Here is a 52175-nt window from a genome sequence, read left to right as displayed (position 1 = left end):
ATGTGTCGGTGCGGGCGCGTGCGGGGTTCGTGGATGGGGGTGGGGTGGAGTATCGGGTGATTCGGGGGTATCGGGTGGGGTGAGACGCGGAGCCTCCTGCCGCCGCCGCGTGCAAGTTCGCGCAAGTTCGTGGCGCTGGGCGCCCCCTGGCGTGCAAGCTCGTTCGCAGTGATCGCCCGCAGAACCGCACGCGGACTACCAGCTCACCTGAACCACAATCCTTAGCGTGACCTCATCCAGTGTTCAGCAAGAACGGTTGGCCCTCGGCCGGCGACTGCGCGAGATCCGCAAGGACGCGGGCCTTACCGCGCGGGAGCTGGCCAGCAGGGCCGACTGGCACGAGTCGAAGTGCTCGCGACTCGAGAACGGACGCACACCCCCGTCGGATGCCGATGTCCGGACCTATACGGGGCTCTGTGCCGCTCAGGATCAGACGGCCGATCTGATCGCCACGGCACGGGGTATCGAGGGTGCCTACGTGCAGTGGCGGCGTATGGAACGCGCAGGGCTGAAGCGCGTACAGCAGTCCGTCGCGCCGCTCTTCGAGCGCACCCGCCGCTTCAGGGTCTACCAGTCCTGGGTGATCCCTGGCCTGCTCCAATCGGCCGCCTACACCCGTGCGGTGCTGAGTACGGTGGCCCATCTTCGAGATGTGTCCGACTCTGCCGACATCGACGATGCCGTGGGCGTCCGTATGGACCGGCAACGCATCCTGCACTCCGGTGACCATCGGTTCGCGATGCTCGTGGAGGAGTGGGTACTGCGCACGGTCATCGGCGACAACGACACCATGGCCGGGGCGCTCGGCCATCTGATCTCTGCCGCCTCACTGCCCTCGGTCAGCCTGGGCGTCATCCCCCTCGGCAGGCCGCGTGGTGCCGGATGGCCTGTCGAGTCCTTCACCATCTACGACGAGGCGCAGGTGAACGTGGAACTCGTCTCCGCACACCTGACAGTCACGCAGCCGGGCGAGATCGCGGAGTACGCGAAGGCGTTCGCCGAACTGTCCGCGAAGGCCGTGTACGGCACGGAAGCCAGGTCACTCATCACCGCCGCGATTGACGCGCTCGGATAGTCGCCGCGCAAGTTGGCACAAGTGCGTAGGCCCAGAGGCGGTGCCGTACCCAGCCTGGTCCCATGAGACAGCAGCAGGCGCCGCCCCTACTTCTCGCCCCGGTTGTTCTCGACGGCGGGAAGCTCTTCGACCACGAACGATCCACGCGCTCTCACGGTGACGATCACTCCACGCTCCCTCAGGATGTCCAACGCTCGGCGGACGGTGTTGGAGCCGACGCCGTACTCCTGAGACAGAATCAACTCGCCAGGCAGGCGCGACCCTGCGGCGAACTCGCCGGTCCGGATCTTGTTCTCAATGATCTTCGCGAGCTGCTCGTAGTGGTAGGTCGCGGCGGCGGGATTGATCTTCTCTTCCACGCACTCGAACGTAAGCGTTCGGCAACTTGCGTGCATCCTCGAAAACTGTCAACTGCTGTCAACCACTGCCGTCCACTGCCGACTGCTGTCGGAAGCGGTTATGGTGGCTTACGCAAGGAGAAGACGAGACCCCCGCGACTGTGTGACCAGTCCGGGGGCATGGCCCTCAACCGTTGGGAGGTTGACGACATGCGTGAGCGTGGCGCGGTCGTACTCATTGGCCTGTTGCAGCCCCTGGTGTGCTGGTTCCTGCCAGCGTCCGGCAGGCGGCGGAAGACAGCCTCGGAGTTGATCCGGAATGCCGTGAACAGCGAGAACGTGAAGGATCAGATGCATCTGGTGGAGCGGTTGCCGGTTCAGCGACGGTCGCCGTACAGCACGGACCGGGCACCGCTCGACGGTTGCGCATCCCGTTTGTCGCGACCGTACCTGCCTCATCTCATCTACCAGCCTCCGGAGTTGACCGTCGCGCCCCGCGCGGCTCGCGTACGGCCTTACTGGACGGCGCGCGAGCGTGTGACTCGGTGGAGCCGTCGCGCAGTGATGGTCGCGGCAGCGGACTTTCACATCAGCCTCGACATCCGGGACATCCACTCCGTGCTGGACGGGGTGGGGTCCCGATGACCGGCGCACGGGTCAGGGCGGCCGTACGGCAAGCGGAGTTGCCGATGCTGAGTGCCTACCGGCTGTGGTTTGAGCACGCCCGCAAGTGCGACGAATGTAAGCGCGTCAGCAGAGCGAAGGACGGGTGCGAGAGCGGACGCGGGCTCTGGGACGACTACCGCCGGGCGTACGACGGAGGTGCCGGATGATCACCGGTCCGGCCGTCACTTGCGGGACTGTCCGCGCCTCGCTTTTCCATGGGGCACCGATCTTCAGCGAGAGCGGAGCGTGCGTCCTTTCCAAGGGGCACGAGGGAGACCATAAGGACGCCAAGGGTGCACGCTGGTACGTGATTCCGCTGGTCGGCGGTGCGGACCTCACCCCGGACAGGGGCGGGCGATGACCCACAACCACGGCGCGGTCCAGGCACCCGAACCGCCGTTCCGATCCCCCCGCTGCGTACTTGGTCAGCACCTCGGGTGCCAGGACTCCGAACCCCGCGATACCGGCGTACCCGGAGTCCGCTACCTCGTGTGTGCCTGTGCCTGCCACCACCGCCCGGCCCCGATTCCCGCCCCGGCCGGGGGAGTCCACCCCTGATGCCAAGGTCCGGCCCTCCGTGACGTGTCACGGAGGGCCGGACCCTGCGACTTGCCCTCGTCGCCCTCAGCCGCTCGACACCCCCCTCGATGTCGTCGGCGTAGGGTCCGTTGCCGGTACGCGCCGCCGGCGCCTGCGCTTCAGGAGGGCCCAGGGGCCTCGTGGGCCCGTCGGCATTGCCGCCGTGACCTCCGTGCCCGGTTCCGAGGCTGCCTCCGCTGCTGCTCGGGCCACCGGCAGGAAGCCCTCGCGGCGGGAAGCGTCCGGGCGCTCCTCCTCCGCCGGCCACAGGCCCAGGGCCGCGCACACCGTGGGGAGTACCGCCATCGCCGCCGTCGCGTAACCCTCCGCCGAGGGGTGGAAGTTGTCCGGGCCGAACAGCTCGCGTGGGTTCGCCTCGAACTCGGGGCCGAGCAGGTCGCCCAGCGACACCGTGCGGCCCCCCTGTTCCACGGTCCCGATCGTCTGGGCCGCCGCCAGATGGCGTGAGGCGCGGCGGGCCAGCCACCGCAGGGGCTGCTGGACCTGTTCGACGGTGCCCAGGTCGGGACAGGTGCCCACGACCACCTCGGCGCCCGCCGTGCGCAGGCGGCGTACCGCCGAGGAAAGGTGGCGGACGGAGCGCGTCGGGGGCATCCGGTGGGTGACGTCGTTCGCGCCGATCATGATCACGCAGATGTCCGGAATCCAGTCGCCCCCTGAGACGGCCCGCCCCACCTGGCGGTCCAGGTCGTCGGACTGGGCGCCGGGCAGCGCCACGTTGCGCAGTTCCACCGGACGTTCCGCGACCGCCGCCAGACCGGACGCGAGCAGCGCGCCCGGGGTCTGGCGGGCCCGGTGGACGCCCTGGCCGGCCGCCGTGGAGTCGCCCAGCAGGACGAGTCTGATCGGGGGTTCACCAGGGGTGGCGTACCCGTGTCCGTAGAGGCCGTCCGCGCTCGGCGGGTGCGGACCGCCGCCGTTGCCCACCTGGCGTCTTGCCATCCGTACCTCGGCCAGCAGCAGACCCACGGCCGCCGCGCTCATCAGGCCGATCCCGCCACCGCCGTACGCGGCGCCGGCCGCGATCCGCCTGGCCACCCTTGCCCTTGACATGCTCGTCATGCGTCGCCGCCACCTCCTCGTAGCCGTACAACCACTCCTTGCCCCGTAGCGGCCGTCCGCCAATCGTGACGTGAGGTGAATGCCGGGGCTGAGCCTTAGGCTGGCGGCACCAATGACGACCACATTCATGTGCGGCAACCGGAGACAACGGTGCGATTCCACGACTCGATGATCAGCCTCGTCGGCAACACCCCGCTGCTGAGGCTCAACAGTGTGACCGCGGGCATTCAGGCGACCGTCCTCGCGAAGGTCGAGTACTTCAACCCAGGCGGCTCCGTGAAGGACCGCATCGCCCTGCGCATGATCGAGGCGGCGGAGAAGAGCGGCGCGCTCCAGGCCGGCGGCACGATCGTCGAGCCGACCAGCGGAAACACCGGGGTCGGGCTGGCCATCGTGGCCCAGCAGAAGGGCTACAAGTGCATCTTCGTCTGCCCGGACAAGGTCTCCACCGACAAGATCAACGTGATGCGTGCCTACGGCGCCGACGTGGTGGTCTGCCCCACCGCCGTTGACCCCGAGCACCCGGACTCGTACTACAACGTGTCCGACCGGCTGGTGCGGGAGACGCCGGGCGCCTGGAAGCCCGACCAGTACTCCAACCCCGACAACCCGCTTTCCCACTATCACTCCACCGGCCCCGAGCTGTGGGAGCAGACCGACGGGCGGATCACGCACTTCGTGGCCGGAGTGGGCACCGGCGGAACCATTTCCGGGACCGGGCGCTATCTGAAGGACGCCAGTGACGGGCGCGTCAAGGTCATCGGGGCCGACCCGGAAGGGTCCGTCTACTCCGGTGGGTCTGGACGCCCGTACCTCGTCGAAGGGGTGGGGGAGGACTTCTGGCCCACCGCCTACGACCGGACCGTCGCCGACGAGATCATCGCCGTGTCCGACAAGGACTCCTTCCAGATGACCCGGCGCCTCGCCAAGGAGGAGGGGCTGCTGGTGGGCGGCTCCTGCGGGATGGCCGTCGTCGCCGCGCTGCGCGTCGCGGAGCGGCTCGGACCGGACGATGTCGTCGTCGTGCTGCTGCCCGACAGCGGGCGCGGATACCTCAGCAAGATCTTCAACGACGAGTGGATGGCGGACTACGGCTTCCTGGAGGACACCGGCCCGTCCGCGCGCGTCGCCGACGTTCTCGACGACAAGGAGCACGGGCACATCCCCTCCCTCGTCCACATGCACCCCGACGAGACCGTCGGCCAGGCCATCGAGGTGCTGCGTGAGTACGGCGTCTCCCAGATGCCGATCGTGAAGCCCGGCGCCGGTCACCCCGATGTCATGGCGGCGGAGGTCGTCGGGTCGGTCGTCGAACGCGAGCTGCTCGACGCGCTGTTCACCCAGCGGGCCTCGCTCGACGATCCGCTGGACAAGCACATGTCGGCGCCGCTGCCGCAGGTCGGCTCCGGTGAGCCGGTCGGCGACCTGATGTCCGTACTGGGTACCCACGACGCGGCGATCGTGCTGATCGAGGGCAAGCCGACCGGTGTCGTCAGCCGGCAGGACCTGCTGGCCTTCCTCGCCAAGGGCGGCAAGCAGTAGCGAACGTCCGGTGAACGGGGCATGTCGGAGCGGGATTTGCGGTGTGTGCCGCCATGTCCCGTTCCGATTCCTTTCGGATCCCTTTCGGGCGGAGAACTTCGTGGAAGTGGTACGAGGGCGTCACGTCCGCGCAGCACACGCTTAACACGCGTCCGGCAGAGTCATGGGTGTCGGCAAGGGCGGGAGCGGCTCCCCACCCGAAGCCGGCACTGAAACGGCGTCACGGACCTCCGGAGCGGCTCCCGGACCTCCACCGACGCCTAGGACGCGCCGGCCCGGCCCTGACCCGGCCCGCGTCCCTCGCGGGGACCGCCGTCGTCCCGCCCTCCCGGCAACGGGGGGTGCGGCGGTCCCCGCGCACAGCTTTTTCCGGGGTCAGTCAGTCCTCCCAGGCGTCGCTGTCCTGGCCGGCCGTGCGGTGACGCCGGCCGAAGAGCCCCCCTGGGCCACGGGACGCCTGGAAGGCGTTGACGCCCACGATGCCGGCCCACGCGACGATCAGGCCGGGCAGATCCGCCATACTGCCGCCGATGGCGGACAGGGGTATCGCCAGCACCAGGGACACGATGGCGAAGCCGAAGCGCTCGCCGAACGTGTCGGTCGATTTCGGCCCGCGCGAGTCGCGCGCCGTCACCATCTGATGCTCGGCGAGCTGCCGCCGTACCCGGCGCTCCACCGAGCCGTCGATCCGCTGGTCGACCTTCTCCAGGAACGAGTCGACCAACGCCGACTCGTACTCGCTGCCCAGTTCCCTGCGGGCGTGCAGGGTGGCGCTGAGTTCTTTCTTCAGGTCGGCGTCGTGCGCGCCCGTCGTGTCCATACCGGTCATGCGACCACGGTAGGGAAACGACAACCGACCGGCACTGGGGTTAACCCCCCTGTTGCCCCTGGGTCGGCCCCCAGGGGCAACGACTGGCTGACTCGGTGCACCGGCCTGGCGGCCTACGCCTACTCCTACCAGGTCGGCCTCCTGCTTCGTCAGGTCCTTCTCCTTCGCGTACGAGTTCGCCACGTCCTCCGGTCCTTAGGTGGTGGTGCGGGTCAGACCGCTCACCGGGAGCAGGAGCACGAAGATCGCGATCGACGGGATCGTGAACAGGACGTTGGACGTGCCGAGCAGGAAGCCGCGCAGGACGCGGACGCGGTGGGCGACCACGGCCAGCGGGAGCGAGATCAGCAGGCCGAAGAAGACCGCCGAGAGGGCCGCCTGGAGGTGGGAGACCGTGAGGGAGGTGAGGTTGTCGGTGTGGTCGCCGATCCATGACCAGTCGATGGTCATGCCGCGGCCCCGGCTTCCGGCGCCTTCGACTGGGCCTGCGCGATGTTGTCGAGGACCGTGCGGTGCGGGAAGAGGCCGGACTGCTGGATCACGTACCCGATGGATCGGCGCAGGTCGGCGGCGTCCTGCTGGAGGACGTCCTTGCCGTTGACCTTGATCGTGCCGGAGGTCGGGGCGAGCATCCGGTTGATCATCCGCAGGGTGGTGGTCTTGCCGCATCCGGAGGATCCGACGAGAACGGTCACGCCGCCTTCCGGCATCCGGAGGGTGAGGTCGTGCACAGCTGTGGTGCCGTTGGGGAAGCGCTTGTGGACCGCGTCGAACTGGATCATGGGGCGTCCCTTGCCGGGCTTGTATAACATCATGCAGAGTTCTCTGTGTCTGAATAGATTGCCAATGCTCTGGCGTTAATCCGAGGTAACGGACGTCCAGCGGCCAAGATCAAATGGCTGGATTCTGTCTGATTGAGGGGAGCGTGCGCCTTATGTCGTCTCGGATTGTGGACGCATCGGCTACGTCGGTGCCGACGGCCACCATCGGCATCGTCGTGCTGGACGGCGTCGGCCTCGGCATCGACGACGTCGTACGCCTCGCCGACGGCACCGCGCGACCGGTGCCCGGCACCGACGCGATGAAGCGCGTCGAGGAGGTCTGGGACGCCGCCCGCCGCATCGCCGCGACCGGCCGCGTGTACGGCCGTTCGACCGGCGTCGGCGCCAACCGGAACGAGAACGTGCCCACCGAGGCCGCCGCCGACCACGGGCTGCGCCTGCTGCGCAGCCACGCGGGCGCCATCGGCGCGGAACTGCCCGCCCGGCAGGTACGGGCCATGCTCGCCGTGCGCGCCAACCAGCTCCTCGCCGGGGGCGCCGGCCTGCGCCCGGCGGTCGTCACCGCCCTGTGCGAGGCGCTCGAGAACGGCGCGTACCCCGTGGTCAACGAGTTCGGGTCGGTGGGTACGGGCGACATCGCCGCGCTCGCGCAGATGGGGCTGGCGCTGGCGGGGGAGCACGAGTGGATCGCGCCTGCAACGGCTACGGCGACGGCACAGACGTCGGGTGGATCAGCCGCCCGGGGGCGGAGCGTCGCCGGCGCCCCCGAGGCCCAGGCCCTCGACAACAACGACGCCCTCGCCCTGATCAGCAGCAACGCCCTCACCCTCGGACAGGCCGCGCTCGCGCTGCACGAACTGCGCGGGCTCATCGCCGCCACGCAGGTCGTCGCCGCCCTCTCGCTGCTCGCCGTCGACGGTTCGCACGAGGCGTACGCCGCGCCCGTGCACGCCGCCCGCCCGCACCGGGGATCGGTCGAAGTCGCGCGCCGGATGCGGGAGTTGATCGGTTCCGCAGACCGGCCCACCCCTCCCCTCGGACGCATCCAGGACCCGTACGGCTTCCGCTGCCTGCCGCAGATCCACGGGCCCGCGCACGACGCGGCGGACGCCCTGGAGGGCGTCCTCGCGATCGAGATCAACGCCGCCGCCGAGAACCCCCTGATCTCCCCCGAGGACCTCGCCGCCTACCACCATGGCGGCTTCTACCAGGCCCAACTCGCCCTTGCCCTGGACCATTTCAGGCTGGCCCTCACCCAGGTGGCACGGTTGTCCACGTCCCGCCTGTCCACCCTCAACGAGCCCGCCTTCACCCGCCTGCGCCCCTTCCTCGCCGACCACGAGCCCGCCGCCTCCGGCGTGATGATCCTGGAGTACGCCGCCGGCGCGGCCCTCGGTGACCTGCGCGCCTTCTCCGCGCCCGCCTCGCTCGGGCACGCTGTACTCTCCCGGGGCGTCGAGGAACAGGCCAGCTTCGCCTCGCTCGCCGCCCGTCAGACACTGCGCGCCTGCGACGCGTACCGTCTCGTCGTCGGCTGCGAACTGGTCGCCGCCGTACGGGCGCTGCGCCAGCGCGACCTGCGGCCGGACCCGGAACTGCCGGTCGGACGGGCGCTGGAGCTGGCCGAGTCGGTCCTCGACGCCGACTCGGCCGACCGGCCGCTCACGGACGACGTGACGGCCGCGACGGCACTGCTGGACCGGTTCACGGAGATCTGGAGGGGGAGCGGGGCATGAGCACGTCGAGTGCGCACGACAACGGGGACACGGGTGCGGCGGGGGAGCCGGAGGGGCCGGGCGCGGGCGGATACCTGCCCGACAGCCCCGCCGCCCGGCTCCAGGCCCTCTTCGAAGGGCACCGGCTCACCCCGACGCAGCGGCGCATCGCGCACAGCATGGTGCGCCGGGCCGCCGAGGTGCCCTTCCTCTCCAGCGTCGAACTGGCCGAACTGGCCGGTGTCAGCCAGCCGTCGGTCACCCGCTTCGCCGTCGCCCTCGGCTTCGACGGCTACCCGGCGCTGCGCAAGCACCTGCGCGAGGTCGCCCCTGTCGAACAGAACGGCGAACCGGGCTCGTACAACGAGTACCAGCAGGCCGTCGAGGCCGAGATCGAGAACCTGAGAAACCTCGCCGAGGTGCTCGCCGACCCCCGCCCGGTGCAGCAGGCGGGCCGGCTGCTCGCCGCGTCCCGTCCGCTGGCCGTCCTTGGGCTGCGCGCCGCCGCCTCCCAGGCGTACGGCTTCGCCTACTTCGCCGCCAAGGTCCACCCGGACGTACGCCTGCTCAACGAGGGCGGCACGATGATCCACGACCGGATCGACGCGGCCGTACGGGCCGGCGCCACGACCCTGCTGTGCTTCGCGCTGCCCCGGCATCCGCGCGAGGTCGTCGACACCCTCGGCTACGCCAAGTCGGCGGGGCTGACCGTCGTCACCGTCGCCGACTCGGCGTTCGCGCCGGTCGCGAAGGTCTCCGACCTGCTGCTGCCCGCCGCCGTCGGCACCGGCCTCGCCTTCGACACCGCCTGCGCGCCGATGCTGCTCGGCCGGGTGCTGCTGGAGGCCATGTGCGACGACCTGCCGGACGCCCAGGCCCGCCTGGAGGAGTTCGACTCGCGGGCGGCGGCCCGGGGCCTGTTCGTCGAGTAGACACCGGCCGCTCGCGCACCCCGTTCGGGCTCTCAGATTCGTCTCACGTTCGCTCGCTAATCTCCCGCTCCGACAGGACTGTGCCGGGAGAGACGAACCGGGAGGCGGACGTGGCACGCGGAGTTCACGAAAGGCAGGGCCTCGCTCGGGTGGCCGTGGTCGTACGGGCCGGAGCGGCGCCCCTGTGGTGGTGCGGAGTGTTCGCGGCCGGCGTCGGCCTCCTGGTGCCGGGCCTCACCGGCCGCCGGATCGGCGTCATGGCGGGCGCCGCCCTGTTCGTCGTCGCGGGCGCGGGCGTGGCGTATCTGCGGCGCGGGCGCTACACCGCGCTCGCCGCCGGTGCCGCCCGGGCCGGCCGGTACGACGTGCTCCGGGACCGCGCGGTGACCGTACGCGACTGGCGCCGGGGCCACCGCTGGTGGCTGCTGCTCGCCTTCGCCGCCGCGCTGGGCAGTTCGTTCGCGGTGCCCGCGGCGGGCGGAATGCTGCTCGCCGGGGCCGGTACCGGGCTGCGGCTGAAGGCCGCCTGGCTGGGCCGCCGCGAACGCGCCGACGACGTACTGCTGTGGGTACGGGTGGACTGGCTCGGCCCCCGCTCCGGCGCCCCGGCCGGCAAGCCGGTCAAGGCCTACCGGGTCACCGGGATCGCCGCGGGCGACGCGACCCCGGGCGGGGCGCGCCGCCGCGGCGACGTACGGGTCTAGAGACAGGCGCTAGCTCGTCGTTCCCTCCTCGCTCGGGCTCAGACCTCGATGTCCGCCTCGATCCGCTTCAGCTGGTGGCGGGCCATCGCCAGGTTGGAACGGTTGATGTCGAGCACCAGGTAGAGGAAGAGGCCGTTGCCGCCGCGCCCCTTCATCATCCGGATCAGGTGGTACTGGCTGGAGAGCGTGATCAGGATGTCCTCGATCTCGCCCTTCAGACCGAGGTGCTCCATCGTCCGCATCTTGGCGCGGACGACGTCGGTGTTGCCGGCGGCCGCGACGTTCAGGTCGAACGTCTTGCTGCCGCCCATCGTGCCCAGGGCCATGCCGCTGGTGTAGTCGACGAGTGCGACTCCGGTGGCGCCCTCGATGGAGGTCAGCGCCTCTTTCAGCGCGGTCTCGGTGTTGGCCATGACGGTGTTCCTCTCCTGCTTCCGGTTCAACTATCTGTGGTGGTACGCGCGTTGGGCGTGGTTGTCGGTGTGCGTGGCGCGCGCGGGGTTCTGGTTCGGGTGGGCATGGGTGCGACTGTGGGGGCGGGGGCGGGCGTGGTGTCGGCGGCCGGTAGGGCCGGTGCGGGTGCCGGTGCTGGTGCCTGTTCGGTCTCGGCCGCCGCGTCCACCAGTTCGCCGATGCGCAGGCCGGCCCGGCGGCCCTCCAGGTGCAGCCGGCCGACGTTGACGCGGTCCTGGGCGAGCAGCGTCAGGACGGCGGTACGGCCCGCCGCGTACGTCGCCACATAGCCGTAGACCCCGCGCACCAGCAGCTCGCGGAAGTCGCCCTGGCCGGTCGCGTCCGCCATCCGCACGGCGACACTGAGCGCGGTGGCGGTGAGCGCCGCGAGCGTCTCCGGTTCGACGCCGGGGGTGTCCTGGACGAGGACGAGACCGTCGACGCTGGCCGCGAGCGCACCGGTGAGCTGCGGCACTCGGGCCCGCAACCGGCGTAGTTCGTCCATGACTTCGGCCTCGGCCGCCATGAATTGTTGTCTCCTCCCGGCACGCGGGCGCTGCCGTTCAAAGGGCCTCCAGCGCATCCCTGAGCCTCTTCAGCAGCGTGATGTTGGGGTCGGCGAACGACGGCGGCAGCGTCCCGGGGGGAGCCGGGGGAGCCGAGGACGCGGGCGGTGGGGCGGGGGCGGGGGGCGGCGCCGGGGTGGCCGCCGGGGCTATGACCCCCGCGGCTGCCAGGCGCCGTATGTCCACCAGGGCGTGGAACGTCGGGCGGGCCAGTGCCAGGGCGATGTCCGCCGCCGTACGGACACCGTCCACCAGGGCCAGTACGGCGTGCTGGCGGGCGGGGACCGTCGGCGCGGCCGGGCTGCCGGAGCGCAGCAGCGGGGCGCTGTCGGGGGCCGGGTCGGGCCAGATGCGGTGCAGCAGGGCGCGCCGGCGCAGCGTCTCGTGCTCCACCGCCGCCACCGGCACCGGGCGCACCGGGCCAAGCCAGTGCGTGTCCCCGTACCGGAAGTGTCCCGGCGTGCCGCTGGGCGCGAGGGCGAAGTACGCCGCGTCGTACAGCGCCCCCAGGTGGCACACCTCCAGGGCGCCCACGCCGATCCGGCCGCTCTCCACCAGGAACCGTCCGACCCCGTGCCGCTCGCCGGCCGCGCCGACCGCGTCCCGCCAGCCCTCCGCGTCCAGCGTGCCGCGCGCGGTGAGCAGCACGTCGAGACCCGGGACGGCCGGGCTCTCCGCGTGCACGACCTGGCCGTCCGCGAGGTAGAGCGAGCCGCGCTCGCGGACCAGGACGCCCGTGGCCCGCTCGGTGGCGAGCCGGGCGAGCATCGGCGAGACCCCGCCCCACGCCCGCTGGCGGGCCGCCGCCCTGTCCCGCACCGGCAGGCGCGGCGGCGGGGTCGTCAGATTCGTGTGCAGCGTCGTCATCCCAGCACCAGCCGTCCCGCCATCTCGCCGAGCCGGATGCGGGCCAGCGCGAGATTGCCCTCCGCGCGGGCCAGCCACAGGTGCAGGAACACACTGCTGTCGAAGCTCGTCGTGACGAACCGCAGGACGTGGTAGCTGTCGCGGTTGCTGATGATCAGGTCCTCGACCGGAGGATCCTGGCCCGGCCGGCCGCCGGTGAGGCCGTCGGCGCTCTCGTCGTCGTCCTCCGGGGCGAACGCGCGGTGCTCGGCGGCCAGCCGGGCCAGCTCGGCCGCCTCGGCCGCCATCGTCTCCGGATCACCGCCCGGGGATTCCCCGACGGTGCCCAGGGCCAGCCCGCTGGTCCAGTCCACCAGTGCGGCGCCCCGGGCACCGGGCAGCCGCATGGCTTCCAGTAAGCACTCGTCGATTCCGGGCACCCTTGGCCCCTCCTGCCTGTCCCGCTCGCGTCTGTCCGGCCGGTGTTCGCTCGCTCCGCCTGGAGTTCGGCCGACGGATGTGCGGCCGACTCGGCGTTCGGATGAGTGACGCAGACGCTACGCAACGTGTGCATGAGGAGTGAGAGATCTGGCATTTTCCGGTGGAACATGCGCCGGATGACTAAGGTAGGTCGACTGACCCTGTTTTCAGGGCAGTTGACCTGCATGTTCCCCGGAGTCCGTCAAGGGCGTGGCAAGGGGGAGGCGGTCGTGGGGAGGGTGGTGAGCGCGGCGGAGTGCGCCCCTCCGGATTCGGCCACGATCTCGTCGACGGTCTGCGGCTCCCGGACGACCGCGAAGGCGACACTCCCGTCCCCGGCCCCGCCGTCACCACTGTCACCGCCGTCATGGCCGTCACCGCTCCCGTCCGGCACGAAGCCGTAGATCCCTGGCCGGGCAAGGGAGTTGTACGCGTAGTGGTGCGCGAAGTAGTACGCGCCCGTGTCCAGCGCCGCCGCGTAGTCGCCCTGTTCGAGCAGCGGCAGCGCGCGCCCCTCGGCGAGCAGGTCCCCCGAGAAACAGGCGGGCCCGGCCACGTCCTGCACCACGTCCGCACCGGACTTGGGGCGCCCCTTCCCGTCGTACGCGGCGATCCTGAGCGGCCACGACCCCGGTGCGTACACCGTCCGGGTCGCGACCTGCACGCCCGCGTGTGTGACCGCGACCGGCCGCCCGCCGGCGCTCTTCGCGTACTCGACCCGCGCCACCACCGTCCCGTGCTTGGCCAGCAGCGACCGCCCGAATTCGGTCACCAGCCCGTACCGCCCGTCGAACAGCCCCGGCACCGCCTCGACCAGCAGCCGCGCGTACTGCGCGTACGTCGGAGTCGTCGTGTCCGACGTGAAGTCGACCGGCAGGCCGCCGCCGATGTCGACCGTGTCGATCTGCCGCCGCCCGACCCGCCGGTTGATCTCCTCGGCGAGCGCGTACGTCTCCGCCACGCCCCGCACCATCAGTGACAGCGGGATGCCCTGCGACCCCGTGTGCGCGTGCAGCCTGGTCAGCCACGGGCGCCCGGCGTACGCCCCCACGATCCACTCGCGCGCCCCCTCGTCCAGCAGTGCGACCCCGAACTTCGAGGTCGCGGTGGCGGTGGACGTTGCCCCGATCGACCCGCCGCCGATCTGCGGATTCACCCGGATGCCGATCGGGGACCGGCTGGTCGCCGACCTCATCAGGGCGTCGATCCGGTCCAGCTCCTGCGGATTGTCGGCGTTCACGGCGATGCCCAGCGCCAGCGCCTCGCGCAGTTCGGCGGGTGTCTTGGCGGGCGAGTCGAGCACCGTCCGGGTCGGCGGCACGCCCGCCGCCCGCGCCAGCGCCAGTTCCCCCGGGCTCGCCACCTCGGCCCCGATTCCCTCCTCGAGCAGGAGCCGCAGCACGGGCACCAGAGGGGTCGCCTTCACCGCGAAGGCGTGCAGCACCGGCGTGCCGGGTGCCGCGACCGCCTCGAAGGCGGCGCGCAGCTCGGCGGCGGACTCGCGGATGCCGGTGACGTCGAGCAGCCCGACGATGGGTGCGCCGGCGTGGAGCAGTCCCTGTTCGACGGCGGCGCGTACGGCGTCGTCCCGGCGGCCTGTGCGAGTGGAGCGGTTATTTTCCATTACGTCCCCCGTGGCGTCTGTGGCTGTAGCTGTGCTGGCGGCTGTGCCGATGTGCGGGTCGGTGTCTGGGGCGATGTCCGGGTCTATGGGGCAAGCCAAACATTCGCGGCGTGCGCAGGATGGCGCGAGAAGGTATTGACTAGTTCTATTCAGGAAGTCAGGATGTGAATATCTACTGCAATAGTCCGCTGGGAGGCAGACCATGTCAGGACCCCGCCCCGTACGAGCCCCGCGCGGTACGGAACTGAGTGCCCTGGGATGGCAGCAAGAGGCTGCCCTGCGGATGCTGCAGAACAACCTGGACCCCGAGGTCGCCGAACACCCCGACAAGCTCGTCGTCTACGGCGGCACCGGCAAGGCGGCGCGTGACTGGCGCTCCTACGACGCCATGATCCGCACCCTGCGCACCCTCAAGCAGGACGAGACGATGCTCGTCCAGTCGGGCCGCCCCGTCGGTGTCATGCAGACCCACGAGTGGGCCCCGCGCGTACTCATCGCCAATTCCAACCTGGTCGGCGACTGGGCCAACTGGGAGGAGTTCCGCCGCCTGGAGGCCCTCGGCCTGACCATGTACGGGCAGATGACGGCCGGGTCGTGGATCTACATCGGCACCCAGGGCATCCTGCAGGGCACCTACGAGACGTTCGCCGCCGTCGCCGCCAAGAGGTTCGGCGGCACCCTCGCCGGGACGATCACCCTCACCGCGGGCCTCGGCGGGATGGGCGGCGCCCAGCCGCTCGCCGTGACGATGAACGACGGCGTCGCGATCTGTATCGACGTCGACCCGCGCGCCATCGAGCGCCGCATCGACCACCGGTACCTCGACGTGAAGGCCGACTCCCTGGAGCACGCCCTCCAGCTCGCCGTCGAGGCGCGTGACGCCCGCCGTCCGCTCTCCATCGGCCTGCTGGGCAACGCGGCCGAGCTGCTCCCCCGCATGCTCGCCGAGAGCGCCCCCATCGACATCGTCACCGACCAGACCTCGGCCCACGACCCGCTGTCCTACCTGCCGGTCGGCGTCGACTTCGACGACCTCGCGACCTACGCGGCGAAGGACCCAGCCGGCTTCACGACCCGGGCGCGCGAGTCGATGGCACGGCACGTGGAGGCGATGGTCGGCTTCATGGACGCCGGTGCCGAGGTCTTCGACTACGGCAACTCGATCCGGGGCGAGGCCCAACTCGCCGGATATGAGCGGGCGTTCGCCTTCCCCGGCTTCGTGCCCGCGTACATCCGCCCCCTCTTCTGCGAGGGCAAGGGCCCCTTCCGCTGGGCGGCCCTGTCGGGCGAGGCGTCCGACATCGCCAAGACCGACAAGGCGATGCTGGAGCTGTTCCCGGAGAACGAGTCGCTGCACCGCTGGATCAAGATGGCCGGGGAGCGCGTCCACTTCCAGGGGCTGCCGGCCCGGATCTGCTGGCTCGGCTACGGCGAGCGGGACAAGGCGGGCGAGCGCTTCAACGACATGGTGGCGAGCGGAGAGCTGGCCGCGCCGCTGGTCATCGGCCGCGACCACCTGGACAGCGGGTCCGTCGCCTCCCCCTACCGGGAGACAGAGGCCATGCTCGACGGCTCCGACGCGATCGCCGACTGGCCGCTGCTGAACGCGATGGTCAACGTGGCGTCCGGGGCGTCGTGGGTCTCCATCCACCACGGAGGCGGTGTCGGCATGGGGCGGTCCATCCACGCCGGGCAGGTGTCGGTGGCCGACGGCACGAAGCTGGCGGGCGAGAAGATCCGCCGGGTGCTGACCAATGACCCCGGGATGGGTGTCATCCGGCACGTGGACGCGGGGTACGACATCGCGGAGACAGTCGCGGACGAGCGGGGCGTGCGGGTGCCTATGCGTGAGGGTGGCGACGACGCGTGAGGGGTCTTTCTGGCGGGCGGGACGGCGACGCTTCGGTGGGGGCGGATGGTTCGTCTCCGGCTGCGGGTTCGGCTGTGCCCGCCCTCCCCCACTCTCAACTCCGTTCGAGCGGGGGGACCCCCATCGCCCTGCGGAACGACTGCCCACAGCCTGGTGGGCCGGGCGGCTCGCAGGTCGGCGGGCCGACCGGTGGGTCCTTTCAGGAGATGTGGCGGGAGCTTGCGCCCATTGGGCGGCATTCTGAGTCTCGCGGGTATCGGCGGTTCGCCTGGACCGGGGTTGATCTTGAGTGTCGGGCCTGGTTCAAGGAGCAGGCCGAGAGGCGGGGGCTCGTCTACGAAGTTGACCGGAACGGGAATCAGTGGGCCTGGCTCGGGGATTCCGGTGCCGGGGACGCCGTTGTCACCGGGTCGCATCTTGACTCCGTGCCCGATGGCGGGGCTTTCGACGGGCCCCTCGGTGTCGTCTCCTCCTTTGCCGCCCTCGACGAACTCCGGGGCCGGGGTGTGCGGTTCACCAAGCCGCTGGCCATCGTCAACTTCGGGGACGAGGAAGGCGCCCGGTTCGGGCTGGCCTGTGTCGGGTCGCGGCTCACCGCCGGTGCCGTCACCGTCGAGCAGGCCCGGCTGCTGACCGACGCCGACGGCGTCACCCTGCCGCGGGCCATGGAAGCCGCCGGGTACGACCCGGACGCCATCGGGCCGGACCCCGAGCGGCTCGCCCGCATCGGTGCCTTCGTCGAGCTGCACGTCGAGCAGGGGCGGGCACTCGACCTGAGCGGCGACCGCGTCGGCATCGCCAGTGCCATCTGGCCGCACGGCCGGTGGCGGTTCGACTTCCGGGGCGAGGCCAACCACGCCGGCACAACACGGCTCGTCGACCGGCGTGACCCCATGCTGTCGTACGCCGAGACGGTCCTCGCCGCCCGGCGCGAGGCGCAGCTCGCCGGTGCTGTCGCCACCTTCGGGAAGATCAGCGTCGAGCCCAACGGGGTCAACGCCATCCCCTCCCTCGTACGCGGCTGGCTCGACTCCCGCGCCGCCGACCAGCACGCCCTTGACACCGTCGTCTCCGGCGTGGAGAAGGCGGCCCGCGAGTACGCCGAGGCGCACGGCGTCGATCTCGATGTCGTCCGGGAGTCGTTCACCCCCGTCGTCGAGTTCGACCACGCCCTGCGCGACGAACTCGCCCGACTGCTGGGCCGGGACGAACAGGACGCCGCTCTCACCGTCCCCGTCCTCGGCACCGGTGCCGGACACGACGCCGGGATTCTCTCCGGGAGCATCCCGACCGCCATGCTGTTCGTGCGCAACCCCACGGGCGTCTCGCACTCCCCGGCGGAATACGCCGCCGAGGACGACTGCGTGGCCGGGGTGACCGCACTCGCCGACGTACTGGAAGGGCTGGCCTGCACGTGACGCACCCTCATCAGCAGTCGCATCAGCAATCGCGTCAGCAGTCGCATGCGGAGCGCACTTACTGGCTGGAGCACGCCTGGCTCGACACCAACGTCGAGCCGGGCGTCGCCCTGGACGTCAAGGACGGCCGTATTGCCGCCGTCCGGACCGGGATCGACGCCCCGCCCCCCGGCGCCGAGATCCTGCGCGGGCTCACCCTGCCTGGCCTCGCCAACGCCCACAGCCACGCCTTCCACCGCGCCCTGCGTGGCACCGTCCAGGTCGGCTCCGGGACTTTCTGGACCTGGCGGGAGGTCATGTACTCCTTCGCCGACAAACTGACCCCGGACAGCTACCACGCCCTCGCCCGCGCTGTGTACGCCGAGATGGCCCTCGCCGGTGTCACCGCGGTCGGCGAGTTCCACTACGTCCACCACACCCCGGACGGCACCCCCTACGCCGATCCGAACGCGATGGGCGAGGCCCTCGTAGAGGCCGCCGCCGACGCCGGGATCCGCGTCACCCTCCTCGACACCGCCTACCTCTCCGCAGGCTTCGGCCAGGCCCCCAACCGTCACCAGCTCCGCTTCTCCGACGGCACGGCGGACGCCTGGGCGGAACGCTGTTCAGTTCTCAAGGACCGGGATCACGCGCGGATCGGCGCCGCCATCCACTCCGTACGGGCCGTGCCCGCCGACCAGCTGGCGACCGTGGCCCGCTGGGCCGAGGAACGGCGCGCCCCCCTCCATGTGCACCTGTCCGAGCAGACGGCGGAGAACGACGCCTGCCTCGCCGCCCACGGACGCACCCCCACCCGTCTCCTCGCCGACCACGGGGTCCTCGGCCCCCGCACCACCGGCGTCCACAGCACCCATCTCACCGACGACGACATCGCGCTCCTCGGCGGCAGCGGCACCGGCACCTGTATGTGCCCCACCACCGAACGCGACCTCGCCGACGGCATCGGCCCCGCCGTCGCCCTCCAGCGCGCGGGCTCACCGCTCTCGCTCGGCTCCGACAGCCACGCCGTCATCGACCTGCTCGAAGAGGCGCGCGCCATGGAGCTGAACGAGCGGCTGCGCACCCGCACCCGGGGTCACTGGACCGCGGCGGCCCTGCTGCGGGCAGCCTCCGCCGACGGCCACGCGGCCCTCGGCTGGGACGACGCCGGCACCCTTGAGGCGGGTGCGCTCGCCGACTTCACGACGATCGCGCTCGACTCGGTCAGAACTGCGGGGCCGGTGCCTCGACTGGGAGCGGAGACCGCGGTATTCGGAGCGTCGGCAGCGGATGTGCGTCATACGGTCGTGGGCGGCCGGCACGTCGTGCGCGACGGGGCGCACACCCTCGTACCCGATGTGCCGCAGGCGATTGCGGCCGCTGTCGAAGCCCTGCGCGGCTGACCCCCGTACGCACCCCGGCCCGCAGGCCGCCCGCCACCCACGAGGACGCCATGAACAGCACCAGCACGCCGAGCAGTCCGAGCAGCCCGAACCGGACGAACAGCGCTATCGGCAGCACGACCGACACCACCACCGGCACGACGACTGTCATCACGAACATCGGCAGCCTGGTCACCAACGACCCCTCTCTAGGCGACGGATCCCCCCTGGGACTGGTCCTGGACGCGGCCGTCGTCATAGAGGGCGACCGCGTCGTCTGGACCGGTGAATCAAGCAAAGCACCCACCACTGACAATCGGGTCGACGCCGGTGGCCGGGCCGTCCTGCCGGGCTTCGTCGACTCCCACTCCCACCTCGTCTTCGCGGGCGACCGCACCCAGGAGTTCAACGCCCGCATGTCCGGGCGCGGCTACACGGCCGGGGGCATCCGCACGACCGTCGCCGCCACCCGCGCCGCCACGGACGAGGAACTGGAGGCGAATCTCACCCGCTACCTCCGCGAGGCACTCCACCAGGGCACGACGACCTTCGAGACCAAGTCGGGGTACGGCCTGACCGTCGAGGACGAGGCCCGCGCCCTGCGTATCGCCGCTGCCCACACCGACGAGGTCACCTACCTCGGCGCCCACATCGTGTCCCCGGACTACGCCGACGATCCGGCCGCCTATGTCGCCCTGGTCACCGGCGAGATGCTCGACGCCTGTGCCCCGTACGCCCGTTGGGTCGACGTCTTCTGCGAGAAGGGCGCCTTCGACGGCGACCAGGCGCGCGCGATCCTCACGGCGGGGAAGGCGAAGGGGCTGCATCCGCGCGTCCACGCCAACCAGCTCTCGTACGGCCCCGGCGTACAGCTGGCCGTCGAGCTCGACGCCGCCAGCGCCGACCACTGCACGCACCTCACCGACGCCGACGTGGACGCCCTCGCGAACAGCCGTACGGTCGCGACCCTGCTGCCCGGCGCCGAGTTCTCCACCCGCGCCCAGTGGCCGGACGCCCGCCGGCTTCTCGACGCGGGCGTCACGGTCGCGCTCTCCACGGACTGCAACCCGGGGTCCTCCTTCACCTCCTCCGTGCCCTTCTGTGTCGCCCTGGCGGTACGGGACATGGGCATGACCCCGGACGAGGCGGTCTGGTCGGCCACGGCCGGGGGCGCGCGAGCGCTGCGCCGCACCGACGTCGGCCGCCTCACGCCCGGGGCGTACGCCGACCTGACGCTCCTGGACGCGCCGAGCCACGTACACCTGGCCTACCGGCCGGGCGTTCCGCTGGTCAGCGGGGTGTGGCGGCGGGGCGTGCGGGTCGTCTGAACCGGCGGCCGACGTCTCAGGCGGCGCCCGCCCGCCACCGTTGCCCCGATCCGCCCGTCAGCGGTTCGAGGCTCAGGCCGCCGTCGACGTCCGGAGTGAGACCCGTCGCGATGGCGATCGCCGGGCGGATCACACCGTCGGAGTCCACGGTGAAGCGCAGGTTGTCGCCGTTGTCGTCGTCGTTCACCGACGCGCACTCCCAGATGCCGACCCCCCTGTCCACATCACCCCGGCTGTCCAGGCACAGGTCGCTGTCGGCGACCGAGCGCAGCAGCGCCAAGCCGGCGTCGACACGCCAGCGTTGGGTGGCGGAGGAGGCGGAGCAGGGCGCCGTCACGACGTCCGTGCCCCTCTCCAGCACACCGCCCCGGATGTCCAGGCAGCGTCCCGAGGCGACGTTCACCACCTGGGCGGCCGAGGCTCCCGGCGCCCGGAACACGGGCGGGGGCGGGGGCGTGGGTTTCGGTTTGGGCTGGGGTTTGGCCGTGCGGGTCGGCTTCGGAGCCGGGGGTCGAGTGGTCGGCGGCCGTGACGTCGGCGACGGGGAAGGGAACGGGGACGGGGAAGGTGACGGGGACTCGGCTGCCGTCGGTGACGAAGGGGCCGTCCCCTTGGAGCGGCTCGGGGCAGAGGTGGCCGGGCGGGAGCCAGCCGGGGAGCGCTGACCCGGTGCGCCGTCGCCCGGCGACAGCAGCACGATCAGCAGCGGGACGAGCGTCACGCCCAGCACCGCCGAGGCCAGCACGAACCGCCGACGCGACGCCCGCGGCGGTGTCCCCGGCGGTTCCTCCGGCCAACTGGCCTTCAGAGTGTGGGCGTTGGCACGGGCGATCGTCGGCGCGTCCCGCACGTACGCCGGGCCGCTCCACGGCAGCAGGCCGTCCCCCAGTGCCGTGCGCGGGCCGTCGCGCAGGGCGGAGAGCTCCTGGTAGGCCACCGAGCAGTGCGGGCAGATGACCATGTGGGAGTTCAGGTCCGTGCTGTGGCGGGGGTTGACGGGGCGCACCGACTGCTCGATCAGTCGGCGGAAGTCCTGGCAGCGCGGGTCGTGGGAGGCGACCAGCCGAGACCACAGACAGGCCTGGGCCAGGGCCTGGAGTGCCGAGTCCAGTTCGTGCGCCACGTCTTCGCGCGTCAGGCCGAGGAGAGTGGCGGTCCGGTCCTCGGACTCGCGCTCCACGATGCCGTACCAGATGAGGCCCTGCGCGCGGGACGGCAGCGACTGGAACGGGCCCAGCAAGGGCGGGGCCGGTATCCGGCCGACTCCGCTCCCCGCCATGAGTGTGTTCAGGACGAGGAGCAGGCTCGGGTCGAGGCCCGCCGCACGTTCGTCCGCCGCCCAGCCGGCCGCCAGGTCGGCCGTCAGCAGCAGGAGTTGGTGGCGCCACGGGACGCTCGGCTCGGCGCCGTGAGCCGCGTCACGGGCCGCCGCCGTGAACACCTCGGCCGCCAACTGCTCTGCCGTGGCGTCGCTCGTCGCGCACAGGCGGGCGTAGGCGAGGACGGACGCCTGGTGGCGGGCCCGGAGTTCGCGCAACGCCGGATACGCGGTGGGGGAGTTGGTGCGCAGTAACTCGGTGAGGTGTGCGTCGGGCGCGTCGGTGCAGGCCCCGTACATCTCGCTGTCGTCGTACACGCCGCTGTTGTCGTACACCCCGCTGTGGTCGGTGCCCTGGGACATCGGTCCGCCTCCTCACACCCCCGGCCCGTCCCCGTTCTGACGTACCGGCCAGTGTGAGGGCGGTGTCGGTGACGCAGGGGGCCTTTGGGAAAAGAGAGGGGAGGGGTTTCCGTAGGTAACCGGAAACCCCTCCCGGACGGACGCCGTTGCCGGACGCCTCAGCCGTCACCTCTCGGGCGTCAGCCCTCGACCATCAGGCCCTTGCGCAGTCGCTGCAGGGTTCGCGACAGCAGTCGTGACACATGCATCTGCGAGATGCCCAGCTCCTCGCCGATCTCCGACTGGGTCAGGTTGGCGACGAACCGCAGGGCGAGGATCTGCCGGTCCCGGGGCGCGAGTTCGGCGATCAGTGGCTTCAACGACTCGATGTACTCGATGCCTTCGATGCCGTGGTCCTCGTACCCGATGCGGTCCGCGAGCGCGCCCTCGGAGTCGTCCTCCTCGGGCTGGGCGTCAAGTGAGCTGGCGGTGTAGGCGTTCGAGGCCGCCATGCCCTCCACGACCTCGTCCTTGGAGAGGTCGAGACGTTCGGCCAGCTCGCCCACGGTGGGGGCGCGGTCGAGCTGCTGGGCCAGTTCGTCGCCCGCTCGGGCCAGGTCGAGCCGGAGCTCCTGGAGCCGGCGCGGTACCCGGACGGACCACGACGTGTCGCGGAAGAAGCGTTTGATCTCGCCGACGATGGTTGGCATGGCGAAGGTCGGGAACTCGACGCCACGGCTCAGTTCGAAGCGGTCGATCGCCTTGATCAGGCCGATGGTGCCGACCTGGATGATGTCCTCCATGGGTTCGCTGCGCGAACGGAAGCGGGAGGCGGCGAACTTGACCAGCGCGAGGTTGAGCTCGACGAGGGTGTTGCGGACGTAAGCGTGCTCGTGCGTGCCTTCTTCGAGTGACTCGAGGCGCGCGAAGAGGGTCTTCGACAGGGCCCGGGCGTCGACCGCCCCCACCTCGTCGTACGGCGGGATCTCGGGGAGCCCTTCCAAGGGGTCTGGAACGCGGGGGCCCGGGACATGCTGGTGCAGCGGGGAGTCCGTGTGTTCCGGAGGGGGTGTCGACGGCGCCGTCTGGGTATGCGATGCGTCGAGCCGGGGTGACATGGGGTCCTCCATGGTTCTCGGCATGAGGCTGCCGAAGCCGGGGTGTGCGTGCGGTGTGCGGCGCCTCCAATGCCGGCCGTGTCGGGTGCGTAGATCGGGCCGGCTCGCTGACGGGAACTGGCTCCCTACTAGCCCTACCCGTTCTCACGAGCCCGCCGCAAGTGCGTTCACCTCCGTTATGTCCATATATGGGTGTTAGTTCAGGTGTCGGAGAGTGTGAGGAAGGCGTAGTGTTCGTGGACGTCAGTTGGGTGCCTGCGGGTGCCGGAAATTGCAGCCACGACCTCGGGAGAGAGACGGCATGGATCGCGGGACGGTCGGCAGCGCACAGTCGGGCCGGCTTCTGGTCGAGGTGCGGAACGAGGGCAACAGCGCCGTCGTGACGCCGGCGGGTGAGCTGGATCACCACACCGCCGACCTGTTGCGTGAACCGCTCGAGGCCTGCCTCGCGAAGGGGCTCGCGCGGCTGGTCATCGACTGCACGCGCCTGGAGTTCTGTGACTCCACCGGCCTCAACGTGCTGCTCGGTGCCCGGCTGAAGGCGGAAGCGGCGGGCGGCGGGGTGCATCTCGCCGGAATGCAGCCGGTGGTCGCGCGGGTGTTCGAGATCACGGGTGCGGACGCCGTTTTCACCGTGCACGACTCCCTCGCGGACGCCTTGGCCGACGACCCGCCCAAAGCCGCTGGGTCCGCAGGGTCTCCTGAATCGTCCTAGTTTTCCCGGCCGAGTCTCCTCGGTCGGCCGACCGGGCTGTTGAGCGCGCTCTTTTTGGGGGTGTTGTGTCGGTTCCGCCGGGCAGGAGACATCCTGTAATACGCACACAAGGACGTGCGTGGGGAGCAGTGTTGAATGACGACCGTGTACGTGAACTGGTGAATCGGTGAGGTGAAGCGCTGATGAGCACCACCCGACCCGACTCGCCGGGCTCCCCGGAGTCCGCCGAGTCCAGCGGCGCTTCCGGGGGTCGGCAGACCCGCAGCCTGAGTTTCGACGGCGAGAGCGGCGTCGTTCCGCTCGCCCGCGACTTCGCCCGGCAGGCGCTGTACGCCTGGGGCTGGCTGCCCGCCGACACCGCCGACCAGCGGGCGGCCGCCGAGGATGTACTGCTCGTCGTCTCCGAACTCGTCACCAACGCCTGCCTGCACGCCGAGGGCCCGGACGAGATGTGGATCACCTGCGACAACAAGGTGATCCGCGTCGAGGTCTCGGACCGGGGTACGGGCCAGCCCGCCCCGCGCACTCCGCACCGGGCCGGGCGCCCCGGCGGCCACGGCATGTTCATCGTGCAGCGGCTGTGCCTGGACTGGGGCGTCGTACGGATCCCCGGCGTCGCGGGCAAGAGGGTGTGGGCGGAGCTGGGCGCTCCGGCGTAGCGGTTCCCTCCGTCGTGGCGCGGAACCACCGCCGGTATCCCGGCGGGATCGCGCCGATCCGGTGTGTGCTGTGTCTTCCAACTGCTGGTCCTCGGGCGTACCTTGACGGCCGATCCGCGATCTGATGTGCCGTCAGAAATGCCGCCCAGGACCGTCAGGAATGGGGGACGACGATGTCGTACCACCGGACATGCCGCCGAACGCACCCGAAGCGAAGCGCCGCGCTGGCCTCCGTCGCGGCCCTGGCCGGATCGGCGGTGCTGATGGCGGCCCCCGCGGCCCGGGCCGCGATCGTGGACGTCAACTACCGGTGCGACACGCCGATCGGCGTCAAGAGCGCCCTCTCGTCCATCGACATCAAGGCGGTGGAGAGCGGCGGCTCCTACCAGGTCACCATGTCCTGGCAGAAGGGTGTCTCGTCCAGCCCGGTGGAGTTGGGCAAGGGCGCGATGAGCCCGAGCGCCACGATCAAAGTAGGCGGCGCGGACAGCGGCACGATCAATGTCAGCGGGCCCGCGAACGAGGCCGCGCTCCCCGCCAACACCCCCATAAAGATCAATGACTTGAGCGGTACGTACAAGCCGTCCAAGAACGGCAAGGTCACCTTCACCGCCGGTGTACTGACGATCAAGGCCGCCGGTACGACCACCACGTGCACGCCCACCAACAACCCGAAGCCGTCCCTGACGCTCGACGTCACGGGCGCCCCGGGCGGCGGTGACACCGGCGGCAGCGGCGGCAAGGATCCCGCCCCCGACCTTCCGCGGACCGGCCCCGAGGACTCCGTGATCGCGCTGGGCACGCTCGGCGGCACGGTGCTGCTCGCGGGCGCGGCGGGCGCGCTGTGGCTGACGCGAAGGAACCAGCCGGGAGGCCGGCCGGGGGCGCTACGACGGCAGCCGACGGCCCGCCGCTGAGGACCGTACGAGCCCGGTACGAGACCCGTACGACATCCGGGAGCCGCCGATGCGCGCACTCAGCCCCAGCCCCTGCCTTTGCCCCAGCCCCTGCCTTCTCAGCCTCGCCGGCCTGGTCGCGCTACCGGCCACGGCGGACGAGGGCTGGTCCGTCGCGCCCCTGGGCACCGGCAGGCCGTACTTCTCCGCGGCGGGCACCCCGGGGACGGTTGTCCAGGACACGCTGCCCGTCCGCAAACCGACGACCCGGCACCTCAACGTGCGCGTGACCGACAGCAGTTGGCTCACCCGGGCCGCCCCAGGGATCGACGCCCCCGCCCGCACCCGCGCCGACCTGCCCTGCACGGTACGTGTCCCCGACGGCACGCCTCCCGGCGCCCGCACCGCCACGATCAGCGCCCGCGCCTCGGGCCGCACCGGGACGGTACGCGTCCGGGGCGGGGGACCCCGGCTGCCGGCGCTGACCGCCGAGCACGTGACGGTACGCGGTGACCGCATCGCGTACGAGCTGGTCAACCGCGGAACCACCGGCCTGGCCCCGACGCTCGCCGTCCACGCTCTGACGGTCCCGGCGGCGGACGGGACGGTACGTGACGAGGCGGGCGCGTCGGTGCGGTTCCTGCCGTGGGGCGGGGTGGTGCTGTGGGCGGGCGGGGCCCTCGGGGGCGTACGACGGCTGAGGCGCCGTACGCGCGATGAACCGCCGTGCGAGCGCGCGGAACTGGCGACGGAGACGGGCAGGCTGACGGGGGCGATGACGTGATGCGGCGGATTCCTGCACTGGTCGTGGCGCTGGTGATCGCCCTCCTGACGCTGCCCGTCGGGGCGGTGGCGGCGGCCGGTGCGCCGACCGTCAAGGTGTCCGCGTCCGAGGCGGGGACCGGCGGTTCGGTCGTCGTGACGGGGGCCGGATGGCAGCCGAAGGTGCTGCTGATGATGCTGATCTGCGGCAGGGCCGAGCCGTCCCGGGGAGTGATCGGCGGCACCAACTCCTGTGCCAACGCGGATGCGAGAGCCGTCACCACGGACACGAACGGTGGCTTCAGCAAGAGCCTGCCGGTGGTCGGCCCGCCGGTGCCGTGTCCCTGTGTGGTGCATGTGGCGACGGTGACGGGAGCCTCGCAGGCGGCCGCCGATGCGGTGTTCATGGTGGCGGGCCACGCGGTCGAGCCCCTGCCCAGGCAGGTCGGGGCGGGCCGTCTCTCGGTCCTCACGGACCCGCGGCTCCACGGTTCGAGCGGGGTGCTGACCTGGTTCGGGGCGCCGCCCACACGGACCCTCGCGATCACCGTCGGGAACCTCGGGTTGGCCACCGTCAAGGACCCCGTGTTCCAGATCGGCACCGCCCACGGGGTGTTCGCCCCGCAGTGGGAGGAGCAGCAGTGGCGCGGCTCGATCCGGCCGGGCGCGAAGGCACGCGTCGACCTGCCGGTCGCCCTGGCGGGCGGCGCGCACGGCGACTACACGGTCTCGGTCAGGTACGGCGGCAAGGTGCTCGTGGAGCAGCCGTGGGGCGTGGGCCGGCCGTGGGGCGTGACCCTGTTCTGGGTGCTGGCCGGGATCGTCGTACCGGCGGCGGTGTTCCGCGTCGGCATGGCGGTGGTGGACCGGACACGGCCCCGCGGACCGGGCGCCCAGCCGTCGGGGGCGCCTCGTGGCAGGGCGCTGCGGATACCCGAACTGACGCTGCGCATGCCCAGGTTCGGCGCCCGGGAGAACCGCGACCAGCCCCCGCCGGCGACCGCTTCCGCGACCCTGCCGTGGTTCACCCCGGACGCCGCCCCGGGCACGACCACGACCGCGACCACGACCACGGTCACCGTCACGGATGCCGATCCGGATCCGGATCCGGGACCCCCGGATACGGGCGCGGGCACTCCGGCGACCAACACGACGAAGACGAAGGGGAACACGTGAGAACGCAACGGAGACGGAGCGGGAGTGCGGCAGGGGCCCTGTTGCTGATCGGCGGAGCGGGCGGTGTCCTGCTGGGTCTGGCCGCGGCGGGGCCCGCCCAGGCGGCCGAGGTGTCGTACGCGACCAAGTGCGTGCCCCCGGCGGCCTCCGGCCTGGAGCCTGTCAACGGCACGACCAAGGTACAGATCAGCGCGCCCGCGACGGCGAAAGTGGGTGACGAGGTGGACGTGGTCTGGAAGTTCACGCAGGCCGCGTCGAAGAACCCTGACCTGATCGACCTGCCGCCCAACTCGGTTCAGCCGAGCGGGGTGTTGAAGGCGGGCGGTGCGCAGAGCGCCGACATCGCGATGGTGGGCCCGCGCCAGAACCCGGCGATCCCCAAGGGCGGGGCGATGGTCCTGTCGGACATGAAGGGCAAGGTGAAACTGACGGCGGCGGGAGACGTGACGCTCACGCCGGACGCGTACACGATCAACGCCTTCGGGACGGACACGAAGTGCGCGCCGACGGAGCCGGTCCAGGCGTCGGTGACGATCAAGGTGACGGCGGGCGGCGGCGGTTCGCAGACACCGACACCCACCCCGACGGCGACGGACACCCCGCCCCCGAGCCCCACGCCCACCCCGACGGACACCGCGCGCCCGACACCGACACCGACACCGACGGCCACGCCGAGCGACGACGGCCGAACGGACTTCCAGGGCAAGGAGGTCCGAATCCCGTACAAGTGCCAGACGCCCCTCGGCGAGAAGCACGTGACCAACCCCATCCGGATCGACGCCAAGAAGAACGGCGGTAGTTACGACCTCACTGTCCACACCAGGGGCTCGGTGATGAACAGCCCCGCCGACCTCCCGGCGAACTCGGTGAAGCCGTCCATGGAGGTCGTCGTCGGCGGCGCCGACAAGGGCACCGTCCATGTCGAGGGCCCGGCCAACACGGCGCCCATCAAGACCGGCGACGCGATGACGATCTCCGACATGAAGGGCACCTACAAGCCGGGCGCGACCGGTGAATCGACCCTGTCACCAGGCGTGTTGACGGTGTCGGCCCTCGGTACGACGACCACCTGCACGCCGTCCCCGACCGCGGTCTCCCTGACCCTGAACACGGAGGAACAGGCGAGCGGAGCGTCGGGCGGCGGCTCGTCGACCACCACCTCCGGCGGTACGTCGACCGGCGGCGGCCTCGCGAACACCGGCGCCGAGAACGACGGCGCCCTCAAGGCGCTGGGGCTGGTGGCCGGAACGGTGATCCTGGCGGGCGTGGCGGTGTTCACGTTCATGCCGGGGCGCCGGCGCATGCGCTGACGCGCCGACGTGCCGAACGACGGCATCGGGACCCCGCTCCGGAACGTTTCCCCCGAGCGGGGTCCCGCGGTGTCCTTCGCCCCTCACGTGCTGCGGTGGGCGTCCAGCAGATGGGCCCTCAGCCGTACGTTCGCGTCGCTGACAGCGCTGTAGTCGAAGGCGGCCTGCGCGGCGCCGCGGTGGGCGGCGAGTTCCCCACAGGCCGCGCAGCCGTCCGTGGGCGTGGGCGGACGGTAATCCTCGGCGGCGCGGGAGAGCCGGACCGGCCGGCGCGCCGTCACGACGCACACCCCCGTCCGTGTCCTTCGTGCTCCCTCAACTCCCGCTCACAGTCGCCGGCTTCGTCCGTACGGCCGGCCGCCCGCGCCGCGTCCCGCTGGACGGCCAGCGCCTCGCACACATCACAGGGCGGCGCCTCCGCCCGGGCGGGGGCCGTCGTCACGACGACCACCGTGAGAGCGCCGCCTCCAGCGTGCGCAGAACCTCGGGGGTCGGCGCCGCCCAAGCGCCGGACGGGTTCCACGAGGGGGTGCGGGCGGCGCGGGCGGTGAGGGTGGTGAGGGTGGGGTTGCGACGGGGGAGGCGGGGGAGGGCGGTCGTCGTCATGGGGTCACTCCTCGGGTGGAGGTTCCGGCGAATGCCTGTGCTGCGTGCGGTCGCCGAATTACTGTGCGTGTTCAGGTACCGACGAGCATGCCGGGTCAGTGGGGCGGAAACGTCGTGGACAGGGCCGTATGCCCACGTTCGGCGGGGCTTATTTCCCCTACGTCCTCCAGCAACCCACAGTTACCGCAAGAGGGGAACGAGATGTCGCGACGACGCACCGTGACGAGCCTCAGCCAGCAGCCGCGTGCCCGGTTCGCCGAGGAGCTGAAGGCGCTGCGGGAGGCGAACGGGGACAGCCTGCGGCAGCTGGGCGAGCGGGTGGGCTGGGACTTCTCGCTGTTCGGCAAGATGGAGAACGGCCACACGCTGGGCAGCGCCGAGGTGGTGCAGGCACTCGACCAGTACTTCGGTACGGGCAAGCTCCTGGTGACGTTGTGGGAACTGGCGCTGGCGGACAAGAGCGAGTTCAAGGAGCAGTACCGCGCGTACATGGAGTTCGAGGCGGAGGCGCTCAGCCTGTGGCACTTCGGTCTGAGCAGCGTCCCCGGTGTGCTGCAGACGCGGGGGTACGCGACCGAGGTGCTCGCGGCGGGCGGCAACCGGGGCGACGCGCTGACCCGGCAGGTCGAGGCGCGCGTCAACCGCGGGGTGCTGCTGGTGGCCGAGGACGCGCCGCGGTTCCGCACGATCCTGTACGAGGCGGTGCTGCGGCTGATGCTGCGTGACCGGGCGGCCTGGGTGGAGCAGATGGAGCACCTCGTGGCCATGTCCGAGCGTCCGAACGTGACGGTCCAGGTACTGCCGTTCAGCGCGGGGCCGTTCGGTCTGATGAGCGGCACCGTGATGTTCCTGCAGCTCGCGGAGAGTCGCGTCGTGGCCTACACGGAGAACGACCTGCACGGCGAAGTCATCGAGGACGGAGGCCAGATCGAGCGTCTGCAGGCTGCCTACGATGCGATGCGCGACCGGGCGCTGTCCCCCGCCGAGTCGCGGAAGTTCATCGAGGAGTTGCTGGAGGGAGCGCGATGCGATCCATAGACGCGATGCGATCCATGGACCTGAGCGCGGTCACGTGGCGCAAGAGCAGCTACAGCAACACCGATGGCGGCGAGTGCGTAGAGGTCTGCGCCCACATCCGGGCGCCCGCCGTTCCCGTCCGCGACTCCAAGACCCCGAACGCCCCCGCCCTCGTCCTGCGGGCCGCCGCCTGGTCCTCCTTCGTCACCGCCGTCCGCCGAGACGAACTCCCGGCCTGCTGACGGACGTACGAGCAGCGACGTGGCCCTAGGGGGTGGCCGCGCGCCCCGTCGAGCCGGGGTGAGCCCGACGGACCGCTCGACCGGCGTACGGCAGACGTCAGTTGACGCTTCCCATCAGGGCCTTCACCTTGCCCCGGTACGCCCACACCGCCGCACCCGCGACCGTCGCGAGCACCGCTTCCAGGGCCACCACGCCCATCCGGTCGAGGTTGACGCCCGCGACGGAGAGCAGCCCCGTCGTCGCGTCGCCCGCCGTGACCGCCAGGAACCAGACGCCCATCATCTGGGAGGCGTACTTCGCCGGGGCCATCTTGGTCGTGACCGACAGTCCGACCGGCGAGAGGGTCAGTTCGCCGACCGTCTGGACGAAGTAGATCGCCACGATCCACATCGCCGCCGCCTTGTGACCGTCCCCGGCGATCGACAGCGGAGCCAGGAAGAGGAAGAACGAGACGCCGATCAGGACCAGGCCCGACGCGAACTTCACGATCGTGGTCGGTTCCTTGCCGCGCCGGTTCAGCGCCAGCCAGAACCAGGCGAAGACCGGGGCCAGCGCCATGATCAGCACCGGGTTCACCGACTGGTACCAGGAGACCGGGAACTCCCAGCCGAGGACGGTGTTCTCGGCGTTCTGGTCGGCGAAGATCGACAGGGTCGTGGCGCCCTGGTCGTAGATCATCCAGAAGACGGCCGCGGCGACGAAGAACCAGATGTACGCCGACATCGACGACTGCTCGGACGCGCTGAGGTCGTTGTCGCGCTTGATCCGCGTCAACACGACCACCGGGACGATCAGGCCGAGCAGGATCAGCGGAACCATCACCCAGTTGAGCGTGTAGTGGCCCGAGAACCCGACGAGCGCGTAGAAGACGGCCGCTACAGCCGCCCAGATCGCCGCCTTGCGCAGCGTCGCGGACTTCTCCGCGGCCGACAGCGGCGTCGGGACGACGCTGGAGCGCGCGTCCAGGTGCCGGCTGCCCAGCAGGAACTGGGCGAGGCCGAGCGCCATGCCGAGCGCGGCGAGGGCGAAGCCGAGGTGCCAGTTGACCTTCTCGCCGATCGTGCCGATCACCAGCGGCGCGGCGAACGCGCCGAGGTTGATGCCCATGTAGAAGACGGTGAAGCCGCCGTCGCGGCGCGGGTCGTCGGGGCCGTGGTACAGGTGGCCGACCATGGTGGAGATGTTGGCCTTCAGCAGGCCCGAGCCGATCGCCACGAGACCGAGGCCCGCGTAGAAGGTGCCCGCCGTCGGCAGGGCCAGCGTCAGATGGCCGAGCATGATGATGCCGCCGGCCACGGCGACGGTCCTGCGCGGACCCCAGACGCGGTCGCCGAACCAGCCGCCCGGCAGGGCGAGCAGGTACACGAGCGAGACGTACACGGAACCGATCGCGGTCGCGGCCGTCGCGCTGAGGTGCAGGCCGCTCGGCGCGATCAGGTACAGCGGGAGCAGGGCCCGCATGCCGTAGTAGGAGAACCTCTCCCACATCTCGGTCATGAAAAGAGTGGCCAGTCCACGGGGGTGGCCGAAGAAGGACCGCGGGGAACCGGGGGGGCCCGGTGTCAGGGATTCCTTCGTCAGGCTGGACGCCATGAGTCGTTCCTTGGTGGTCGGGAAGCACAAAAAAGACCTTCGGCAGAAAATTCGCCAAAGGTCCCCGGGTGCCGTTAAGAGCGTCCTTTCACCATACGACAGGTAACAGTCGCAAATGGAAGGACTTGAGACGTGAATCACAGGTCACGGGCAATTTTAAGGCACTCGTTCAAAGGTAAGAGGGGGGATCTCGTCGCAAAGGCACAGGTTTCGGTGGCAGCGAACGGCGACTGCCATCCGCACCGTCCCGAGTGCCCTCGTCCTGGCGTCCCAGGGTAAGAATCAAGAACGCCTGGTCACACCACAGGCGGTGTCCGGGGCGGTTTACCATCAGGTCATGACTCGTGTACTGCTCGCCGAGGACGACGCGTCCATCTCGGAGCCGCTGGCCCGCGCACTGCGCAGGGAAGGTTACGAGGTCGAGGTGCGCGAGGACGGACCGACCGCGCTCGACGCAGGTATCCAGGGCGGTATCGACCTGGTCGTGCTCGACCTCGGACTGCCCGGCATGGACGGCCTCGAAGTGGCCCGCCGGCTGCGCGCCGAGGGCCTGACCGTGCCGATCCTCATCCTGACCGCGCGCGCCGACGAGGTGGACACCGTCGTCGGCCTCGACGCGGGCGCCGACGACTACGTCACCAAGCCCTTCCGGCTCGCCGAACTGCTCGCCCGGGTCCGGGCCCTGCTCCGGCGCGGCGCCGCCGAACCGCAGCAGCCGCCCGCCACGCACGGCGTGCGCATCGACGTCGAGTCGCACCGGGCGTGGATGGGCGACGAGGAACTCCAGCTCACGGCGAAGGAGTTCGACCTGCTGCGGGTGCTGGTGCGGGACGCGGGGCGGGTGGTGACCCGCGACCAGCTGATGCGGGAGGTCTGGGACACGACGTGGTGGTCGTCGACCAAGACGCTCGACATGCACATTTCGTGGCTGCGGAAGAAGTTGGGTGATGACGCGGCCAACCCTCGGTACATCGCGACTGTCCGGGGTGTCGGTTTTCGGTTCGAGAAGAGTTAGTCGACTACGCGCGTAACCCTCCGGGGGTTGTACGGGGTGTTCGGCGTCCCGGCCGGTGGGGGCTGGTCGCGCAGTTCCCCGCGCCCCTGGAAGCGCCCCTGACGGGGCTGTCTCCAGGGCGCGTGTCGTTTTCATCCCATCGCCCGGAGGGGCCGTGCGTCGTCGTCTTATTCAGTCCACCCTTGCCGTGGTGCTCGTGGTGATCGCCGTGTTCGGTGTGTCGCTCGTCATCGTCGAGACGCGGACGATCAGCAGCAGCGCCCAGGAACGGGTGGACTCCGAGGCGGTGCGGCTGGCCAGCATCGTGGACAGTCGCATCCTCGGCGACGAGCAGATCAACCCCAAGGTCCTCGGCGGCCTCGTCACCGGCGACCGGTACGCCGTCGTGCGCATCCCCGGCCGGGCGCCGATCGAGGTCGGGGAGCAGCCCGTCGGTGAGGTCATCTCCGCCGAGGAGGACGGCGAGGAGGGCGAGACCGTCCGGGTCGAGGAACCCCGCTCCTCCGTGACCCGCGAGGTCGGCCGCACCCTGCTGATCATCGGCGCCGTCGCGCTGCTCGCCGTCATCGCCGCCGTCCTGCTCGCCGTACGGCAGGCGAACCGCCTCGCCTCGCCGCTCACCGACCTCGCCGAGACCGCCGAACGCCTCGGCTCGGGCGACCCGCGCCCCCGGCACAAGCGGTACGGCGTCCCGGAGCTCGACCGGGTCGCGGACGTGCTGGACGGCTCGGCGGAACGTATCGCCCGGATGCTCACCGCCGAACGCCGGCTGGCCGCCGACGCCTCCCACCAACTGCGTACGCCGCTCACCGCCCTGTCCATGCGTCTCGAGGAGATCACCCTCACCGACGACCCGGACACGGTGAAGGAGGAGGCCACGATCGCGCTCACGCAGGTCGAACGGCTCACGGACGTCGTCGAGCGGCTCCTCACCAACGCGCGCGACCCGCGTACCGGCTCCGCCGTCTCCTTCGACCTCGACGAGGTCATCCAGCAGCAGCTCGCCGAGTGGCGCCCCGCCTACCGCAGCGAGGGCCGGGCCATCGTCAGCTCCGGCAAGCGGCATCTGCAGGCCGTCGGCACCCCGGGCGCGGTCGCCCAGGTGCTGGCCGCCCTGATCGAGAACTCCCTCATGCACGGCGGCGGCACGGTCGCGCTGCGCACCCGTGTCATCGGCAACCAGGCCGTGATCGAGGTCACGGACGAGGGCCCCGGCGTCCCGGCCGACCTCGGTGCCCGGATCTTCGAGCGGGCGATCAGCGGCCGCAACTCCACGGGTATCGGCCTCGCCGTCGCCCGCGACCTGGCGGAGGCCGACGCGGGCCGGCTGGAGCTGCTCCAGCAGCAGCCGCCGGTCTTCGGCCTGTTCCTGTCCCGAAACCCGCTGAAGAAGCCGCAGGGCGACGAGGAGCCGACGGTTCGGTAGAGAGCGGTGGCGGTCAGCCGACGCGCTGGTGCTGTGTCCGGCGCTCGGGAAGCGTCCGGCCCTCCGGAGCGGACGCCGCGTCCGCCTCTTCGAGGAACGATTCGGCACTGGCGACCGCCTCGCGCGCCGGAAGCGTACGGAACACCCAGGTGCGGTACGACCAGAAGCGGAACAGGGTCGCGACGCCGATCCCGACGAACTTGAAGACGTTGCTCTGCAGCGGGCTGTCCAGGCCGAAGCCGTACGTCGCCGCGTACAGCACGCCGTTCTCGATCACCAGTCCGACCGCGCTGAACAGCAGGAACAGCGACAGTTCCTTCGTACGGCCGCTCTTGTCGCGGTCCCGGTACGTGAAGTAGCGGAAGCCGATGTAGTTCGAGCAGATCGCGACGACCGTGGCGGTCACACTGGCGCGGACGACCGGGAGGTCGGTCGTGTGGCGCACCAGGTTGAACACGAGCAGATTGACGATCAGCCCCGCGGTGCCCACCGCCCCGAACTTCGCCACCTCCGCGGCGAACTGGTCGAATCGCCGGCGCACGGCACTCCGGGGCGGCGTATGAAGCCCGTCGGAACCACCTTTGGAACCATGTTCCATGGTCTGTCGGCCCCTGTCTGTGGGATCGCGATGTCGGATTTCGTCAACCCAGCCATGCTAACCACCCCCTCCCGGGCTTGCCTGTGCGCATCGAGTCACAGGCGTGTAATGCGCACCATTCAGGCCCCGATGGCCGGGCCGATACTCTTGGAGGGTGACGTTCCCGGTAGTCGGCATGGTCGGCGGGGGGCAGCTCGCTCGTATGACACACGAGGCGGGCATCCCGCTCGGCATCAAGTTCAAGCTCCTCAGTGACACCCCGCAGGAGTCCGCGGCGCAGGTGGTCGGTGATGTCGTCGTCGGCGACTACCGCGACCTGGAGACGCTGCGCGCGTTCGCGCAGGGGTGCGATGTGATCACTTTCGATCACGAACACGTTCCGACCGAGCATCTTCGGGCTCTGGAGGCGGACGGCATCCCCGTCCGCCCCGGCCCCGACGCGCTCGTGCACGCCCAGGACAAGGGGGTGATGCGGGCGAAGCTCGACGAGATCGGGGTGCCCTGCCCGCGCCATCGCATCGTCCGCGACGTCCCGGACGTGGTGGCCTTCGCGGCCGAGGGCCTTCCTGAAGGTGCCCAGGGGGACGGTTTCCCGGTCGTCCTCAAGACGGTCCGCGGCGGGTACGACGGCAAGGGCGTGTGGGTCGTCCGCTCCGAGGCGGACGCCGCCGACCCCTTCCGGGCCGGCGTCCCGGTCCTGGCCGAGGAGAAGGTCGACTTCGTACGGGAACTGGCGGCGAACGTCGTCCGCTCCCCGCACGGTCAGGCCGTCGCGTACCCGGTCGTCGAATCGCAGCAGGTCGACGGCGTGTGCGACACGGTCATCGCCCCGGCGCCCGGCATCGCGGAGGAGCTCGCCCTCCACGCCGGGGAACTGGCCCTGCGCATCGCCAAGGAACTCGGCGTGGTCGGCCACCTGGCCGTCGAACTGTTCGAGACCCGTGACGGACGCATCCTCGTCAACGAACTGGCGATGCGCCCGCACAACTCGGGCCACTGGACCCAGGACGGCGCGATCACCAGCCAGTTCGCCAACCACGTCCGCGCGGTCCTCGACCTCCCGCTCGGCGACCCGCGCCCCCGCGCCAAGTGGACGGTCATGGCGAACGTCCTGGGCGGCGACTACCCCGACATGTACTCCGCGTACCTGCACTGCATGGCCCGCGACCCCCAGCTGAAGATCCACATGTACGGCAAGGACGTGAAGCCCGGCCGCAAGGTGGGCCATGTGAACACCTACGGCGACGATCTCGACGACGTGCTGGAGCGCGCCCGTCACGCAGCCGGCTACCTGAGAGGCACGATCAGCGAATGAGTTCCGCAGCAGGCCCCGTGGTGGGCATCGTCATGGGTTCGGACAGCGACTGGCCCGTCATGGAGGCCGCCGCCCAGGCACTCGACGAGTTCGAGATCCCCTACGAGGTCGACGTCGTCTCCGCGCACCGCATGCCGCACGAGATGATCGCGTACGGCGAACACGCCGCCGAGCGCGGACTGAAGGCGATCATCGCCGGCGCGGGCGGCGCGGCCCACCTGCCCGGCATGCTGGCGTCGGTGACCCCGCTCCCCGTGATCGGCGTCCCCGTACCCCTCAAATACCTCGACGGCATGGACTCGCTGCTGTCGATCGTGCAGATGCCGGCCGGCGTACCGGTCGCCACGGTCTCGGTCGGCGGCGCGCGCAACGCGGGCCTGCTGGCGGCCCGTATCCTCGCCTCGCACGACGAGGAACTCCTCGGCCGGATGCGGGAGTTCCAGCAGGAACTGAACGACCAGGCCACCGAGAAGGGCAAGCGGCTGCGCGCCAAGGTCGACAGCGGCGCGGGCGGCGGCAACGGCTTCGGCTTCGGGAAGTGACGTCCGTGGGCTCACTGGAGCAGGCCCGGGAACTGCTGCGCGAGTTCCCGGTCGTCGACGGCCACAACGACCTCCCGTGGGCGCTGCGCGAACAGGTCCGCTACGACCTCGACGCCCGCGACATCGCCACCGCCCAGCACACCCACCTGCACACCGACATCCCGCGCCTGCGCGAGGGCGGGGTCGGTGCGCAGTACTGGTCGGTGTACGTCCGCTCGGACCTCCCCGACGCGGTGCCGGCGACCCTCGAACAGATCGACTGCGTACGTCAGTTGATCGCACGGTACGAGGACGATCTGCGGCCCGCGCTGACGGCCGCCGACATGGAGGCGGGCCGGCGCGAGGGCCGTATCGCCTCCCTCATGGGCGCCGAGGGCGGCCACTCGATCGCCAACTCCCTCGGCACCCTGCGGGGGTTGTACGAGCTGGGCGTGCGCTACATGACCCTCACCCACAACGACAACGTGGCGTGGGCGGACTCGGCGACGGACGAGCCGGGCGTCGGTGGTCTGTCGGAGTTCGGCCGCGAGGTGGTCCGGGAGATGAACCGCCTCGGCATGCTGGTCGACCTCTCGCACGTGGCGGCGACCACGATGCGGCACGCCCTGGACACGTCCGTCGCGCCGGTGATCTTCTCGCACTCCTCCGCGCGCGCGGTGTGCGACCATCCGCGCAACATCCCCGACGACGTGCTGGAACGCCTGCCGGTCAACGGCGGGATGGCGATGGTGACGTTCGTACCGAAGTTCGTCCTCCAGGCCGCCGTCGACTGGACGGCCGCCGCGGACGACAACATGCGCGCCCACGGCTTCCACCCCCTCGACACGACCCCCGAGGCGATGAAGATCCACCGCGCCTTCGAGGAGACGACCCCACGCCCCGTCGCCACGGTCTCGACGGTCGCCGACCATCTGGACCACATGCGGGAGGTGGCCGGAATCGACCACCTGGGCATCGGCGGCGACTACGACGGCACGGCGTTCACTCCCGACGGCCTGTCGGACGTCTCCGGTTACCCGAACCTGATCGCGGAACTGCTGGACCGGCGCTGGTCGAAGGATGATCTTGCCAAGCTGACCTGGGGGAACGCGGTGCGGGTGCTGGGGGCGGCGGAGGATGTGGCGCGTGAGGTACGAGGGAGACGTGGGCCTTCCCGCGCCACGTTGGGGGAGTTGGACGGGTGAGGGGTGACTGGACCCCCAGAACGCGCCAGAGGGGCGACCATCTGTTGAACTGCGGCCACAACGGGTGAGAACCGTAGGGCGTTCGGCGTAGCTCGGAGCGGGGCGAGATATCGAGGGGGCTGCGTTGGCCGGGGAGGCTGAGGCTCGTGATGTGGCTGGCGGTGCTCGTCGGGGTGTCCGTGGCCGCGGGCTGGTGGTGAGTGCGCTCACCGGCTACGGCCCGCCACTGGACGGTGGACCTCCTTGTCCGTCCGGCAGCGAGGACTGCACCGCCCCGAAGGCCCTGACGAACGCCCAGATCGTGAGCGGGCCACCGCCGAAGGCGACGACAAGGCAGAACCAGGGCGGTACACCCATCCCGATGCCGGCGAAGGCCACGAGGGTGAAGGTGCCCGATGAGAACATGATCAGGGCGGCAAGGTTGCGCAGAAGGCGGATCGTGACGTCGATATCCGCTCTTCCACGCTGAGGCCCGGGCGGACACGGGTACGTCTCATCCGACTCGCCGACGGTGGCTCCCGACTGCAGGAATATGTTGTAGTCGGGCTCAGCGCGGCGGGAGCGGCGGGGGCCCAGCTCCGGTCCCTCGTGCTCGTCGTCGCTTCTCTCTGGTCCCCGGACGCGAGCTGCTTGAGGTGGGCCAACTGCCGGCGCATGACCCCCGGACCGCCGATCTGGCGGCGCAGCGCGGACTCGTCCAGAATCATCTCGACCTTGGGGCCGCCGTCCTGAAAGACCCTCTCCTGCCGGGCGAGCCGCATGTCGATGAGGCGCCTGGCCCGGGGGGTGGGTTCGCTGACCTCCCAGAGGGCGGTGATGTAGTCCGTGATCTGCAGCTGGCCCGGAACGAGACTCGGGTGGTAGCTCCGAATGAGGGTTGCCGCGCTCTCGTAGCCCAGGTACTGGGAGAAGGGCTGGCTGATGACGTCGTTGTACTCGGACCACCAGGACTGACCCTTTGGCGGGCGAGGCGAGATGCGTCGTCTGGGGCGCCGGTCGCAAACGTTTTCGCCGTGCGCTCCACCGTGCGCCGAGCGCACGTGCACTCCCGAGCCCGGCGTACCCCCGAACGCCCCACCCACCAGGAAGCCCCTCCGCCACCGTGCGACGGTGGCCCTATTGCGATCACGAGGTAGATCACGACGTACGGAGCCCGTCATGGCCGACCTGCAGGACGAACTGCACACCACAGCCGAGGTCGGGGAACTCGACCCGTCGGCCCCACCGCCCGTCCCCTTGCCGGAGCCCGAGCCCGACTTCTCGCCCCTCTCCGACCCGGACGCCGCCCCCCTCGACCGCGCCCACGCCATCCTCGCCGCGCACCCCGTCGCCGATGGCTACAGCGGGCTGCCCTGGGCGTTGCGGCACCTGCCCTGGTACGACCTGGAGCTCGGGGAGAACACCGTCGACACCGACGTGCCCCGGATGCGACGCGGCCACGTGGGCGCGCTGTTCTGGGCGCTGCACCTGCCGGAGGGCCTCGCCGGTGACCGGGCCGTCGGCGCCACCCTCGAGCAGCTGGACCTCGTCAAGACGGTCGCCCGGAGCCACCCCGAGGGACTGCGCCTCGCGGGCACCGCCGGGCAGGTCACCGACGCCCGTAACTGCGGGCGCATCGCCGTCGTCCTCGGGCCCGCATCGGCCGCCGCGATCGGCGACTCGCTCGCCATCCTGCGCGTCCTGCAGTCGCTGGGCCTGCGCGTGCTCACCCTCGCCGGGACGTCCTGGGCGAGTGAGGCGGGGCTGACCCGGTTCGGCGAGGAGGTGGTCCGCGAGATGAACCGCCTCGGCGTGCTGGCCGACCTCTCGGGCGCCTCCCCGGCCACCATCAGCCGTGCCGTCACGATCTCCAAGGCCCCGGTCCTGTGCACCCGCTCCGCGGCCCGCGCCCTGCGCCCCCACCCCGCGAATCTCCCCGACGAGACGCTCGCCGAGCTGGGCGCGGCCAGGGGCCTGTGCCTGGTCCCGCTGACGGCCGAGCAGACCGGGCCGTCCGTCCGGGACGTCGCCGACCATCTCGACCACGTCCGTGAGATCGCGGGCCCGGAGTGCGTCGGCCTGTCCGGCACGTACGACTCCGGCATCGCCCACCCGCAGGAACTCGGCGACGCCTCCTGCTACCCGAACCTGATCGCGGAACTTCTGCACCGCGGCTGGACCGAACCCGACCTCGCCCTTCTCACCTGGGGAAACGTCCAACGCGCGCTGCGCAGCGCGGACTTCACGGCCAAGGCGGCCCAGCAGCGCAGGGAGCCCTCCACGGTGCGGATCGCGGAGCTGGACGGCTGACCCGCCTCAGTGGTCCGCGGGATTCACGGGATTCAGGGGTGCTCGATCCGGCAGAGGCAGAACGGATGCCCCGCCGGATCGGCGTACACCCTGAAGTCCCGCTCGCCGTCCTGGTCGTCCAGGTCCAGCGGGCGGGCGCCCAGCGCGAGGACCGTCTTCTCGGCCGCGTCCAGCTCCGCCCAGGTCGCCCCGGCGTCCAGGTCGAGATGGAACTGCTGCGAGCCGTGGTCGGCCCGCGGCCACTCGGGCGGGGAGTACCCGGGCGCCTGCTGGAAGGCCAGCCGCGGCCCGCCGGGGACGTGGAGGACGACCCACTCGGGGTCCTCGTCCGCCGGCGTACCGCCGACGACCCCCGCGTAGAAACGGGCCAGCTCGCGCGGCTCGGGACAGTCGAGGACGACGGTACGGAATCGGGCTAGGGGTGCCATGGGTTTCCTCGTTCGGTACGGATGTCCGGCAGGTTCGGTCAGCCCGCGCAGAGGCAGAACGGGTGCCCCGCCGGGTCCGCGTAAACCCTGAAGGAGCGTGCCCGGTCCGACGTGTCCAGCGGCTTCGCGCCCAGCGCGAGCACCTCCCGCTCGGCCGTGTCCAGGTCGTCCACGGTCACGTCCAGATGGAACTGCTGCGAGCCGTCGGCCGACGGCCACTTCGGGGGTACGTGGCCGGGGGCGGCCTGGAAGGCCAGCTTCGGGCCGTCCGGGATCGGCAGGTCGATCCAGTCCTCCTCGGCCTCGGGCGTGGCGCCCAGCAGCGCGGCGTAGAACGCGGCGAGCGCGCCGGGGTCGGGACAGTCCAGGACGACGGTGTCGAACTTGGCGATGGGCATGGCTTCCTCCGTGGGTCGCTTTGCGCTGTTTCCTTGGTTTCCTTGGTCTCCTTGGCCTCTCTGCTTCCCTGTACCCAGTTGACGGGGTCGATGGGCATACCGCTTCCTACGCTTCTCCTTCGGCTTCGCCCCTTCCACGCGGAGCGGCGGCCCGCGAACCCACCAGCAGCAGGCACAGTACGGCGATCCCGGCGACGATCCCCGTCAGGAGGAGCAACGGGTCCAGTGGCCGTACCGAGGCGACAGCGGCGGTGGACTGCGCCTGGGGAGCCGCCCCGGCGACCGGCGAGGCGGCGGAGGACGGCGGCGCGGCGGCGGGTGCGGTGGTGGGCGCCGGTGATGCCCGGCCGGGGGCTTTCGGCGCCGCTGCCGGGGCCGGGGCCGTGCGGGTCGGTGCGCGGCCGGTCGGCGATGTCGGCTGGGTCATACCGGTTCCGGTTCCGTGGTGCTTCGATCCCGATCCTGATCCCGAGCCCGCGGTGGGTTCCGTGTGGGTGTGGGAGTGCGTCGGGGCCGCCGATGGCGCGGGTGCCGCCGCCTGTACCGCGATTCCGGCCGTCATGTTCGGATGCACGGTGCAGTAGTAGGCGTGCGAACCCGCCGTCGTGAAGGTGAAGCTCCAGCTCTCACCCTTGTTGAGCATGGGGGAGTGGATCTGGACCGGGCCCGAGGTGGTCTTCACGTCGTGCGGGGCCGTGTCCTGGTTGGTCCAGGTCACCGTGGCGCCGGCAGGGACGCTCAGCGTCGCCGGCGCGAAGGCGTACCCCTGCATGGTGACCCGGTAGGTGGCCGCCGACGCCTGTCCGGGCGCGGCAGACAGGAGCGCGAGGAGGGCGAGTACGGCGAGTAGGAGGCGGAGTGCGGCGGCCCTGTGCACCGGACGTATCGGCCGTACCGGAGGTGCCGGCCTCCCTGCCGTCCTCACGCGAACTCCGCGGCGACCAGCAGCCGCAGCCGTGTCGCCGGGCGTGGCAGGCGGCTGGGCCGGAAGCCGGTCGCGCGGCGCAGTAGTCGGTACGGCAGCAGGGCGGTGCCCACGACGAGCAGGCGGTGGTCGGCGCGCTCGACGACGCGGAGGCGAAGGAGGGCGGGGAACCGGACGCCGCGCAGGTTCAGGTCGCCGGTGAGCTGCAACTTCCGTCCACCGTCGAGAAGTTCGATGGTGTCGGAGGTGAGGACGGTGGGGGTGTCGTCGGTCCGGTCGAGATCCTCGAACTCGAAGCGGAGGGTGGGGGCGGGGTGTTCGGGCACGGTGGGGTCGTCGGGCACGGTCAGGGTGGCGTCGGTGAGGGTGACGCGTCGGCGGTGGGTGGGCAACGGGCCGTACCAGGCGGTGAGTTCGGCCAGCGAGCGGTCGGGGGCCACGGCGTACCGGCCGGGGTGTGGCAGCACGGCGGCGAAGGTGGCGGTGGGCAGGGTGACGGTTGTCATCCCGGTCTCCTTGGAATGCGGTTCCTGAAGTGTGGCGGGGATGTGGAGAATGGGGCGGGCGCCGGTCCGGCCGACTGAGCCTCGGCCGGACCGGCGTCCTTCCTCGGGGGCGAACCCCGTCAGCAGTTGCCGGTGACGAAGTCCTCGGTGGGTGTGAGCAGGTGCTCGGCCCAGACCGTGTGCATCTTGACGTAGCTGTCGACGTCGAGCAGATCGGTGATCTGCTGCCCGAGCGACTCCTCCAGGTGCGCCTTGTTGATGTGGTTCAGCAGCACACTGAGCGTCTCGTCGGCAACCGCGCCGCCGCCCTCGACGGCGGGCGTCAGGATCGTCTCGATCCACACCGTGTGCAGCTTGATGTACGAGTCCAGCGCGAGCGCGTCCTGCACCTGCTGGCCCGGGGACCGCTCCAGGTGCGCGGCGTTGATGTGCTGGAGGATCGGCAGGAGCACGTCCTGGACGCTGGCGCACTGCTCACCGCTGCCGTCGCCGCCCCCGGAACCGCCGGTGCCGCCACCGGACGAGCCGCCCGAGGTGCTGCCACCGGTGCCGCCAGTGCCGCTGCCGCCGCTCGACCCGGAACCGCCCGTCGACCCACCGGTCGAGCCGCCCGACGTACCGCCGGTGGAGCCACCTGTAGACCCACCCGTGGATCCGCCGGTGGAGCCACCCGTAGAACCGCCGGTGGAACCGCCCGTCGAGCCCCCTGCCGAACCGCCCGTCGAGCCCCCTGTCGAACCGCCCGTCGAACCGCCGTCGGCCGCGACGACCTTCACGGACGCCACCATGTCCGGGTGGACCGCGCAGTAGTACTCGTACGTCCCCGCCGCGCTGAAGGTGTACGACCAGGAGTCGCCTTGCGCCAACGTGCCGGAGTCGAACTTCTTCGGGCCCTTGGTGGTGGTGACCGTGTGCGGCACGCTGTCGTGGTTGGTCCAGCGCACGGTCTCGCCGACCTTGACGACCAACTGGGCGCCGTTGCCGAACTTGTTGTTCATGATGTCGACCTGATGGTCGGGTGCCGCCGCGGTGGCGGGCAGTGCCTCGGCGGCCGCTGCCGCCACGGCTGCGGGCGCCTGAGCCGCGCCCGCCGCCGAGTCCGAGGTGGTGGCCGTGCTGCCGGAGGCGGCCTGGAGCAGTCCCAGACTGAGCACGGCGGCGAAGGCCGCGCCGAGCCCCGCGACCAGCAGGGACCGGTTCCCGGCGGGCGACCCGCGGCGCGGTGCGCGCTCGCCGGCCCCGCCGGTTTCGTCGGTGCGTTTCAAAGCAACTCCTAGGTTTTCAGGGGGAGTTCACTGGCCGGGATCGACGACGAGGACGAGCCCCGTCTCGGCCGCGACCGAGTAACCGAAGGGCCGCACGGTGGCGGCCTCGCCGCGCAGCAGCACGGCGAGATCGAGGCGGGTGCGCACCCACTGGCGGCTGCACTGGGCGGCCACCAGGACGCCCCCGAGCACGGCAGCCTTGACCAGCAGCAACTGCCCGTACGAGGTGTGCAGCAGGGCGTCGTACGACCCCACGACCTGCCAGGCGAGCACCAGCCCGGCGCCGACGATCGCGGCGACCGAGACAGCGGCGAGCCGCGAGTAACCGGGCACCACCGACGCCAGTTCGGCGGGCCGGCGACGCGGCAGCACGGCCACCGTCAGCATGACCAGGCCGCCGGTCCACAGGGCTGCCCCGAGCAGATGGACGAGGTCGGCGACGGCGCCCCAAGTGGGCTCGCTGCCCTCGGAGTCGTGCCCTCGCATACCGGTCGACCGCAGCAGCCCGAGAGCCACCGCGAGGGCGCCCACGCGCCAGCCGGGGGAGCGTGAGGTAAGGGCCCCGCCCTGCAGCAGCGCGCTCAGCACCACCGCCGCGAGCACCCACAGCAGTCCGCGCGCGGCGAGCGCGACACCGGGCTCGGTGGTGAGCACCTCGGTGTACGAGGCCGGGCGCAGCGCGTCCCGCAGACCGCCGAAGGAGACATACGCGCCCTGGAGCCCGATGCCCGCGACCGTCGACAGCAGTCCGCAGCCCCAGGCCAGCGCGAGCAGCGCCCGCGCCCGGCGTTCCTCCGCGCCGCGCGGCCACAGCAGCGCGACGAAGGCGAGCCCGCCGACGAACACGGCCAGCGCGAGATACCCCATCCAGCGAGCGGCGACGAGGCCCTTCCGCACCAGGGGCGAGGGGGAAGGGGCGGCGGCCTCGTCGCCGCGGTCCTGGGCGCCGTGGACGGCCGCGGTGCTCGGGGCCGTGCCGACGGCGAAGGTGAGCCGGCCGGAGGAGGCGTGGCCGTCCTCCATGTCGACGACGGACCAGACGACGGAGAGCGTGCCGTTCGCCGGTCCACCGGTGGCGATGCGCACGGAGTCGCCGGTGCCGTGCGGTGCGCGGGTCACGGGGAGCCGGTCACCGTCGAGGGTCATGGCGCGGACTTCGGTGGGGTCGACGGGCTCGTCGAAGGTGAGGGTCAGGTGATCGGGGGCCTTGGCGAGGCGCGCGCCGTCCTTCGGGGCGGAACTGACGAGTTCGGTGTGGGCCGCGGCCGGGACCGCGCCGACCAGGCCGTGGAGAAGGGCGCCGAGGAGCAGCGGGAAGAGGGTGCGGAGGGTGCGGAGGCGGGTCACGGGGTGGCCTCCGACAGCGGGGACGCGGAGGGGGAAGGAGACGAGGAGGAGCCGCCGAGCAGACCGGAGAGAGGGGCGAGCCCGACGCACGGGGAGGCCGTCGGCTCGGGGGTCATGTCGTCGTCCGTGCCGGTGGCGTCCGTACCGCTGCCGTCGGTGCCGTTGAGGAGGCCGAACAGGGGCTGGGTGACACCGGTGAGGAGCGGCGCCACGAGCCGTACCTCACCGTCGGCGCAGGTGGCGTCGTCGGTGGGCGGCTCGGAGCCGGAGGGGGACGGCGACGAGGAGGGGGCGGGGGAGGGGGAGGTGGCGGGCGGAAGGGTGGGCGTCGGGGAGGGTGAGGTGCCGTGCCCGGCATGGCCCGGGTGACCCCCGGTTCCAGTTCCGGAGCCGGTGCCGCCGTACACGGGCAACTCCCCGGTTCCCACGGGCACTTGGCCGGTCCAGCCGCCGGTGTCACCACCCACACCACCCGTTCCGCTGCCCGGCGACTGGGCGCCGGAGTCGCCCGGGGCGATGTTCGGGGGTGCCGTGGCCGAGGGCGACGACGGCGGGGGAGCGGCGGCCTCGGCGCCGCCGGAGGCGGTGGACGCGCCGATGCCCGACGCGTAGCCGAGCACGATCACCACCGCCCCGACGAGAGCCCCCGCGACGAACTCGTCACGATGGTCCCTCGGCCAATTCGCCCTGCGGAACAAGGGCATGATCACTCTCCCTGGCATGGTCCGGTCATTCCGGTCGGTGAATGCGGACCATTGGAGGGTGGTGTGGATTCGGCGTGGCTACGCGCCAGTTAACTGCCTGTTGCCCACCTCTCTTTCGAAGGTGCCCCGGCTGTGAGATGGGTCGAGAACGTTGTCAATACGCGCAATGCGACGGTGGAGAATTCGTGCCGATGTGCAGCAATTCCCACACGCCGCTCGAATGGAATTCGAACCAGTTCTGGGGATTCTGGGGAGATGGCATATGTCGACACGCAGGCCGGTCGCCCCAGTCCCCGGGCGACCCGTGCCCCACGGACCGAGCCTTGACGCCTGGTCTGTCGCGGCCTCGCGGAATGCGGCCGCACCGGAATCCACCGACGTGGATAATTTCGGCGAAGTCCCGAGTTTCAGGTGAGTGCAAGAGCGCGACCTCAGAACTCGGCCGCAAGAACGCGACCGGAAAACGAGACCGCAAGAGCGCAGCCGCAAAAAAGCGCTCAGCGGCCGTCAGGCTCCCTCAGCCTCCCTCAGCCTCCGTCAGGCGGTCGGGCGCCCCATGGCCCGGTACGTCCACCCGGCCCGCCGCCACACCTCCGGGTCGAGAGCGTTGCGCCCGTCCAGCACGAGCCGGTGGGCCACCGCCTCGCCCAGCGCCGCCGGGTCCAGCTCGCGGAACTCCCGCCACTCCGTCAGGTGCAGTACGGCGTCGGCGCCCCGGACGGCCTCCAGGGCCGTGTCGGCGTACGCGAGCGTCGGGAAGAGTCGTCGCGCGTTGTCCATGCCCTTCGGGTCGTACACCGTCACCTGGCCGCCCTGGAGGTGTATCTGCCCGGCAACGTTGAGGGCCGGCGAGTCACGGACGTCGTCCGAGTCGGGCTTGAAGGTGGCGCCGAGCACCGCGATCCGCTTCCCGAGGAACGGGCCGCCGCCCAGTGCCTGCCGGGTCAGCTCCACCATCTGGCCGCGCTGGCGCATGTTGATCGAGTCGATCTCGCGCAGGAAGGTCAGCGCCTGGTCCGCGCCCAGCTCGCCCGCGCGCGCCATGAACGCCCGGATGTCCTTCGGCAGACAGCCGCCCCCGAACCCGATCCCGGCCCGCAGGAACCTGCTGCCGATCCGGTCGTCGTACCCGATCGCCTCGGCCAGCTTCGCCACATCCCCGTCGGCGGCCTCGCAGACCTCCGCCATCGCGTTGATGAACGAGATCTTGGTGGCGAGGAAGGAGTTCGCGGAGGTCTTCACCAGCTCCGCGGTCGGGAAGTCGGTGACGACGAACGGCGTCCCCTCCTCGATCGGGGTGGCGTACACCTCGCGCAGCAGCTTCTCGGCCCGCTCGCTCCGTACGCCGACCACGACCCGGTCGGGGTGCAGCGTGTCCTGGACGGCGAAGCCCTCGCGCAGGAACTCCGGGTTCCAGGCCAGCTCGGCGTCCGCGCCGGCCGGTGCCAGCCCGGAGATCGTGCGGGCGAGCCGGTCCGCCGAGCCGACGGGCACGGTCGACTTGCCGACGACCAGGGCGGGGGCGGTGAGGTGCGGGGCGAGGGACTCGATCGCGGCGTCGACGTACGACATGTCACAGGCGTACTCGCCGTGCTTCTGCGGGGTGTTCACGCAGACGAAGTGGATGTCGCCGAACGCGGCGACCTCGGCCCAGTCCATGGTGAAGCGCAGCCGCCCGGTGGACCCCTCGATCCCGGCGACGTGCTTGCGCAGCAACTCCTCGAGCCCGGGCTCGTACATGGGGACCTGCCCGCGCCGCAGCAGGTCGATCTTCTCCTCGACGACATCGAGGCCCAGCACCTCGAAACCGAGCTCGGCCATGGCGGCGGCGTGGGTGGCGCCGAGATATCCGGTGCCGATCACGGTGATCTTGAGAGCCATGGGTGCTCCTGGGGTATGCCTGCGGGCGCGGCCTGGTGTACGGCCTGCGGGGGTGGTCGTCCGTGCGATGGCGAGCATAGTCGGGGCGTTTCGGCGCCCCGCACCGGGCAGATTCCCTTCAAGGTCTCTCCCTGTCGCCAAGGTCACGTATCAGTGCGGGGGACAGGCCCTTAAAATTTGGGTTACTTAACGGTAGTTAGCGTCAGTCACACAGCGTCTTTGGAGCGTGAGAGACCTTGGCCGGATCGGCTGATTTCGACCTGTACCGCCCGTCGGAGGAGCACGACATGCTCCGTGACGCGATCCGCTCCCTGGCCGAGGCGAAGATCTTGCCGTACGCCGCCGCGGTGGACGAGGAAGCCCGTTTCCCCCAGGAGGCACACGACGCGCTGGTCGCGGCCGACCTGCACGCCGTGCACGTACCCGAGTCGTACGGCGGCGCGGGCGCGGACGCGCTGGCGACGGTGATCGTGATCGAGGAGGTGGCGCGGGTGTGCGCCTCCTCGTCGCTGATCCCGGCCGTCAACAAGCTCGGCTCCCTCCCGGTGATCCTGTCCGGCTCGGAGGAGCTGAAGAAGAAGTACATGACGCCGCTCGCCAAGGGCGACGGCATGTTCTCGTACTGCCTTTCGGAGCCCGACGCGGGCTCGGACGCGGCCGGCATGAAGACGAAGGCGGTCCGCGACGGCGACTTCTGGGTCCTCAACGGCGTGAAGCGCTGGATCACCAACGCGGGCGAGTCCGAGTACTACACGGTGATGGCCGTGACCGACCCCACCAAGCGCAGCAAGGGCATCTCGGCGTTCGTCGTCGAGAAGTCCGACGAGGGCGTCTCCTTCGGCGCCCCGGAGAAGAAGCTCGGCATCAAGGGCAGCCCGACCCGCGAGGTCTACCTCGACAACGTCCGCATCCCGGCCGACCGCATCATCGGCGAGGAGGGCACCGGCTTCGCCACCGCGATGAAGACCCTGGACCACACCCGGATCACGATCGCCGCGCAGGCCCTGGGCATCGCGCAGGGCGCCCTCGACTACGCCAAGGGGTACGTCAAGGAGCGCAAGCAGTTCGGCAAGCCGATCGCCGACTTCCAGGGCATCCAGTTCATGCTCGCCGACATGGCGATGAAGATCGAGGCCGCCCGCGCCCTGACGTACCAGGCCGCAGCGAAGTCCGAGCGCGGCGACAGCGACCTCACCTTCCAGGGCGCGGCGGCGAAGTGCTTCGCGTCGGACGTGGCGATGGAGGTCACCACGGACGCGGTCCAGCTGCTGGGCGGCTACGGCTACACGCGTGACTATCCGGTGGAGCGCATGATGCGCGACGCCAAGATCACGCAGATCTACGAGGGCACGAACCAGGTCCAGCGGATAGTGATGGCCCGCAACCTGCCGTAACAGCCCCGGACACGCGAGTGCGCCCCTGCCCGTCGGGCAGGGGCGCACTCGCGTGCGGTGCTCAGTTGCCGGAGACCGTGACCTTGTCGTCGTTCTTCAGCTCGGTCACCAGCGTCTTCACCTTCGTCTTGTTCCAGACGAGGTTGCCGCCGGTCGAGCCCGAGATCGGCATGTTCATGGACGTGCCGTCGCCGCCCGTGACGCCCTTCATCGCCCAGAACATGTCGGCCAGGTCGAACAGGCCCATGTCCTTGTCGACGATCAGGGTGTCGAGGCCCGCGCTCATCGTCGGGTACAGCTTGAACGGGTTCAGGATCGTGCCCGGCGTCGCGGTCTGGCTCGCCAGCGCCGCGAGGAACTTCTGCTGGTTCTTCGTACGGTCGAGGTCGCTGCCCGCGAGGGCGTACCGGGTACGGACGAAGGCCAGGGCCTGCTTGCCGTTGAGGGTCTGCTCGCCCGCCGAGAAGTTGGCGCCGGACTTCGTGTCCTTCATCCCGCCCTTGGGGATGGTGAGGTCCACGCCGCCGACCGCGTCCACGATGTTCGCGAAGCCGGCGAAGCCGATCTCCACGTAGTGGTCGATGCGCAGACCGGTGTTGAACTCGACGGTACGGACGAGGAGTTCGGGGCCGTCCGTGGCGTAGGCCGCGTTCAGCTTGGTGTGCCTGCCGGTGCCCTTGTACGTCTTGCCGGACTCGGAGCCGACGAACGTCGGGATCTCCACGTCCGAGTCACGGGGGAGGGAGACGAGCGTCGGGCCGTTGTCGCCGGTGTGCAGGATCATCATCGAGTCCGTGCGCTTGCCCTCGGCGGAGCCGGTGTGGAGCGCCTTCTTCTCCTCGGCCGACATGCCCGCGCGGCTGTCGGAACCGACGATCAGATAATTCGTGCCCTCGCCGCCGTCCGGCCGGTCGATGACCTTGGACAGGTCGACCTCGCGGTTCAGCTTGCCGTCGGCCCAGAAGTACGTACCGACGGACACCACGACCAGCAGGGAGGCCACGGTGATCGCGGTCCACTTGATGCGCGCCCGCCAGTTCGGGGCGGGGCGCGCACCACGGGCGCTCGCCATGCCGCCGGGCCCGCCCGGCCCGCCGCCCGGCCCGCCGGCGCTCTGTGCGCCGCCGTAGACCTGGCCGGTGTTGTAGCCGCTGTCGAAGCCGTTCCCGTTCCCGTACGGGTCCTGGCTCTGATCACCGGCGTACGGCTGCTGCTGCGGAACCCCGCCGTACGGCGGGGCGGCGGGATTCGGGCCGCCCTGGCCGCGCTGGACCTGCCGCATCACGCGCGCACTCTCGGGCTGTGCGTTCGCGCTGCCGCGTCCGTAGCGGTTGTTGCGGTTGTCGTCGGACCACGCGTCGGGCCAATCGTTCATGCGGACCAGTGTGCAGTGCCGGACCATGCCCTTTACAAGGGTCGATGGAATTTAGGGGCACGGCTGTTGCGAAGCTGACACAAATCGCCCAGGTGTGCGGCCGAACCGGGGTGGTAGCCATCACAGACCAGGTTTCACCGGCACCCCACCTGATCCCCCGTACTCACCCCGAACTCACCCGCCCGAACCTTCCGCACCCCCTGATGGTCCGCCCCGACCACCACCTTCAGCAGCGGCCCCTGCCCCCGCACCGCCCGCAGCGAACTCCCCGGCAGCGCCGCCGCCAGCGACTTCGCGGAGCGGTCCCACCGGGGGTCGTACGCGATCACCGTCCCCCGCGCCTCCCGGTCCCGCGCGTTCACCGGCACCCGAGTGGTCCGGAACCCGGTCGCGGCCAGCGCCCGGTCCACCTTCCGCCCGAGCCCCGCGGTGAGCGTCCCGTTCTCGACCTGCACCCGGATCTGCTGCGGCGCCACCTCCACCCGCGCCGGCGCTCCGCTCTTCCCGCCGCCCCCGCCCCCGCGCCCGCCCTTGCGCACCGCGAGCGGCTCGTCCTCCCGCAGCGCCCGGAACAGCCGCCCCGCCTTCGCCGCGTCCCACTTCAACGTCGAACCGATGCCTTTCACGGCGTATCCCATCCGCCCGATCGGCACGGTCGTGAACTCGGACGACGCCGGCGAGAAGGTCCGCATGGCCCGCCCGAGGTCCAGCAGCTCACCGGTGCCGAACTCCTTGTCCGCCCGCACCGACCCGAGCACCGCCCGGGTGATGTCCCGGAACCTCATCGGGTTCAGCAGCACCCCGGACGACGTGGACTGGGCGAGGAGCGCCGCCATGAACCGCTGCTGGCGCTGCATCCGCCCCAGGTCGGACGACCCGTCGGCGTGCCGGGAGCGGACGTACTGCAAGGCCTGCCCGCCGCTGAGCTCATGCTCCCCGGCGGTGAGGTCGAGGCCGGTGTAGGAGTCCTTCAGCGGTTTCGGCGTACAGATCTCGACGCCCCCCAGCACGTCCACCGTCTTCATGAAGCTGATGAAGTCGATCTCCAGATAGTGGTCGATCTTCAGATGCGTCATGTGCTCCACGGTCCGCACGGTGAGGTTCGGACCGCCCTCCGCGTACGCCGCGTTCAGCTTGAGGACATGCCCGCCGTGCCGGTGCCCGGTGGTCCGGTCGATGTGCGGGGGCGTCTCGGCGTACGAGTCGCGCGGCAGGCTGACGACGCTCGCCCGCTCCCGGTCGTCCGAGATGTGCACGATCATCATCGTGTCGGTGCAGTGGCAGGGCGTGCCCCCGAGCCGGAACCGCCGCCGCTCGGCCTCGCTGATCCCGTCCCGCCCATCCGTGCCGACCAGCAGCACGTTCATGCCGTGACCGGCCCGCGGACGGTTCTTCATGTCCTTGAAGGGATCGACGCGGGCGATGTCGGCGTCGAGGCTGGAGACCACCGCGTGCCCGATGCCGGCCGCGGCGAGCACCACGACGGACAGCGTCGTCACCGCCCGCATGGCCCAACGGGGCTTTTTCCGCCGTACGGGGGGACGCGGGCGCCCGGACGACGGCCGTGGCCGGCGCCGCGGGGAACCGGGGGAGTGGGGGGAGGCGGGGGACGCGGGCATGGGGGAGCACCTCCGCGA

General features: G+C 70.9%; 52 protein-coding genes and 2 pseudogenes. 25 read left to right on the top strand and 29 right to left on the bottom strand.

The window, feature by feature from the left end; translation table 11 throughout:
* Nucleotides 1-217 precede the first annotated feature (217 nt).
* Nucleotides 218-1075: a helix-turn-helix domain-containing protein gene (locus ADL01_RS33220; protein ID WP_053745748.1), complete on the top strand. Its 858-nt coding sequence runs from the start codon at nt 218-220 to the stop codon at nt 1073-1075.
* Between the two features lie 86 nt (nt 1076-1161).
* Here the strand turns inward: ADL01_RS33220 and ADL01_RS33215 are convergent, their stop codons facing one another.
* Entirely contained in the window at nt 1162-1434 is a 273-nt protein-coding gene (locus ADL01_RS33215) for a GntR family transcriptional regulator (RefSeq protein WP_234354882.1), read from the bottom strand.
* Between the two features lie 620 nt (nt 1435-2054).
* On the opposite strand from ADL01_RS33215, the gene ADL01_RS44995 reads away from it, so the two are divergent.
* A complete protein-coding gene (locus tag ADL01_RS44995) occupies nt 2055-2246 on the top strand; it encodes a hypothetical protein (RefSeq protein ID WP_159049710.1) in 192 nt (63 codons plus the stop codon).
* A 457-nt stretch (nt 2247-2703) separates the two neighbouring features.
* Here the strand turns inward: ADL01_RS44995 and ADL01_RS33205 are convergent, their stop codons facing one another.
* Nucleotides 2704-3741 carry an SGNH/GDSL hydrolase family protein gene (locus ADL01_RS33205; RefSeq protein ID WP_199834994.1) on the bottom strand — a complete coding sequence of 346 codons (1038 nt, stop codon included), beginning with the start codon at nt 3739-3741 and terminating at the stop codon, nt 2704-2706.
* A 150-nt stretch (nt 3742-3891) separates the two neighbouring features.
* On the opposite strand from ADL01_RS33205, the gene ADL01_RS33200 reads away from it, so the two are divergent.
* Nucleotides 3892-5283: a cystathionine beta-synthase gene (locus ADL01_RS33200; protein WP_053745744.1), complete on the top strand. Its 1392-nt coding sequence runs from the start codon at nt 3892-3894 to the stop codon at nt 5281-5283.
* Nucleotides 5284-5662: 379 nt separating this feature from the next.
* On the opposite strand, the gene ADL01_RS33195 is transcribed toward ADL01_RS33200, so the two are convergent.
* The 3 genes and pseudogenes from ADL01_RS33195 to ADL01_RS33185 form a co-directional block, all read right to left on the bottom strand.
* On the bottom strand, nt 5663-6112 hold the full coding sequence (locus tag ADL01_RS33195) for a hypothetical protein (RefSeq protein ID WP_107091062.1): 450 nt from the start codon (nt 6110-6112) through the stop codon (nt 5663-5665).
* Between the two features lie 198 nt (nt 6113-6310).
* Nucleotides 6311-6562 (bottom strand): annotated as a pseudogene (locus tag ADL01_RS33190) (ABC transporter permease); the annotation flags it as partial.
* A 38-nt stretch (nt 6563-6600) separates the two neighbouring features.
* Nucleotides 6601-6894: pseudogene (locus ADL01_RS33185) on the bottom strand (ATP-binding cassette domain-containing protein); the annotation flags it as partial.
* Nucleotides 6895-7046: 152 nt separating this feature from the next.
* Here ADL01_RS33185 and ADL01_RS33180 point away from each other — a divergent pair.
* The 3 genes from ADL01_RS33180 to ADL01_RS33170 all read left to right on the top strand — a co-directional run bounded on the left by ADL01_RS33180 (nt 7047) and on the right by ADL01_RS33170 (nt 10245).
* Complete coding sequence (locus tag ADL01_RS33180) at nt 7047-8630, top strand: aromatic amino acid ammonia-lyase (protein WP_053745741.1); 1584 nt, start codon at nt 7047-7049, stop codon at nt 8628-8630.
* Nucleotides 8627-9541, top strand: a complete 915-nt coding sequence (locus ADL01_RS33175; protein ID WP_234354881.1) for a MurR/RpiR family transcriptional regulator — start codon at nt 8627-8629, stop codon at nt 9539-9541. The genes ADL01_RS33180 and ADL01_RS33175 overlap by 4 nt, the downstream gene beginning before the upstream one ends.
* Nucleotides 9542-9651: 110 nt before the next feature.
* Nucleotides 9652-10245 carry a hypothetical protein gene (locus ADL01_RS33170; RefSeq protein ID WP_053745758.1) on the top strand — a complete coding sequence of 198 codons (594 nt, stop codon included), beginning with the start codon at nt 9652-9654 and terminating at the stop codon, nt 10243-10245.
* 38 nt (nt 10246-10283) lie between these two features.
* Here the strand turns inward: ADL01_RS33170 and ADL01_RS33165 are convergent, their stop codons facing one another.
* From ADL01_RS33165 to ADL01_RS33145, 5 genes are all read right to left on the bottom strand, one after another.
* On the bottom strand, nt 10284-10658 hold the full coding sequence (locus tag ADL01_RS33165; RefSeq protein ID WP_053745740.1) for a hypothetical protein: 375 nt from the start codon (nt 10656-10658) through the stop codon (nt 10284-10286).
* 26 nt (nt 10659-10684) lie between these two features.
* Nucleotides 10685-11224 carry a roadblock/LC7 domain-containing protein gene (locus tag ADL01_RS33160; protein ID WP_053745739.1) on the bottom strand — a complete coding sequence of 180 codons (540 nt, stop codon included), beginning with the start codon at nt 11222-11224 and terminating at the stop codon, nt 10685-10687.
* A 37-nt stretch (nt 11225-11261) separates the two neighbouring features.
* On the bottom strand, nt 11262-12131 hold the full coding sequence (locus ADL01_RS33155; RefSeq protein WP_063783615.1) for a hypothetical protein: 870 nt from the start codon (nt 12129-12131) through the stop codon (nt 11262-11264).
* A complete protein-coding gene (locus tag ADL01_RS33150; RefSeq protein ID WP_053745738.1) occupies nt 12128-12550 on the bottom strand; it encodes a hypothetical protein in 423 nt (140 codons plus the stop codon). Before ADL01_RS33150 ends, ADL01_RS33155 begins: the two co-directional genes overlap by 4 nt.
* Before the next feature lie 242 nt (nt 12551-12792).
* Nucleotides 12793-14214 carry a diaminopimelate decarboxylase gene (locus ADL01_RS33145; RefSeq protein WP_053745737.1) on the bottom strand — a complete coding sequence of 474 codons (1422 nt, stop codon included), beginning with the start codon at nt 14212-14214 and terminating at the stop codon, nt 12793-12795.
* A gap of 202 nt (nt 14215-14416) precedes the next feature.
* Between ADL01_RS33145 and hutU the strand changes: the two genes are divergently transcribed.
* The 4 genes from hutU (at nt 14417) to hutI (ending at nt 20191) form a co-directional block, all read left to right on the top strand.
* The gene (gene hutU, locus ADL01_RS33140; protein WP_053745736.1) at nt 14417-16084 is read left to right on the top strand and encodes a urocanate hydratase; all 1668 of its coding nucleotides are present in this window, start codon (nt 14417-14419) and stop codon (nt 16082-16084) included.
* 206 nt (nt 16085-16290) lie between these two features.
* Nucleotides 16291-17502, top strand: a complete 1212-nt coding sequence (locus ADL01_RS33135) for an allantoate amidohydrolase (RefSeq protein WP_107091061.1) — start codon at nt 16291-16293, stop codon at nt 17500-17502.
* Nucleotides 17499-18884, top strand: a complete 1386-nt coding sequence (locus ADL01_RS33130) for a formimidoylglutamate deiminase (protein ID WP_053745735.1) — start codon at nt 17499-17501, stop codon at nt 18882-18884. The genes ADL01_RS33135 and ADL01_RS33130 overlap by 4 nt, the downstream gene beginning before the upstream one ends.
* A 50-nt stretch (nt 18885-18934) precedes the next feature.
* Nucleotides 18935-20191 carry an imidazolonepropionase gene (gene hutI, locus ADL01_RS33125; protein ID WP_053745734.1) on the top strand — a complete coding sequence of 419 codons (1257 nt, stop codon included), beginning with the start codon at nt 18935-18937 and terminating at the stop codon, nt 20189-20191.
* 16 nt (nt 20192-20207) lie between these two features.
* Here hutI and ADL01_RS33120 read toward each other — a convergent pair whose 3' ends face one another.
* Together ADL01_RS33120 and ADL01_RS33115 are read right to left on the bottom strand one after the other, a co-directional pair.
* Nucleotides 20208-21872 carry a ricin-type beta-trefoil lectin domain protein gene (locus ADL01_RS33120; RefSeq protein WP_420719760.1) on the bottom strand — a complete coding sequence of 555 codons (1665 nt, stop codon included), beginning with the start codon at nt 21870-21872 and terminating at the stop codon, nt 20208-20210.
* 179 nt (nt 21873-22051) lie between these two features.
* Complete coding sequence (locus ADL01_RS33115; protein ID WP_053745733.1) at nt 22052-22969, bottom strand: RNA polymerase sigma factor SigF; 918 nt, start codon at nt 22967-22969, stop codon at nt 22052-22054.
* Nucleotides 22970-23270: 301 nt separating this feature from the next.
* Here ADL01_RS33115 and ADL01_RS33110 point away from each other — a divergent pair, with 301 nt between their 5' ends.
* From ADL01_RS33110 to ADL01_RS33085, 6 genes are all read left to right on the top strand, one after another.
* Nucleotides 23271-23684 (top strand): STAS domain-containing protein, encoded by a 414-nt coding sequence (locus ADL01_RS33110; protein WP_053745732.1) that lies wholly within the window; start codon nt 23271-23273, stop codon nt 23682-23684.
* A 182-nt stretch (nt 23685-23866) separates the two neighbouring features.
* Nucleotides 23867-24343: an ATP-binding protein gene (locus ADL01_RS33105; RefSeq protein WP_053745731.1), complete on the top strand. Its 477-nt coding sequence runs from the start codon at nt 23867-23869 to the stop codon at nt 24341-24343.
* A gap of 173 nt (nt 24344-24516) precedes the next feature.
* Complete coding sequence (locus tag ADL01_RS33100; RefSeq protein WP_053745730.1) at nt 24517-25260, top strand: LPXTG cell wall anchor domain-containing protein; 744 nt, start codon at nt 24517-24519, stop codon at nt 25258-25260.
* A 49-nt stretch (nt 25261-25309) separates the two neighbouring features.
* A complete protein-coding gene (locus tag ADL01_RS33095) occupies nt 25310-26023 on the top strand; it encodes a hypothetical protein (RefSeq protein WP_053745729.1) in 714 nt (237 codons plus the stop codon).
* Nucleotides 26023-27177: a hypothetical protein gene (locus ADL01_RS33090; protein WP_078960896.1), complete on the top strand. Its 1155-nt coding sequence runs from the start codon at nt 26023-26025 to the stop codon at nt 27175-27177. The genes ADL01_RS33095 and ADL01_RS33090 overlap by 1 nt, the downstream gene beginning before the upstream one ends.
* A complete protein-coding gene (locus ADL01_RS33085) occupies nt 27174-28487 on the top strand; it encodes a hypothetical protein (protein WP_078960895.1) in 1314 nt (437 codons plus the stop codon). Before ADL01_RS33090 ends, ADL01_RS33085 begins: the two co-directional genes overlap by 4 nt.
* Nucleotides 28488-28570: 83 nt before the next feature.
* Here ADL01_RS33085 and ADL01_RS33080 read toward each other — a convergent pair whose 3' ends face one another.
* The 3 genes from ADL01_RS33080 to ADL01_RS44985 are packed head-to-tail and all read right to left on the bottom strand — an operon-like array spanning nt 28571 to nt 29093.
* Nucleotides 28571-28768 (bottom strand): hypothetical protein, encoded by a 198-nt coding sequence (locus ADL01_RS33080; RefSeq protein ID WP_053745753.1) that lies wholly within the window; start codon nt 28766-28768, stop codon nt 28571-28573.
* On the bottom strand, nt 28765-28929 hold the full coding sequence (locus tag ADL01_RS44990; protein ID WP_159049709.1) for a hypothetical protein: 165 nt from the start codon (nt 28927-28929) through the stop codon (nt 28765-28767). The genes ADL01_RS33080 and ADL01_RS44990 overlap by 4 nt, the downstream gene beginning before the upstream one ends.
* Complete coding sequence (locus tag ADL01_RS44985) at nt 28926-29093, bottom strand: hypothetical protein (protein WP_159049708.1); 168 nt, start codon at nt 29091-29093, stop codon at nt 28926-28928. The genes ADL01_RS44990 and ADL01_RS44985 overlap by 4 nt, the downstream gene beginning before the upstream one ends.
* A gap of 201 nt (nt 29094-29294) precedes the next feature.
* Between ADL01_RS44985 and ADL01_RS33075 the strand changes: the two genes are divergently transcribed.
* Together ADL01_RS33075 and ADL01_RS33070 are read left to right on the top strand one after the other, a co-directional pair.
* Nucleotides 29295-30131 (top strand): helix-turn-helix domain-containing protein, encoded by an 837-nt coding sequence (locus ADL01_RS33075; protein WP_053745728.1) that lies wholly within the window; start codon nt 29295-29297, stop codon nt 30129-30131.
* A gap of 5 nt (nt 30132-30136) precedes the next feature.
* On the top strand, nt 30137-30352 hold the full coding sequence (locus ADL01_RS33070) for a DUF397 domain-containing protein (RefSeq protein WP_053745727.1): 216 nt from the start codon (nt 30137-30139) through the stop codon (nt 30350-30352).
* Nucleotides 30353-30449: 97 nt separating this feature from the next.
* On the opposite strand, the gene ADL01_RS33065 is transcribed toward ADL01_RS33070, so the two are convergent.
* Entirely contained in the window at nt 30450-31946 is a 1497-nt protein-coding gene (locus ADL01_RS33065) for an oligopeptide:H+ symporter (protein WP_053745726.1), read from the bottom strand.
* 337 nt (nt 31947-32283) lie between these two features.
* Between ADL01_RS33065 and ADL01_RS33060 the strand changes: the two genes are divergently transcribed.
* Both ADL01_RS33060 and ADL01_RS33055 read left to right on the top strand, forming a co-directional pair.
* Nucleotides 32284-32961 carry a response regulator transcription factor gene (locus tag ADL01_RS33060; protein ID WP_053745752.1) on the top strand — a complete coding sequence of 226 codons (678 nt, stop codon included), beginning with the start codon at nt 32284-32286 and terminating at the stop codon, nt 32959-32961.
* Between the two features lie 154 nt (nt 32962-33115).
* Nucleotides 33116-34387, top strand: coding sequence for an ATP-binding protein (locus ADL01_RS33055; protein WP_053745725.1), 1272 nt, complete (start codon nt 33116-33118; stop codon nt 34385-34387).
* A gap of 13 nt (nt 34388-34400) precedes the next feature.
* Here the strand turns inward: ADL01_RS33055 and ADL01_RS33050 are convergent, their stop codons facing one another.
* Nucleotides 34401-34985, bottom strand: coding sequence for a GtrA family protein (locus tag ADL01_RS33050; protein WP_053745724.1), 585 nt, complete (start codon nt 34983-34985; stop codon nt 34401-34403).
* Nucleotides 34986-35139: 154 nt separating this feature from the next.
* On the opposite strand from ADL01_RS33050, the gene ADL01_RS33045 reads away from it, so the two are divergent.
* The 3 genes from ADL01_RS33045 to ADL01_RS33035 are packed head-to-tail and all read left to right on the top strand — an operon-like array spanning nt 35140 to nt 38026.
* Nucleotides 35140-36300 carry a 5-(carboxyamino)imidazole ribonucleotide synthase gene (locus tag ADL01_RS33045; protein ID WP_078960894.1) on the top strand — a complete coding sequence of 387 codons (1161 nt, stop codon included), beginning with the start codon at nt 35140-35142 and terminating at the stop codon, nt 36298-36300.
* The gene (gene purE / locus ADL01_RS33040) at nt 36297-36842 is read left to right on the top strand and encodes a 5-(carboxyamino)imidazole ribonucleotide mutase (protein WP_107091060.1); all 546 of its coding nucleotides are present in this window, start codon (nt 36297-36299) and stop codon (nt 36840-36842) included. Before ADL01_RS33045 ends, purE begins: the two co-directional genes overlap by 4 nt.
* On the top strand, nt 36839-38026 hold the full coding sequence (locus ADL01_RS33035; RefSeq protein WP_053745722.1) for a dipeptidase: 1188 nt from the start codon (nt 36839-36841) through the stop codon (nt 38024-38026). The genes purE and ADL01_RS33035 overlap by 4 nt, the downstream gene beginning before the upstream one ends.
* 213 nt (nt 38027-38239) lie before the next feature.
* Here the strand turns inward: ADL01_RS33035 and ADL01_RS33030 are convergent, their stop codons facing one another.
* Nucleotides 38240-38431 (bottom strand): hypothetical protein, encoded by a 192-nt coding sequence (locus ADL01_RS33030; RefSeq protein ID WP_053745721.1) that lies wholly within the window; start codon nt 38429-38431, stop codon nt 38240-38242.
* 2 nt (nt 38432-38433) lie between these two features.
* Entirely contained in the window at nt 38434-39066 is a 633-nt protein-coding gene (locus tag ADL01_RS45545; protein WP_199834993.1) for a DUF5753 domain-containing protein, read from the bottom strand.
* 118 nt (nt 39067-39184) lie between these two features.
* Here ADL01_RS45545 and ADL01_RS33020 point away from each other — a divergent pair, with 118 nt between their 5' ends.
* Nucleotides 39185-40315: a dipeptidase gene (locus ADL01_RS33020; RefSeq protein WP_053745720.1), complete on the top strand. Its 1131-nt coding sequence runs from the start codon at nt 39185-39187 to the stop codon at nt 40313-40315.
* Between the two features lie 32 nt (nt 40316-40347).
* Here the strand turns inward: ADL01_RS33020 and ADL01_RS33015 are convergent, their stop codons facing one another.
* The 8 genes from ADL01_RS33015 to ADL01_RS32980 all read right to left on the bottom strand — a co-directional run bounded on the left by ADL01_RS33015 (nt 40348) and on the right by ADL01_RS32980 (nt 47769).
* Nucleotides 40348-40743 (bottom strand): VOC family protein, encoded by a 396-nt coding sequence (locus ADL01_RS33015; protein WP_053745719.1) that lies wholly within the window; start codon nt 40741-40743, stop codon nt 40348-40350.
* A 38-nt stretch (nt 40744-40781) separates the two neighbouring features.
* Nucleotides 40782-41141, bottom strand: a complete 360-nt coding sequence (locus ADL01_RS33010) for a VOC family protein (protein ID WP_053745718.1) — start codon at nt 41139-41141, stop codon at nt 40782-40784.
* Between the two features lie 106 nt (nt 41142-41247).
* Nucleotides 41248-42018 carry a cupredoxin domain-containing protein gene (locus ADL01_RS33005; protein ID WP_107091059.1) on the bottom strand — a complete coding sequence of 257 codons (771 nt, stop codon included), beginning with the start codon at nt 42016-42018 and terminating at the stop codon, nt 41248-41250.
* Between the two features lie 44 nt (nt 42019-42062).
* Nucleotides 42063-42572: a hypothetical protein gene (locus ADL01_RS33000; RefSeq protein WP_053745717.1), complete on the bottom strand. Its 510-nt coding sequence runs from the start codon at nt 42570-42572 to the stop codon at nt 42063-42065.
* Nucleotides 42573-42691: 119 nt separating this feature from the next.
* Nucleotides 42692-43837 (bottom strand): cupredoxin domain-containing protein, encoded by a 1146-nt coding sequence (locus tag ADL01_RS32995; RefSeq protein WP_053745716.1) that lies wholly within the window; start codon nt 43835-43837, stop codon nt 42692-42694.
* Between the two features lie 27 nt (nt 43838-43864).
* A complete protein-coding gene (locus ADL01_RS42930) occupies nt 43865-45184 on the bottom strand; it encodes a copper resistance CopC/CopD family protein (RefSeq protein ID WP_078960893.1) in 1320 nt (439 codons plus the stop codon).
* Nucleotides 45181-45888 (bottom strand): hypothetical protein, encoded by a 708-nt coding sequence (locus ADL01_RS32985; protein ID WP_053745715.1) that lies wholly within the window; start codon nt 45886-45888, stop codon nt 45181-45183. Before ADL01_RS32985 ends, ADL01_RS42930 begins: the two co-directional genes overlap by 4 nt.
* Before the next feature lie 537 nt (nt 45889-46425).
* Nucleotides 46426-47769, bottom strand: a complete 1344-nt coding sequence (locus tag ADL01_RS32980) for a UDP-glucose dehydrogenase family protein (RefSeq protein ID WP_053745714.1) — start codon at nt 47767-47769, stop codon at nt 46426-46428.
* 236 nt (nt 47770-48005) lie between these two features.
* On the opposite strand from ADL01_RS32980, the gene ADL01_RS32975 reads away from it, so the two are divergent.
* On the top strand, nt 48006-49163 hold the full coding sequence (locus ADL01_RS32975) for an acyl-CoA dehydrogenase (protein ID WP_053745713.1): 1158 nt from the start codon (nt 48006-48008) through the stop codon (nt 49161-49163).
* 61 nt (nt 49164-49224) lie between these two features.
* Here the strand turns inward: ADL01_RS32975 and ADL01_RS32970 are convergent, their stop codons facing one another.
* Both ADL01_RS32970 and ADL01_RS32965 read right to left on the bottom strand, forming a co-directional pair.
* Entirely contained in the window at nt 49225-50538 is a 1314-nt protein-coding gene (locus tag ADL01_RS32970; RefSeq protein WP_107091063.1) for an LCP family protein, read from the bottom strand.
* Between the two features lie 134 nt (nt 50539-50672).
* Nucleotides 50673-52157: an LCP family protein gene (locus tag ADL01_RS32965; RefSeq protein WP_078960892.1), complete on the bottom strand. Its 1485-nt coding sequence runs from the start codon at nt 52155-52157 to the stop codon at nt 50673-50675.
* Nucleotides 52158-52175: the final 18 nt, after the last annotated feature.

This window comes from Streptomyces sp. NRRL WC-3618, from assembly GCF_001280005.1.
Classification (GTDB): Bacteria; Actinomycetota; Actinomycetes; order Streptomycetales; family Streptomycetaceae; genus Streptomyces.
The sequence above is the reverse complement of the archived record's forward strand: the minus strand, read 5'-3'. Positions and strand labels throughout refer to the sequence as shown.

Bases quoted from the DNA above. Each gene is read 5' to 3' on its own strand.
- ADL01_RS44995 (WP_159049710.1), top strand. From the start codon at position 2,055: ATGACCGGCGCACGGGTCAGGGCGGCCGTACGGCAAGCGGAGTTGCCG.
- ADL01_RS33205 (WP_199834994.1), bottom strand. From the start codon at position 3,741: ATGACGAGCATGTCAAGGGCAAGGGTGGCCAGGCGGATCGCGGCCGGC.
- ADL01_RS33195 (WP_107091062.1), bottom strand. From the start codon at position 6,112: ATGACCGGTATGGACACGACGGGCGCGCACGACGCCGACCTGAAGAAA.
- ADL01_RS33180 (WP_053745741.1), top strand. From the start codon at position 7,047: ATGTCGTCTCGGATTGTGGACGCATCGGCTACGTCGGTGCCGACGGCC.
- ADL01_RS33175 (WP_234354881.1), top strand. From the start codon at position 8,627: ATGAGCACGTCGAGTGCGCACGACAACGGGGACACGGGTGCGGCGGGG.
- ADL01_RS33165 (WP_053745740.1), bottom strand. From the start codon at position 10,658: ATGGCCAACACCGAGACCGCGCTGAAAGAGGCGCTGACCTCCATCGAG.
- ADL01_RS33160 (WP_053745739.1), bottom strand. From the start codon at position 11,224: ATGGCGGCCGAGGCCGAAGTCATGGACGAACTACGCCGGTTGCGGGCC.
- ADL01_RS33155 (WP_063783615.1), bottom strand. From the start codon at position 12,131: ATGACGACGCTGCACACGAATCTGACGACCCCGCCGCCGCGCCTGCCG.
- ADL01_RS33145 (WP_053745737.1), bottom strand. From the start codon at position 14,214: ATGGAAAATAACCGCTCCACTCGCACAGGCCGCCGGGACGACGCCGTA.
- hutU (WP_053745736.1), top strand. From the start codon at position 14,417: ATGTCAGGACCCCGCCCCGTACGAGCCCCGCGCGGTACGGAACTGAGT.
- ADL01_RS33135 (WP_107091061.1), top strand. From the start codon at position 16,291: ATGTGGCGGGAGCTTGCGCCCATTGGGCGGCATTCTGAGTCTCGCGGG.
- hutI (WP_053745734.1), top strand. From the start codon at position 18,935: ATGAACAGCACCAGCACGCCGAGCAGTCCGAGCAGCCCGAACCGGACG.
- ADL01_RS33120 (WP_420719760.1), bottom strand. From the start codon at position 21,872: ATGTCCCAGGGCACCGACCACAGCGGGGTGTACGACAACAGCGGCGTG.
- ADL01_RS33115 (WP_053745733.1), bottom strand. From the start codon at position 22,969: ATGTCACCCCGGCTCGACGCATCGCATACCCAGACGGCGCCGTCGACA.
- ADL01_RS33110 (WP_053745732.1), top strand. From the start codon at position 23,271: ATGGATCGCGGGACGGTCGGCAGCGCACAGTCGGGCCGGCTTCTGGTC.
- ADL01_RS33105 (WP_053745731.1), top strand. From the start codon at position 23,867: ATGAGCACCACCCGACCCGACTCGCCGGGCTCCCCGGAGTCCGCCGAG.
- ADL01_RS33100 (WP_053745730.1), top strand. From the start codon at position 24,517: ATGTCGTACCACCGGACATGCCGCCGAACGCACCCGAAGCGAAGCGCC.
- ADL01_RS33095 (WP_053745729.1), top strand. From the start codon at position 25,310: ATGCGCGCACTCAGCCCCAGCCCCTGCCTTTGCCCCAGCCCCTGCCTT.
- ADL01_RS33090 (WP_078960896.1), top strand. From the start codon at position 26,023: ATGCGGCGGATTCCTGCACTGGTCGTGGCGCTGGTGATCGCCCTCCTG.
- ADL01_RS44985 (WP_159049708.1), bottom strand. From the start codon at position 29,093: ATGACGACGACCGCCCTCCCCCGCCTCCCCCGTCGCAACCCCACCCTC.
- ADL01_RS33075 (WP_053745728.1), top strand. From the start codon at position 29,295: ATGTCGCGACGACGCACCGTGACGAGCCTCAGCCAGCAGCCGCGTGCC.
- ADL01_RS33070 (WP_053745727.1), top strand. From the start codon at position 30,137: ATGCGATCCATGGACCTGAGCGCGGTCACGTGGCGCAAGAGCAGCTAC.
- ADL01_RS33065 (WP_053745726.1), bottom strand. From the start codon at position 31,946: ATGGCGTCCAGCCTGACGAAGGAATCCCTGACACCGGGCCCCCCCGGT.
- ADL01_RS33060 (WP_053745752.1), top strand. From the start codon at position 32,284: ATGACTCGTGTACTGCTCGCCGAGGACGACGCGTCCATCTCGGAGCCG.
- ADL01_RS33050 (WP_053745724.1), bottom strand. From the start codon at position 34,985: ATGGAACATGGTTCCAAAGGTGGTTCCGACGGGCTTCATACGCCGCCC.
- purE (WP_107091060.1), top strand. From the start codon at position 36,297: ATGAGTTCCGCAGCAGGCCCCGTGGTGGGCATCGTCATGGGTTCGGAC.
- ADL01_RS33030 (WP_053745721.1), bottom strand. From the start codon at position 38,431: ATGTTCTCATCGGGCACCTTCACCCTCGTGGCCTTCGCCGGCATCGGG.
- ADL01_RS33020 (WP_053745720.1), top strand. From the start codon at position 39,185: ATGGCCGACCTGCAGGACGAACTGCACACCACAGCCGAGGTCGGGGAA.
- ADL01_RS33015 (WP_053745719.1), bottom strand. From the start codon at position 40,743: ATGGCACCCCTAGCCCGATTCCGTACCGTCGTCCTCGACTGTCCCGAG.
- ADL01_RS33010 (WP_053745718.1), bottom strand. From the start codon at position 41,141: ATGCCCATCGCCAAGTTCGACACCGTCGTCCTGGACTGTCCCGACCCC.
- ADL01_RS33000 (WP_053745717.1), bottom strand. From the start codon at position 42,572: ATGACAACCGTCACCCTGCCCACCGCCACCTTCGCCGCCGTGCTGCCA.
- ADL01_RS32985 (WP_053745715.1), bottom strand. From the start codon at position 45,888: ATGCCCTTGTTCCGCAGGGCGAATTGGCCGAGGGACCATCGTGACGAG.
- ADL01_RS32980 (WP_053745714.1), bottom strand. From the start codon at position 47,769: ATGGCTCTCAAGATCACCGTGATCGGCACCGGATATCTCGGCGCCACC.
- ADL01_RS32970 (WP_107091063.1), bottom strand. From the start codon at position 50,538: ATGAACGATTGGCCCGACGCGTGGTCCGACGACAACCGCAACAACCGC.
- ADL01_RS32965 (WP_078960892.1), bottom strand. From the start codon at position 52,157: ATGCCCGCGTCCCCCGCCTCCCCCCACTCCCCCGGTTCCCCGCGGCGC.